This window comes from Variovorax sp. Sphag1AA (genome assembly GCF_014192575.1).
Taxonomy (GTDB): Bacteria; Pseudomonadota; Gammaproteobacteria; order Burkholderiales; family Burkholderiaceae_C; genus Variovorax.
The window spans coordinates 57,672-115,342 of the sequence record NZ_JACHYC010000011.1 but is presented as its reverse complement, the minus strand read 5'-3'; the positions used below and the strand labels follow the sequence as shown (position 1 = coordinate 115,342).

Annotated in this window: 45 protein-coding genes and 1 pseudogene (1 of these 46 only partly in view); 28 read left to right on the top strand and 18 right to left on the bottom strand. The window is 62.8% G+C overall.

Annotation, left to right across the window (positions count from 1 at the left end):
- Positions 1 to 153: 153 nt before the first annotated feature.
- The 5 genes from FHW64_RS32035 to FHW64_RS32015 form a co-directional block, all read right to left on the bottom strand.
- Positions 154 to 546: a hypothetical protein gene (locus FHW64_RS32035; protein WP_184533129.1), complete on the bottom strand. Its 393-nt coding sequence runs from the start codon at positions 544 to 546 to the stop codon at positions 154 to 156.
- 109 nt (positions 547 to 655) lie between these two features.
- Positions 656 to 940, bottom strand: coding sequence for a DUF4148 domain-containing protein (locus FHW64_RS32030; protein ID WP_184533127.1), 285 nt, complete (start codon positions 938 to 940; stop codon positions 656 to 658).
- A 339-nt stretch (positions 941 to 1,279) separates the two neighbouring features.
- Positions 1,280 to 2,674, bottom strand: a complete 1,395-nt coding sequence (locus tag FHW64_RS34795) for a HipA domain-containing protein (RefSeq protein WP_184535995.1) — start codon at positions 2,672 to 2,674, stop codon at positions 1,280 to 1,282.
- A gap of 516 nt (positions 2,675 to 3,190) precedes the next feature.
- The gene (locus FHW64_RS32020) at positions 3,191 to 4,360 is read right to left on the bottom strand and encodes an ATP-binding protein (RefSeq protein WP_184533123.1); all 1,170 of its coding nucleotides are present in this window, start codon (positions 4,358 to 4,360) and stop codon (positions 3,191 to 3,193) included.
- Between the two features lie 481 nt (positions 4,361 to 4,841).
- Positions 4,842 to 5,735, bottom strand: a complete 894-nt coding sequence (locus FHW64_RS32015; RefSeq protein ID WP_184533122.1) for a LysR substrate-binding domain-containing protein — start codon at positions 5,733 to 5,735, stop codon at positions 4,842 to 4,844.
- Between the two features lie 128 nt (positions 5,736 to 5,863).
- Here FHW64_RS32015 and FHW64_RS32010 point away from each other — a divergent pair, with 128 nt between their 5' ends.
- The 6 genes from FHW64_RS32010 (at position 5,864) to FHW64_RS31985 (ending at position 11,586) form a co-directional block, all read left to right on the top strand.
- Positions 5,864 to 6,847: a tripartite tricarboxylate transporter substrate-binding protein gene (locus tag FHW64_RS32010; protein WP_184533119.1), complete on the top strand. Its 984-nt coding sequence runs from the start codon at positions 5,864 to 5,866 to the stop codon at positions 6,845 to 6,847.
- Positions 6,847 to 7,953, top strand: coding sequence for an aldo/keto reductase (locus FHW64_RS32005; protein WP_221220720.1), 1,107 nt, complete (start codon positions 6,847 to 6,849; stop codon positions 7,951 to 7,953). The genes FHW64_RS32010 and FHW64_RS32005 overlap by 1 nt, the downstream gene beginning before the upstream one ends.
- A 20-nt stretch (positions 7,954 to 7,973) precedes the next feature.
- Positions 7,974 to 9,731 (top strand): hypothetical protein, encoded by a 1,758-nt coding sequence (locus tag FHW64_RS32000; RefSeq protein ID WP_184533117.1) that lies wholly within the window; start codon positions 7,974 to 7,976, stop codon positions 9,729 to 9,731.
- 9 nt (positions 9,732 to 9,740) lie between these two features.
- Entirely contained in the window at positions 9,741 to 10,715 is a 975-nt protein-coding gene (locus FHW64_RS31995; protein ID WP_184533115.1) for a tripartite tricarboxylate transporter substrate binding protein, read from the top strand.
- A 279-nt stretch (positions 10,716 to 10,994) separates the two neighbouring features.
- Complete coding sequence (locus tag FHW64_RS31990; protein ID WP_311733425.1) at positions 10,995 to 11,303, top strand: LysR substrate-binding domain-containing protein; 309 nt, start codon at positions 10,995 to 10,997, stop codon at positions 11,301 to 11,303.
- 37 nt (positions 11,304 to 11,340) lie between these two features.
- A complete protein-coding gene (locus FHW64_RS31985) occupies positions 11,341 to 11,586 on the top strand; it encodes a hypothetical protein (protein WP_184533111.1) in 246 nt (81 codons plus the stop codon).
- Positions 11,587 to 11,728: 142 nt separating this feature from the next.
- Here the strand turns inward: FHW64_RS31985 and FHW64_RS31980 are convergent, their stop codons facing one another.
- A complete protein-coding gene (locus tag FHW64_RS31980) occupies positions 11,729 to 12,742 on the bottom strand; it encodes a LacI family DNA-binding transcriptional regulator (protein WP_184533109.1) in 1,014 nt (337 codons plus the stop codon).
- Positions 12,743 to 12,850: 108 nt separating this feature from the next.
- Between FHW64_RS31980 and FHW64_RS34625 the strand changes: the two genes are divergently transcribed.
- From FHW64_RS34625 to FHW64_RS31950, 5 genes and pseudogenes are all read left to right on the top strand, one after another.
- Positions 12,851 to 14,260 carry an SDR family oxidoreductase gene (locus FHW64_RS34625; RefSeq protein WP_260306519.1) on the top strand — a complete coding sequence of 470 codons (1,410 nt, stop codon included), beginning with the start codon at positions 12,851 to 12,853 and terminating at the stop codon, positions 14,258 to 14,260.
- A 79-nt stretch (positions 14,261 to 14,339) separates the two neighbouring features.
- A complete protein-coding gene (locus FHW64_RS31965) occupies positions 14,340 to 15,332 on the top strand; it encodes a tripartite tricarboxylate transporter substrate binding protein (RefSeq protein ID WP_184533107.1) in 993 nt (330 codons plus the stop codon).
- A gap of 22 nt (positions 15,333 to 15,354) precedes the next feature.
- Positions 15,355 to 16,203 (top strand): SDR family NAD(P)-dependent oxidoreductase, encoded by an 849-nt coding sequence (locus FHW64_RS31960; protein WP_184533105.1) that lies wholly within the window; start codon positions 15,355 to 15,357, stop codon positions 16,201 to 16,203.
- Entirely contained in the window at positions 16,203 to 16,766 is a 564-nt protein-coding gene (locus FHW64_RS31955; RefSeq protein ID WP_184533103.1) for a carboxymuconolactone decarboxylase family protein, read from the top strand. The genes FHW64_RS31960 and FHW64_RS31955 overlap by 1 nt, the downstream gene beginning before the upstream one ends.
- Before the next feature lie 473 nt (positions 16,767 to 17,239).
- Positions 17,240 to 18,066: pseudogene (locus tag FHW64_RS31950) on the top strand (tripartite tricarboxylate transporter substrate-binding protein).
- A 126-nt stretch (positions 18,067 to 18,192) separates the two neighbouring features.
- On the opposite strand, the gene FHW64_RS31940 reads toward FHW64_RS31950, so the two are convergent.
- Positions 18,193 to 18,957, bottom strand: coding sequence for a GntR family transcriptional regulator (locus tag FHW64_RS31940; protein WP_184533097.1), 765 nt, complete (start codon positions 18,955 to 18,957; stop codon positions 18,193 to 18,195).
- A 208-nt stretch (positions 18,958 to 19,165) separates the two neighbouring features.
- On the opposite strand from FHW64_RS31940, the gene xdhA reads away from it, so the two are divergent.
- From xdhA to FHW64_RS31905, 7 genes are all read left to right on the top strand, one after another.
- Positions 19,166 to 20,683 (top strand): xanthine dehydrogenase small subunit, encoded by a 1,518-nt coding sequence (xdhA, locus tag FHW64_RS31935; protein WP_260306518.1) that lies wholly within the window; start codon positions 19,166 to 19,168, stop codon positions 20,681 to 20,683.
- Between the two features lie 3 nt (positions 20,684 to 20,686).
- Positions 20,687 to 23,035 (top strand): xanthine dehydrogenase molybdopterin binding subunit, encoded by a 2,349-nt coding sequence (gene xdhB, locus FHW64_RS31930; RefSeq protein WP_184533095.1) that lies wholly within the window; start codon positions 20,687 to 20,689, stop codon positions 23,033 to 23,035.
- Positions 23,032 to 24,111 carry a xanthine dehydrogenase accessory protein XdhC gene (gene xdhC / locus FHW64_RS31925; RefSeq protein ID WP_184533093.1) on the top strand — a complete coding sequence of 360 codons (1,080 nt, stop codon included), beginning with the start codon at positions 23,032 to 23,034 and terminating at the stop codon, positions 24,109 to 24,111. Before xdhB ends, xdhC begins: the two co-directional genes overlap by 4 nt.
- Before the next feature lie 150 nt (positions 24,112 to 24,261).
- Entirely contained in the window at positions 24,262 to 25,251 is a 990-nt protein-coding gene (locus FHW64_RS31920) for a BMP family ABC transporter substrate-binding protein (RefSeq protein WP_311733417.1), read from the top strand.
- A 46-nt stretch (positions 25,252 to 25,297) separates the two neighbouring features.
- Positions 25,298 to 26,887, top strand: a complete 1,590-nt coding sequence (locus FHW64_RS31915; protein ID WP_221210574.1) for an ABC transporter ATP-binding protein — start codon at positions 25,298 to 25,300, stop codon at positions 26,885 to 26,887.
- Positions 26,871 to 27,971 (top strand): ABC transporter permease, encoded by a 1,101-nt coding sequence (locus FHW64_RS31910; RefSeq protein WP_184533089.1) that lies wholly within the window; start codon positions 26,871 to 26,873, stop codon positions 27,969 to 27,971. The genes FHW64_RS31915 and FHW64_RS31910 overlap by 17 nt, the downstream gene beginning before the upstream one ends.
- Positions 27,968 to 28,891 carry an ABC transporter permease gene (locus FHW64_RS31905; RefSeq protein ID WP_184533087.1) on the top strand — a complete coding sequence of 308 codons (924 nt, stop codon included), beginning with the start codon at positions 27,968 to 27,970 and terminating at the stop codon, positions 28,889 to 28,891. Before FHW64_RS31910 ends, FHW64_RS31905 begins: the two co-directional genes overlap by 4 nt.
- A gap of 138 nt (positions 28,892 to 29,029) precedes the next feature.
- Here FHW64_RS31905 and FHW64_RS31900 read toward each other — a convergent pair whose 3' ends face one another.
- From FHW64_RS31900 to FHW64_RS34620, 4 genes are all read right to left on the bottom strand, one after another.
- On the bottom strand, positions 29,030 to 30,811 hold the full coding sequence (locus tag FHW64_RS31900; RefSeq protein ID WP_184533085.1) for an adenylate/guanylate cyclase domain-containing protein: 1,782 nt from the start codon (positions 30,809 to 30,811) through the stop codon (positions 29,030 to 29,032).
- Between the two features lie 628 nt (positions 30,812 to 31,439).
- The gene (locus FHW64_RS31895) at positions 31,440 to 32,597 is read right to left on the bottom strand and encodes a hypothetical protein (RefSeq protein WP_184533083.1); all 1,158 of its coding nucleotides are present in this window, start codon (positions 32,595 to 32,597) and stop codon (positions 31,440 to 31,442) included.
- 690 nt (positions 32,598 to 33,287) lie between these two features.
- Positions 33,288 to 34,382: a LuxR C-terminal-related transcriptional regulator gene (locus FHW64_RS31890; protein WP_184533081.1), complete on the bottom strand. Its 1,095-nt coding sequence runs from the start codon at positions 34,380 to 34,382 to the stop codon at positions 33,288 to 33,290.
- A 343-nt stretch (positions 34,383 to 34,725) separates the two neighbouring features.
- Positions 34,726 to 34,869, bottom strand: a complete 144-nt coding sequence (locus FHW64_RS34620) for a hypothetical protein (protein ID WP_260306517.1) — start codon at positions 34,867 to 34,869, stop codon at positions 34,726 to 34,728.
- Positions 34,870 to 35,187: 318 nt separating this feature from the next.
- On the opposite strand from FHW64_RS34620, the gene FHW64_RS31880 reads away from it, so the two are divergent.
- Positions 35,188 to 35,865: a GntR family transcriptional regulator gene (locus tag FHW64_RS31880; protein WP_184533079.1), complete on the top strand. Its 678-nt coding sequence runs from the start codon at positions 35,188 to 35,190 to the stop codon at positions 35,863 to 35,865.
- A gap of 27 nt (positions 35,866 to 35,892) precedes the next feature.
- Here FHW64_RS31880 and FHW64_RS31875 read toward each other — a convergent pair whose 3' ends face one another.
- Genes FHW64_RS31875 through FHW64_RS31865 form a run of 3 tightly spaced genes read right to left on the bottom strand, consistent with a single transcriptional unit; the run spans position 35,893 to position 38,430 of the window.
- On the bottom strand, positions 35,893 to 36,870 hold the full coding sequence (locus tag FHW64_RS31875) for a tripartite tricarboxylate transporter substrate binding protein (RefSeq protein ID WP_184533077.1): 978 nt from the start codon (positions 36,868 to 36,870) through the stop codon (positions 35,893 to 35,895).
- A gap of 25 nt (positions 36,871 to 36,895) precedes the next feature.
- Positions 36,896 to 37,699, bottom strand: coding sequence for an RraA family protein (locus tag FHW64_RS31870; RefSeq protein ID WP_184533076.1), 804 nt, complete (start codon positions 37,697 to 37,699; stop codon positions 36,896 to 36,898).
- Positions 37,696 to 38,430, bottom strand: coding sequence for an RraA family protein (locus FHW64_RS31865; RefSeq protein WP_184533074.1), 735 nt, complete (start codon positions 38,428 to 38,430; stop codon positions 37,696 to 37,698). Before FHW64_RS31865 ends, FHW64_RS31870 begins: the two co-directional genes overlap by 4 nt.
- A 100-nt stretch (positions 38,431 to 38,530) precedes the next feature.
- Between FHW64_RS31865 and FHW64_RS31860 the strand changes: the two genes are divergently transcribed.
- The 6 genes from FHW64_RS31860 (at position 38,531) to FHW64_RS31835 (ending at position 47,239) form a co-directional block, all read left to right on the top strand.
- A complete protein-coding gene (locus tag FHW64_RS31860; protein WP_184533072.1) occupies positions 38,531 to 39,250 on the top strand; it encodes a gluconate 2-dehydrogenase subunit 3 family protein in 720 nt (239 codons plus the stop codon).
- A gap of 19 nt (positions 39,251 to 39,269) precedes the next feature.
- The gene (locus FHW64_RS31855; RefSeq protein ID WP_184533070.1) at positions 39,270 to 41,027 is read left to right on the top strand and encodes a GMC family oxidoreductase; all 1,758 of its coding nucleotides are present in this window, start codon (positions 39,270 to 39,272) and stop codon (positions 41,025 to 41,027) included.
- 29 nt (positions 41,028 to 41,056) lie between these two features.
- Positions 41,057 to 41,419: a c-type cytochrome gene (locus FHW64_RS31850; RefSeq protein ID WP_184533068.1), complete on the top strand. Its 363-nt coding sequence runs from the start codon at positions 41,057 to 41,059 to the stop codon at positions 41,417 to 41,419.
- Between the two features lie 90 nt (positions 41,420 to 41,509).
- Complete coding sequence (locus FHW64_RS31845) at positions 41,510 to 42,667, top strand: MFS transporter (protein ID WP_184533164.1); 1,158 nt, start codon at positions 41,510 to 41,512, stop codon at positions 42,665 to 42,667.
- Positions 42,668 to 42,793: 126 nt separating this feature from the next.
- Positions 42,794 to 43,579 carry an SDR family NAD(P)-dependent oxidoreductase gene (locus FHW64_RS31840; RefSeq protein WP_184533066.1) on the top strand — a complete coding sequence of 262 codons (786 nt, stop codon included), beginning with the start codon at positions 42,794 to 42,796 and terminating at the stop codon, positions 43,577 to 43,579.
- A 72-nt stretch (positions 43,580 to 43,651) separates the two neighbouring features.
- Positions 43,652 to 47,239: an indolepyruvate ferredoxin oxidoreductase family protein gene (locus FHW64_RS31835; RefSeq protein WP_409350665.1), complete on the top strand. Its 3,588-nt coding sequence runs from the start codon at positions 43,652 to 43,654 to the stop codon at positions 47,237 to 47,239.
- 330 nt (positions 47,240 to 47,569) lie between these two features.
- Here the strand turns inward: FHW64_RS31835 and FHW64_RS31830 are convergent, their stop codons facing one another.
- The 4 genes from FHW64_RS31830 to leuC all read right to left on the bottom strand — a co-directional run bounded on the left by FHW64_RS31830 (position 47,570) and on the right by leuC (position 53,666).
- Positions 47,570 to 50,551 carry a helix-turn-helix transcriptional regulator gene (locus FHW64_RS31830; protein WP_184533062.1) on the bottom strand — a complete coding sequence of 994 codons (2,982 nt, stop codon included), beginning with the start codon at positions 50,549 to 50,551 and terminating at the stop codon, positions 47,570 to 47,572.
- Positions 50,552 to 50,589: 38 nt separating this feature from the next.
- Positions 50,590 to 51,456: a CoA ester lyase gene (locus FHW64_RS31825; RefSeq protein ID WP_260306526.1), complete on the bottom strand. Its 867-nt coding sequence runs from the start codon at positions 51,454 to 51,456 to the stop codon at positions 50,590 to 50,592.
- A gap of 130 nt (positions 51,457 to 51,586) precedes the next feature.
- Complete coding sequence (leuD, locus tag FHW64_RS31820) at positions 51,587 to 52,246, bottom strand: 3-isopropylmalate dehydratase small subunit (RefSeq protein WP_184533058.1); 660 nt, start codon at positions 52,244 to 52,246, stop codon at positions 51,587 to 51,589.
- Positions 52,247 to 52,262: 16 nt separating this feature from the next.
- Positions 52,263 to 53,666, bottom strand: a complete 1,404-nt coding sequence (leuC, locus tag FHW64_RS31815; RefSeq protein WP_184533056.1) for a 3-isopropylmalate dehydratase large subunit — start codon at positions 53,664 to 53,666, stop codon at positions 52,263 to 52,265.
- A gap of 160 nt (positions 53,667 to 53,826) precedes the next feature.
- Here leuC and FHW64_RS31810 point away from each other — a divergent pair, with 160 nt between their 5' ends.
- The 3 genes from FHW64_RS31810 to FHW64_RS31800 all read left to right on the top strand — a co-directional run.
- Positions 53,827 to 55,761: an aconitase family protein gene (locus FHW64_RS31810; protein WP_184533054.1), complete on the top strand. Its 1,935-nt coding sequence runs from the start codon at positions 53,827 to 53,829 to the stop codon at positions 55,759 to 55,761.
- 96 nt (positions 55,762 to 55,857) lie between these two features.
- Positions 55,858 to 57,282 carry an aldehyde dehydrogenase family protein gene (locus tag FHW64_RS31805; protein ID WP_184533053.1) on the top strand — a complete coding sequence of 475 codons (1,425 nt, stop codon included), beginning with the start codon at positions 55,858 to 55,860 and terminating at the stop codon, positions 57,280 to 57,282.
- Between the two features lie 23 nt (positions 57,283 to 57,305).
- Positions 57,306 to 57,671, top strand: the start of a protein-coding gene (locus tag FHW64_RS31800; protein ID WP_184533051.1) for an acetolactate synthase large subunit. 1,209 nt of this gene lie beyond the right edge of the window; only the first 366 of its 1,575 coding nucleotides appear in the window; its start codon is at positions 57,306 to 57,308; the stop codon falls past the right edge of the window.

Genomic DNA, 57,671 nt, shown 5'->3' with positions numbered 1-57,671 from the left:
GCCGCAATAGCCGAAAAGCCTCGCGGCGTTTGTCGGCTGGATCTTTTTGCTCGGGCTTGCGGGGGTACCGAGGCTCGCGCCACTTCAGCATCGCTTCGAGCGCTGTCGGCTTTTCGAGCCAGGACCTCCGAAGGTTGTCGAAGCCGTCAACCGCTAGGTAGAGCCCTGCACCAGGCCCATGGCAAGCACCAAGCCGTGCCTGCCCCGTTGCCAACTGCGCTGATCTGGCTTGATCCATAGAGGATCGACGAGAACCTTTTGAGTCGCGCCGATCCAAGCGTCAAGCCACCGAGGAAGGCCACAAAGAGAATACTTGGCCAGAAGACCCATGAACTGGTGAATGGAGCCAGCGAGCATCAAAAGCTGGATGAGCAACCACTGGCCCGCTGGCAACTGCACGGACATCAACCAGCCCCCTCCAAAGAAGTATCGGGCCCATCCCAACCGCCGAGCTTCGTCGTACTTGAAGCTCACGCTGAGGACTGCGCATCCGAGCACATTCAGGAGGAGCAGCGCGAAGTTCAGCGCAATCGGATGGGGCAGCATCCGGCGCCTGCATTTCAGTGTTGGGCTCCGAGAACGCAACAACGTGTGCGGGGGAGATGCCCGTTCGTCGCCAACTTGAAGGCGACTGCATCACGAGGCACTGTTCCGGCTAGTTGTCGCCGTAGGCGGCAGCACCGCGGGCTGCAATAGACCGGGCTTCCGCGCGAACGGTGGCTCGATCGGCCATGCCGGGTCGCGATTGGGCGCCGGTGCCGCCATTGCTGATCAGCATCGGGGTTCTCGCCTGCATCTCGACGGACGCGCGTGACTGTGTGGACAGGAAGGGCGCCAGTGGCAACGGATTCTGTTCGCCTTGAAACGCTTGCGCGTTGACGGCAAAGACGGATCCTGCGCTCAGCGCGATCAGCCATCGTGAAAGCAGATTGGCGTGCATGGCGGACTCCTTCGAAAGTTAGTGCGATGCACACCTTGTACGGACTCGTGGTCTGGCTGGATCTCCGGCGGTAGTTGGCTCAAGGGTTTATAAATTCACTTGGCCAACGGAGCCCGCGGTCCTTCCCCGACCGTCGCGCCCACCAACCGCATCACAAAACCATTGAACCGATGCAACTGCAACGCTCATGGGGCCACCTCAACTGAAGAGGCCGCCTTCGGGACCCTGAAGACGCGCAGCAGGTGCAACTTTCGCTCCGCCAAATCATGCAGGTGCGAGCGCAGGTCAAGGCCCAACAGTCTCGGTCACCCAAGGTTGCCGCACAAGTAAGCTAGCGCATCATCGCGGCCGGTGCACGCTCGAAGCAGAGTCTCCAGGACTCGGCAAGAGTGGAGCCACCACCTCCGCTACGACCTCCGCGTTTCTGCAGCTGATATCGCGCATCGGGCGCGACAGTCGCTCGTCCGCTGCCGCCGCCAACCAGAACGCGTGCCCGGCTTGAAAGGCTTGGGCCCATACGTCCCGTTGGGCACCCAACGATTGAAACGACGGCGCGACGGGTCGCAACTCCGGCTCGATGCCACCCCCAACGGGCGAATACATCATGGGGAGCATGTCATAGGCCGGCGACACCGCGACCGGGTGGCCGCCTTCATCGGTCATTAGGGAGAGGTTCTCGAAATGTCGATCACCGTTGCCAATCAGCTCTGAAAACGCCGTGAGCACCTGGACGCGTTGCACGTCATCCTGGTCCATCAAGCCTTCGTCTGCACAGCGCTGGGCAAAGGCAGGCCAGTTGTCTCGCATGCCGAAGAGTTCATCGTCAATGGCACCCGCGGAGATCATCCCGCGGCGGCCATACCGGCCCACTCGATCGAACCGATCGACCTCCAGGAAACCGTACCCGTCGGCTTCGAAGTATCGGGCAGGGGCAGCCTCGACGCCCGCGGCAGTAAGCGCCGAAAGCGCGAGCTCTTCGAGCACGAGCATGTCCGCCGAACGGCTCCTGACACGCGCGAACTTCACGATGAGGTGACCGCGAGACTCGGTTTCGCACGTGAACTTGGGCTGCTCGCCGCCGGCGCTGCTTCCGGCGCCGCTCTGGCTCGTGGCGCTTGCGAGTTCCTGGTACACGTGAGGGATGTCAGCATCTCGAATGGGCGCGACACGGCGCGAATCCATGTGGACTGCGAATGAACTCTGTCCCCACATCAGCGCCCCTGCAACGTCCGACCCTATCGTGCAAAGGAACTTCACACGGTGATCGTCCGACCAGTCGCGAAGAGAAGATGGCACGCCAATCGTCGACGCGACAACTTTTGCGATTCGTGCGCCAAGGTATCCCGAGGGCGCAGCGAACGCCATCGCGGGAGGAAGTCCTTCGAAAAGGCGGCTGTTCGGGCCCCCCATATCAACCCAAGTGCCCCCGCCACGCAGGAAGCTGACCTTTCCAATTTCCGTGACCCGTCCGTCCTCGCTGACCTGGAAAATCGACTGGGGGGACGGCACCGGCTCACCTCGCAGTAGTCCGTATCGCGGCGTGCGAACACCCGGCTCTCGAAACGAAATCGTCTCACCGCCCATTTGCTGAATAGTTCGCGAGAAAGTGGCTTGGCTAATCTTGAGTTGCGCGAGTAACTCGTCAACCGGCTTGGCTCCGTGTGCAAGCGCCTGCCGCAGCGCTACAGAGCGCGCGCTCTGTGGCTCGTCATGACGCGATCGCGTGGCGTTCACTGGATTGCTGGATGAATAGTTCGGAGAATAGAAAATTGTACGCTTGACGCCCCTTGGCCGCCAGCCATCTCTACCTCTGCAGACTCCTGTACGCGCTGTCGTGCCGATGGCGCCTTAGCCGTTGCCCAGTGCCTCGCTAGGGAGGCCTGCTCGCGTAGCGACGTCCGCCCGTTCCAGGTCCCCGAGGGCCCCCCAAAACTCCGCCGGTGTCTTGAAGGCGCATTTGCAGACGACCATTCGGACCTTGTTGAGCGCCGGGATCAGTCAACGGGAGATCGAGCGCATTACGGGTATCGATCACAACGATCCGTCGGAACCAGAAAGCAAGGAGTGATTCGCTTCGCCGGCGATGTGCCTCTCGGGGCGGATAGCGGGTGACGCTGCGTCGCATGCGGGGCTCCATTGGTGGCAAAGAGGGGATGTGCACATCTGGCACTTCGTGCCCGAAGTGGACCAGGAGCGACCCCTATCTCTCGTGAAGAAGCTCCCAGCTGGATGGCATTGACGCCTTGGAGGTCAACGCCCTGGCGGATGCTGCAGGCGCTCCCAGCTGAACACCGGCCAGCCACAGTCACTCTGTGCCTGGTCAGTGTCGCCGCCATAGACCACGCTGCCGCCGTCCAGAGCACCGGGGAAGGTGGCGGTGAAATTACGTAGGCCTCGGAAGTAGTCGGTGTTGACGGTCGCGCCCGCCTTGATTTCCACGGCGCGGAGCTTACGGCCCGAGGGAATCAGCAGGTCGACTTCATGGCCCGTCGCATCGCGGAAGAAGTACATCTCGGCTGATTCGCCCTGGTTGAATCGTGTCTTGAGCGCATCCATGATCACCAGGTTTTCGAACAAGCCCCCGAATAGCGGGTCTCGTGACACTTGGTCGGCGCTACGCAAACCGAGCAGCCAGCAGGCCAAGCCCACGTCATGGAAGTAGAGCTTGGGGCTCTTCACGAGTCGCTTCGATGTGTTGGTGAGCCAGGGCGGCAGTACGTGCACGATGTAGCTCGCCTCGAGCAGTGCCAGCCATGCCCTCGCCGTGACGTGCGACACCCCCGCGTCATTTCCGAGACTGGTGAGATTCAGGATCTGGCCTATGCGTCCTGCACATAGCCGCACGAAGCGTTCGAAGCGCTGGGTGTCGTGAACAGCCGTGAGCCGGCGTAGGTCACGCTCGACGTATGTCGTGAAGTAGTCGCCCAGGGCCTCCGAAGGATCAAGGCCTTGGTCGTGAATGCGTGGGAGGAAGCCCGTGAGCAATGTCTGGGCGAGTGGCGGCGCCCGATGCAGTCGGGCCACCTCGGCGAGGGAGAACGGCAGCAGTTGCAGCACGGCCGTCCGTCCCGCCAACGACTGACTCACCTGGGACATGAGTTCGAACTGCTGATTTCCGGTGAGGATGAAGCGTCCCGGAGTGGGATCGGCATCGACCATCGCCTGAAGATAGGGGGCGATCTGCGGCGCGCGCTGGATTTCTTCCACGACGGCACCGCCTTCGATACCTTTCAGAAAGCCACGAGGATCTTCCTCGGCGAAACGCCGGGTATGCGGGTCTTCGAGGGTGACGTAAGGCTTTTTGGGGAAGAGGGTGCGGCAGAGGGTCGTCTTGCCACTTTGGCGCGGTCCGGTCAACGTCAAGACGGGATATCGACCCGCCAATTCGGTCGCGATGGGCGCGATGTCGCGAGGGATCATGAGGGCATTCTAGGTCTCGTATGCAAATTGAAAATTGTCTGTTCCATTTGCAATGCTGCCTAGCCGAGTCGTCGGCAACTGCCGGTGCCGGTCGCACGCGCAGCCGCTGGCGTGTCGATTCCCGACCTGCTCGCCCACACGTCGACGCCGCCTGCGGATGCAGTGGCGAATCTGCTCGCTCGGCTGTGCTGCTTGGGCGGCGGGGACGTGGCATTGGGCTTGTGCAGCCGCCAGGCGCTTCCGCTGGTTCGTCAATGAAGCACCGCCCATGGGCCCGCGCCGACATCGTTGAGGCGAGCCCGGTGCGCCGCTGCTGCGCCTGCAGCGCCTGGTCCACGCGCGCGACGGAGGGCCGGTGGAGCACCGGACGGTGTGGCTGAGCCCGGAGCGCAGCCGCATCGTGACGGAGCTGCAGCTGAACGACGTGGACTCGCTGCGGACGGCGCGTGTGGTGCATGACCGCGAGGCGCCAGGGCGCCCCTCACCTCGCCGGCATCGCTTTCCAGACGCGGTCGAACGCCTCCACGAACGCGCGCTCGGCCACCGCCATCGGCCGGTAGCGATTGCGCAGGATGCGAACCGTGAGTTTCTCGCTGGACTGGAAGGGCCGCACGGCCAGTCCGGCGAGCAGGCCGCCGGCGATCGAGACCTGGTCGACCACCGCGATGCCCACGCCGGCTTGCGCGAACCAGCAGGCGGTCGTGGAACTCGTGGCCAGGAAGTCGCGGTGCATGGCTTCGGCGTCGGCGCCGAAGGCGCGTCTCAGGGTCTGGCCGAAAGGCGTCGTCTCCGGTGAGGAGATCACGCGCTCGCCGCGCAGGTCCGCGGGCCGCACCAGCTTGCGCCGGGCCAGCGGATGCTCTTCGCGCATCACGCAGGCCAGCCCGCACTGGTACGCCTTGACCGTCGCCAGGTTCGGGTGGTCGTGCGGCAGCAGGGCCACGCCCAGGTGCGTGGAGCGATCGAGCAGCGCCTGGTTCAGGATGTCGGGTGAATAGACCTGCACGCGGCACTGCAGCCGCGGGATGTCTTCGTACAGGCGGGCGACCGTGCGCGACACCACGTAGGGCGCGAGGCTGGCGGAGCACACCAGGCGCAGGCTGGCCTGCTCCGGTTCGGCGAGCTCGCGCGAGATGTCGCGCACCTTCTCGACGCCGCGCCACAGCTGGTCGATCTCGGCGTAGAGCTGGTGCGCCTCCGGCGTCGGGATGAGGCGGCCCTTGACGCGCTCGAAGAGCACCAGCCCGCTGGCCCTAGCGGCCTGGGCCAGCACCTTGCTGATCGCGGGCGGCGACACGTGCAGCATCTCGGCCGCGCTGTTCACGCCGCCGGCGAACATCACGGCCCGGAAGACCTCCATCTGCCTCAGATTCACGCGCGCTCCAAGTGTTAACCGCAGTTTAACTACGGGTGCATTCTTTTCAGTTGGCTGGCCGCGTCCCCCAACGCAGAATGCCTGCCAAGCCCGTTGACCACGGTGGCGGGCAGGACCAGGAGACAACCATGCATCGCTCCCCCAGCCGTCGGCAGCTGCTGGCCGGCGCGGGCGCCGCTTCGCTCGGCCTCGCCTTCCCGGCGATCGTGCGCGCGCAGGCCCGGCCCCTCACCATCTTCCTCACCGTGCCTCCGGGCACGTCCTCCGACACGCTGGCCCGCCTGCTGGGCGAGCACCTGCACGCGAAGCTCAAGCGCACCGTGCTGGTCGACTCGCGCTCGGGCGCCGGCGGCCTGGTCGCCATCCAGGCGCTGCGCAACCAAGAGGCCGATGGGTCGTACCTGATGATGGCCCCCAATTCCGCCGTGTCGCTGCTGCCCCTGTTCACCACCAAGCCGACCTTCGACTACGAGAAGGAGTTGGTTGCGGTGGTGGAATGCGCCTCGGCGCCGATGGCATTCACCGTCAACCCCGCATCCGGCGTGAACACGCTGGGCGAGTACTTCGACAGCGTGCGGCGCAACCCGCAGCTGGGATCCATCGGCGTGCCCAGCCCGGTGAGCATGGGCGCGCTGGTGATCTACCAGCTAGGCAAGCAGCTGAACCTGCCCTTGCAGGCCGTGTCCTATCGCGGCGGCGCGCCGCTGCTCAACGACATCCTGGGCAACCAGATTCCCGCGAGCGGATCGATCCTGCCCGACTACCTCGAGCAGCATCGCGCCGGCAAGCTCAGGATCCTGGCGCACGCGAGCGAGAAGCGCTCGGTGCTCGCACCCGACATCCCGACGATCACCGAGGCGGGCTATCCAGGCTACGTGGCGGTCACCTCGTTCGGGCTCTATGGCAAGGTGGGGCTGCCGCCCCAGCTCGCGACGGAGTACGCGGGCATCGTGACCGAAGCCCTCGCCACGCCGCAGATCGTCGAGGCGCTGCACAAGATGGGCCTCGTGCCGGTCGGCGGAACGCCGGCGGAATTCCACCGCAAGGTGCTGGGCGACCGCGAGCGCTGGGCGCCGATCATCAAGGCCAGCGGCATCAAGATGGACGCATGATGAGCGAAGACCTCCAACACCGCGTGACGGCGATCGGCCTCACGCGCGAGAACAAGACCGGCATGCAGTACCGCCACGTCGGCCGCTCGGGCCTGATCGCCTCGGCCATCGGCGTCGGCTGCTTCCCCTTCGGCGGCTTCGTCAGCGTGCCGGACAGCTGCCGCGTCGTGGACCAGGCGCTGGACCTGGGCATCAACTACTTCGACACGGCCAACAGCTACGGCATCGGCAAGTCCGAGGAAGCGCTCGGAATCGCGCTGGAAGGCAAGCGGCAGCAGGCGCTGATCGCCACCAAGTTCGGCAACCGCACGGGCGACGGCCCGAACGACATCGGCGCGTCGCGCATGGCCATCCTGCGGGCCTGCGAAGCGAGCCTCAAGCGGCTGAAGACCGACTACATCGACCTGTACCAGCTGCACTGGCCCGACCACGACACGCCGATCGACGAGACGCTGCGCGCGCTCGACGACCTGGTGCGCGCAGGCAAGGTCCGCTACATCGGCTGCTCCAACATGTTCGCCTGGGAGATCGCCGAAGCGCATTTCACGGCGGAGAAGCTGGGCGTCGGCAAGTTCATCTCGGCGCAGGACCACTACAGCCTGCTGTACCGGGACATCGAGAAGCGCTTCGAACCCTTCTGCGTGAAGTACGGGATCGGCATGACCCACTACTTCCCGCTGGCCGGAGGGATGCTGTCGGGTGCGTACAAGCGCGGATCGATCACGCCGGGCACGCGGCAGGCGAACAACCCCAACACCGCGGCGTGGCAGTCCGACCGCAACTGGAACGTGCAGGAGAAGCTGCTGGCATTCGCGCAGGAGCGTGGCTGGACCCTGCCGCAGATGTCGCTCGCCTGGCTGCTGCAGCGGCCCGCCACCTTCACCGTCATCGCCGGCGCCGACCGCCCCGAGCACCTGCAGGAAAACGTCAAGGCGCTGCAGGTGCGCTTCAGCCCCGAGGACCTGGTGGCGATCGACCGCATCACGCTGGTGGACGAGGACCGCAGCGTCGCGCCGCCGTACCGCACCCTGCGGCCGGAGAAGGTGCACGAGTTCGAGCCCATGCAGCGCGCCCGCGCCGGCGCACCGAGCCGCGCGGCCCATTGAGACTTCCCGAGACATCCCTCATGCAGACCCCTTCCGATCCCTCGCTCGATCCCCTCGTCGGCGCCTGTGAACTCGAAGCCTATCCCGGCGAGGTGATGGAGCGCCGCATCGCGCACGGCGACTTCGCCTCCGAGGGCAAGCGCTTCCGCGTGCTGAATCCGCGCGGGACGCCGCCGGCGATCCGCCTGCGCCCCATGGCGCCGCGCCAGGCCAGCCTCGCCGGCGGCACCGTATACCTGGTCGACGTTCGCTTCATGAACGGCAAGTCCTTCCTGGAGGAGATCCAGGGCGTGTTCGCGGAGCGCTTTCCCGACGTCAAGACCGTTGTGCGGCAGAAGCGCGGCGGCTACACCGAGGACGATCCGGAGCTGTGGAAGGAGATCGAGGCGAACGCCGCGCTGGTGATCATGGCCATCGGCCACTGCAGCACCTGCGCCCCCGCCGTGGCCGTGCATTGCATGAACCTCGAGGAGCGCGGCATCCCGACGGCGCCGCTGGTGACGTCCGCCTTTCCCGACCTCGTGCGTGCCGTCAGCCACAAGGCGGGCATGCCGCGCCTGCGCTTCACCTTCGTCCCCCACCCGGTCGGCGGCAAGAGCCCCGCAGAGTTGCGCGAGTACGTGCGCGGCCCCGATCCCGTCGCAGGCACGCCGGTGATCGACGGCATCGTGCAGGCGCTCACCGCGCCGCTGACGGCCGAAGAGTCGAAGACTGGTGAACTGCAGCGGCCCGTCCCGCGCCTTCTGGGCGCCGACACGGAAGACGAACTGCACGCCATGTTCCGCGACGCGTGGTGGAGCGACGGCCTGCCCGTGGTCCTGCCGACGCCCGAACGCGTGCAGGCCATGCTGGCCGCCACGCGCCATGCGCCGGACGAAGTGGTCGGGCGCATGCGGCCCACGCAAACCCAGGAAGACTGGACCTACACCGTAGAGCAGGTCGCGGTGAACGCCGTCATGGCGGGCGCGCAGCCGGAACACTTCCCGGTGATCCTGGCCTTGGCAGCGAGCCAGGTCACGGCCCTGCACAGTTCCACCAGCGGCTTCGCAACGATGGTGGTCGTGAACGGGCCGATCCGCCACGAAATCCGGATGAATTCCGGGCTGGGCGCCCTCGGCCCCTTCAACCACGCGAACGCGGCGATCGCGCGCGCCTACCACCTGCTCTCGCGCAACCTGGGCGGCGGCGCGGTGCCGGGCATCACCTATCTCGGCTCGCAGGGCAATCCGCTCAATTACGCCGGCATCTGCTTCGCGGAAAACCAGGAGCGCAGCCCGTGGGAGCCTTTCCATGTGCAGAAGGGATTCCAGCCGGAAGAAAGCACGGTCAGCATCTTCCGCGGGCGCACCTTCAACCACATGCTCGAGATCCGCGCGAGGACCTGGAAGGAGCAGCTGCTGAACATGGTGGCCGGCTACACGCCGGTGCCGTCGACGGGCCTGACGATGCTGGTGGAACCGCTCGCCGCGCGTGCACTGGTAGAACGCGAAGGCTTCAAGACCAAGGAGCAGCTCGCGCAGTGGTTCCACGAGAATTCGACGCTGCCTTACGAGACGTATTGGGACTACCAGCTGGTGGTGAACTACATCGAGCCGCTCGCGCGCAAGGGCCAGCAGCCTTTCGCCTTCTACCTGGCGCAGCCGCCCGGTTCGCGCGTGCCGCGCTTCGCCGACCCGAAGGCCATCAGCACGCTGGTGGTCGGCGGCGAGAAGAACGCCTACTGGTACACCACCGACTTCCAGTACATGGCGACCGTGCGCATCGACGACTGGCGCTAGATGTTCACCATGACGGACAAACACGCACTGAACCGCAGGCACTTCCTCGCCGCATCGGCCTTCGCTCTGGCGGGGCCTGCCTTCGCCCTGGGCGACAAGCCGCTGCGCCTCCTCGTCGGCTATCCCGCCGGCGGCGGCACCGACCTGCAGGCCCGCCTGCTCGGGCAGTTCCTGTCGCCCCTGCTTGGGGTACCCGTCGTGGTCGACAACCGCGCAGGCGCCGGCACGATGATCGCGGCCAACGAGCTGGTTCGCTCGGCGCCCGACGGGTACACGCTGATGTACACGCCCGCATCGACGATCGCGCAACTGCCCCACACGATGCTGGCCGTGAAGTACGAGCCCCTGCGCGACTTCACGCCGGTGGCGCAATGCGCGCTTGGCCCCAATGTGCTGGTGCTGCAGAAGTCGGTGCCGGCCACCAGCCTCGCCGAGCTGGTCGACTACGCGAAGAAGAATCCGGGCCAGCTGAACTACGCTTCGCAGGGCATCGGCACGTCGGCGCACGTCTTCGGCGAGATGCTCGCCAGGCAGGCCGGCATCGACATCGTCCACGTGCCCTACAAGGGCGCCAGCGACGTGGCGAAGGATCTCCTGGCCGGACGCGTGCAGATGCAGTTCGCATCGTCGTCGGCGGCCGAGGCGCTGGCCCGCACGGGCCAGGTGCGACTTCTCGGCGTCGTGGCGCCCGGGCGCAGTTCGCTCTTCCCCGACCTGAAGACCATGTCCGAGCTGGGCATCCAGGGCATGGACATGGACACGTCGCTCGGACTGCTCGGTCCGGCGCAGATGCCGGCCGCCGTCGTGGCCCGCCTCGCGGAGGCCGCACGCACGGTCATGGCGGTGCCGCAGGTGCAGAACGAATTCCGCATTGGCGGCGTCGACCCGCGCTGGGCCGGTCCCGCCGCCTTCACGGAGACCGTTCGCGAAGCGGATGCGGCGTGGGGGCGGTTGATTGCGGCGATTGGGTATCGGAAGCAGTAGGGGGCGTCGGCAGGTCGGCGGGGGCCGGGCAGAGCGTCTGAGAGAAGGCGTGAGGGTGGCGCCTATGTCCGGGTCAGACTGTGTGCGGAAGTTCGAGATAAGCAACTCGGTTACGAACGCGCCGTGAGTTGGGCGACGAGACCGATTGATAGAGAGTCAGAGTCTGCATGATTGGTTCTTGCGAACTGGGTGTCGGAGCTCAGAGCTTGGAGCCGCCGTCGACGTGCTTGGAGCCGCCGTCGACGTGCAAGGTGTCGCCGGTGATCCACCGCGCCCAGCCTGACGGGCGAGGGCGCCGTCTACGACCGCCTGCTGCGCAGCCGCGGTCTGCAGCGCAACTTGGTGGCCACCGTGAGCCACTACAGCGCCGCCTACGAGGTGGTGCGTCGCTCCGAACTGATTGCTGTCCTGCCCTGGTCCGAGGGGCGCGAGGCCGTGCGCATGGACGGGCTGGTGCGCTTGGCCCCGCCCATCGCCGCGCCGGCTCGCACCATCGAACTGTTCTGGCATGAGCGACACGAGACCTCCGTGCTGCACCAATGGTTGATCGGCTTACTCGTCGCGATGTTCGCGCGCGAGCCGATATAGGGGCCGTAGCTGAAGGTGCTAGTCCTTCTTGAGTTCGATGAGCCGCGCGATGGAACCGAACCGCGCAAGATCGGAATTGGCGCGAGCCCTGGCATCGCTGGGCGCCGCGGAGGCGCTGGGCATGGGCACGCTGGCGATTGCGATTCGTACCGTGCTGGTGGACAAGACACCCAGCGATTTCGGCGAGTCGATCGCGGCGATGACGTTGCAGGCGATGGGTGTTGAGCACGAGGAAGCGCTGCGCCTGTCGGCGGCGGCTATTCCTGAGCCTGATCGTCGCTAGACAAGGCGCTCTCGCGGAAGTGCTGGGCTCGATCCTGGACATGAGAACAGGATCGATCACGGGATCATGTTCCTGCCAGCCGCATAGAGGGCGCGTTTCTGCGTGCGGCCCAAGTCCAGTTGTCATGCCCCTTTGTCGCCCTCTAGGTTTGAGCCGGCACCGGTCCGCAGGAGTCGCGCACGATAAGCTCGGTTTCCAGTTCGACGCGTTCGATGGGACTGTTTGGCGCGTCCAGCCTGCGTAGCAGCAATTGGGCGGCTGCACGACCAGCACCGACCAAGTCCATCCGCAGGCAGCTCAGAGGTGGGTGAGCCAGCTCCAGCATTTCCGGCGCCCCTGTAGCGATCACCGAAAAATCCTCAGGCACGCGCAAGCCGCGCTGCCGCAGCGCACGCAGGGCGCCGGAAAGCAGTCGCGTGCCCAGGCACACCAGCGCGGTGGGAGGGTCGGGCAGATCCAACAGCTTCAGTAGCGGCTCGGCGCCATCCTGCAGGGGGGACGTCAACCTCGGGATGTAGCGCTTGTGCGAGGCCAAACCCGCTTGCCGGAACGCGTCCGCGTAACCCGCGATGCGCTCGCCGCCCGGCACATGGTCGAGGGCTGGCGTGAAGAGCGCAATCCGCCTGTGTCCAAGAGCCAGCAGATGGCGCACAGTCGTGCGCATGCCGTTGCGCCGCTCCAGGCACACGCGATCGATGCCTTCCACCTCGCGGTCTATCAAGACCAGCGGCAGGCGGTTGCCCTCGTAGTGCGCTGGTGAGGCCGCGATCGGATCGTAGGACGCACTGATGATCGCCCCGTCCAGGGTCCCGCGCTGGAACGTATCGAGGATGGAGCGTTCGCGTGTGACTTCGCCTTGGGCATCTGCCAGCAGCAGCATGCGGCCGTGCTGCGTCAGCTCGCGTTCGACTGCAGCAACCACGCCGGCATACATCGGGTGGCGCATGTCGCTCACCAACATTCCGATCGTGTTGCTTCGACCCAATCGAAGGCCCTGCGCATAGGCGTGAGGCCGATAGCCCAGTCGTTGCGCCGCCTGGTTCACGCGCGAACGCAGCTCCGCACTGACGTGTTTTTCACCATTGAGCGCGCGCGACACCGAACCAGGAGCCACACCTGCTTCGCGGGCCACGTCGATCACCGATACGCGTTTCATGACTGCAAAGTTTTCTGGATTTCAGAAAACGATTGTAGGGATTGTCTTCTCAAGTGAAGTCGGCAAAAGACGCAGTATTCCCACAAACGTTTTCTGAAGGAATATTGCATGGCTCGTCTGCCTTTTTTTGATCTGAACAACATTCCGGGTTCGCTCGGGGAAACGCTTAGGGCTCGCCCACCGTTGAATCTTTACCGCATGCTGCCCAACGCTCCGGAAGTGGCGGAGGGATTCCTTGCGCTGGGTGGCGCCATCTTGCGGCAGTCGTCTTTGACGCCTGCACTGCGTGAGCTGGTGATTCTGCGCGTAGGCGCGCTGTGCGAAGCCCACTACGAAATTCATCAGCACCGTCGCGTCGCGCGCGGTGCAGGCGTGCCAGACGCCAAGATCGAGGCTGCGCTCACCGATCCGGCCAACGCCGTCTTCGACGAGCGTGAGCGGGCCGTGCTGGCCTTCACTGACGCCGTCGTCCGGCAGGTGAAGGCGCCGCAACCCTTGTATGAGGCGCTGGCTGCGCACTGCACTTCGCAGGAGCAGATGGAGGTCATCGTCACCATTGGCTTCTACATGCTGGTCAGCCGGCTGCTGGAAAACACTGAACTGGAAGTCGAAGGCGACGGTGCGGCCCCCATCGAGATCGAGCGCCAGGCGGTCGCCCCTGCGCCAGCGTCGGTCGATCCTTTGCGGCAGTTGTTCGCGCCGGCCATGGGCAAGGCCAAGCCATCCGGGCGCCTCGCTGGTCGGCGCGTACTGATCGTCGGTGGCGGCCAACGTCGCACCGTCGATGAGCAGCCGCCAGTGGGAAATGGTCGCGCGATGACGGTGCTTTTTGCCCGCGAGGGCGCCAGCATCGCGTGTGCCGACATGGATCTGGCAAGCGCGGAAGAAAGTGTCGCCAAGGCGCGCAGCGAAGGCGGCACTGCCGTTGCGCTGCAAGCCGATGTTTCGCGTCCTGAGGAGATCACGCGCTTGGTCCGCGAAGCGGCGCAGGCACTGGGGGGGCTGGATGGCCTGGTTCTCAATGTCGGTATCGGTAACGATAGCCGCTTCGGCACGGAAACCGCCGAGGCCTGGGATGCCGTCATGGACGTCAACCTGCGGGCTCACATGCTGTGCGCGCAGGAGGCGGCCAAGGTGATGGACGAAGGTGGGTCGATTGTTTTCGTTTCCTCTACCGCGTCGATATCCCCGCTGACCGGGATCCCGGCCTACGAGTGTTCCAAGGCTGCGTTGGCGGCACTGTGCCGCTCGACGGCCTATGCCACGCATGCCCGCGGCCTTCGCGCCAACGTGATTGCACCGGGCTTGATCGATACGCCACTGGGGCGTGATGCCTCGCGCAATCGTCCTGCACGCTCAGCTCGACCCCTCCCGTTCGGGAGGCAGGGCACGGGCTGGGAGGTGGCGCATGCAGCGCAGTTCCTTCTGTCGTCGGAGGCGTCGTACGTCAACGGCCAGGTGCTGATTGCCGATGGCGGCTTGTCCATCAGCACGGTACGGCAGCCCGCAGCGGCCTGAACCCACACGTTGCTTACTCGCGTGCCGGCTGACTGGTGCGCGATCAAAAACGTTGACTGTTCAAAAGAGGAAGATGCAAATGCTCGTTTCTATCGTCACTTCGACTCGTAGTGTGGTCGCTCGGTTGGGCTTGGTTGCCGCGATTGCGACGCTCGCGGGCACGACGGTTGCGGCCGAAGATGCCTATCCGTCGAGACCAGTAAAGATCGCTTTGATGATGGCCCCAGGCAATGGCCTTGACATCGCGACACGCAACTTCGCCGACATGCTCGCGAAGGAGCTTGGGCAACCTGTGGTGGTGGATAACCGCCCCGGCGCGAACGGAATCATCGCCTTTCAATCCGCGAAGTCCGCGCCCGCCGACGGCTATACGTTGCTGGTGGGGAGTTCGTCGCCCATGACGATCGTGACGGCGATGGACAGGCCGGTGCCCTACGATCCCTTCAAGGATTTCAAGCCGGTGGCAGGCATGCTCCGAGCCGTGGGTCTCCTCACGGTGCCGGCGGACTCCAAGTTGACCTCGATCCGTGATCTGGCCAAGGCTTCCAAGGCGAAGCCTCTATCCATCGCGACATACTCAGACAGCTACGCCCTCGGTGGGCTGCAACTCGGCGAAATGGCTGGCGCCCAATTGCTGAGCGTGCCCTACAAGGGCTACAACGCAATCCTGCAGGACCTGGTCGGAGGGCGGGTGGACATTGCGTTTGGCGATGCTTTCGCCCCTCAGGAACTCATCAAGGCCGGAAAACTTCGCCCGCTCGCCGTGACAGGCAAGACACGAATCGACGCCTACCCAGATATCCCGACCGTGGCGGAGAGCGGGCTGCCGGACTACTCGTTCTATACCTGGGACATCTTTCTGGTCCGCAGCGAAACCCCCGCACCCATCGCGGCAAAGCTGGGCGCTGCGATCAGCCACGTAATGAACGGTCGCGAGTGGCCGGCCTACCTGCGTGCGAACGGCGGCTCCGAGACGATGCGCGACAGCGCGCCCGAGATCCAGCGCATGCTTGAAAACGAGGTCACTCTCTACCGCACGCTGGCCGCCAAGATGCCAAAGACGGCGCAGTAAATCCCAAGCCTGGAGATTGACCATGAATACGGAAACCTATACGCCGCCGCGCGATGCCAGCCGGCTCGACGGCCGGGTCGCGATCGTGACCGGCGCGGGCTCGCGCACGCCCGAGATCGGCAACGGCCGCGCCGCGGCCATTCTGCTGGCGCGCCGAGGTGCTGCGGTGCTGCTCATCGACATGCAGTTCGAAGCAGCCGAGCAGACTCGCAAGATGATCGAAGCCGAAGGTGGACGCGCTTTGGCGCTGCAAGCCGACGTTTCCCGCTCCATCGATTGCGAGAACGCAGTACGGACCGCCGTAGCGCAATGGGGGCGCGTCGACATCCTGGTCAACAACGTCGGCGTGGGTGGGCCTGTGCAGAACGCCGTGGATGTCGATCCGGAGGAATGGGAGGCTGCACTGCGCATCAACGTCACGTCGATGATGCTGATGGCGAAGTACGCAATCCCCGAAATGCGCCGCGTCGGCGCGGGCGCGATCGTGAACATCGCCTCCGTGGCAGGCCTGCTCGGCGGCACGCCTAGCCTGCTATACCCAACCTCCAAGGGAGCCGTTGTCAACATGACCCGGGCAATGGCAGCACACCACGGCGTGGAAGGCATCCGCGTCAACTGCGTGGCCCCGGGCATGGTCTACACGCCAATGGTGGCTACTCGCATGACACCGGAGGCGCGCGAGGAGCGCCGCCAGCGGTCGCTGCTGCAAACCGAGGGTTCCGGCTGGGATGTCGGACATGCCGTGGCGTACCTGGCAAGCGACGAGGCGCGCTGGGTGACCGGCGTGGTCCTGCCGGTCGATGCAGGGGCGACCGCCGGGCAGGTCAAGTCGCCCACGCTGTCCCCTGATAAAGCCGCGAGGACCGCCTGATGCCGCGCATCGAAATGCTGCCCCAGCAGCCGCCGGATCCCGACGCCCGCGAACTGTTCGACCGGGTTCGCCGCTCGCGCGGCTCCGATGCCCCGATGCCCGACCTGTACCGGGTGCTAGGCGTTGCACCGGCAATGTTCAAGGCATGGCTCGACTTCGCATGGCCATTGCGCCTGAATGCGAAGACCTCGCGCAAGCTACGCGAGCTCATGATCCTGCGTGGCGCGCTGATTTCCCGTACCGCTTACGAATGGGCGCATCACCTACCGATGGCGGAAGAAGCCGGCATCAGCGCGGCGCAAATCGCGGCCCTGCCGGCCTGGCGCGAAGCCGGCTGTTTCGATGCCACCGAGCGCGTGGCACTCCAGCTGGCAGACGAAGTGACGTCAGGACCAGGCGCCTCGCAGGAGACCATCGATGCACTCAAGCGTGTGGGCTTCAACGATGCGCAGGTCATCGAACTGGTTCTGACGACCAGCTTCTACGTCTGCGTCGGCCGCTTCCTCCACTCGATGGATATCAAGCCCGAGGCTGACTACGAGACGCCGCTCCCCTCCGCATGAACGTCAGCAAGCAAACCGGTCTGATCGTCATCATCGACGGCGCCATGACAGTCGGCCGCCACCAAGGTGTACTCGACAAATCCCGGCGGCGGCGTTCCGCTCACAAGCATGGTCGCTGCACTTGTAGTGTGAATCTGCCGCGTGGTATGCCACGGTGACACGCACGGATTCAACAATCATGTGGGAGTGAACACGACCGGCACCAGGAAGACCCTTGTTCTTCGAATTCGACGATGCCTGCCCGGGATTGTTGGCCTACGACTTTCGCGTGCTGCCTGGGTCGTCCCTCTCTCGCAAAGGTCTCAAGAACCCCCCGACACTTTGCATGAACGCTGGACACATTCCCTCCGCGGGTGCCGCCGGGGCGGCGGCGTCACTCTGGGACGAACTCGGTGCGTGTCGACTGACGGAGAAAGCAGATAGAGATGTTCGAGGCGCGGGGAGAGTTGGACCTGTGCGCCTGACGGCGTACCGTGGCCGGGCTGCGGCACATCGGCGCAGCCCTGGGCCAGACCATATTCGTGAAAAGTCGCGTCGGCGCCAGCGGCAACATCGGCACCGAGTTCGTCGCCCGCGCGGCGCCGGATGGCTACACCGTGCTCCACCAGACATCAGGCCTGGCGATCGTTCCGGCCCTGTTCAAGAAGCTTCCGTTCGACCCGCTCGCGAGCTTCGCGCCGGTGGCCATGCCGGCCGACATCAACGTGATCCTGCTGGTGGAGAACTCGCTGCCCGTCACCGACCTGCCGTCCTTCCTGCAGTACCTCAAGGCCCACCCGGGCAAGCTGAGTTGTGGCTCGGGCGGTCGCGGAAACATCACGCACCTGGCGGTCGAAGTGCTGCTGCAAAAGCTGGGCACGACCGCAGTCCATGTCCCGTACAAGGGGACGGCCCCGGCGATGACCGACCTGCTGGGCGGGCAGATCGACTTCATGCTCGATGCCATCAACACCGCATATCCCTATGTAAAAGACGGCCGCGTGCGCGCCATCGCAGTTACCGGTCCAGCCGCTCTCCATTGCTGCCGCAACTGCCCGCCGTGACGGAGGCCGGCGTGCAGGACTACGCCATGTCGACCTGGCAATGCATGTTGCTGCTTGCGGGCACGCCACCCGCGATTGTGCAGGCGCTCAACGCCGCAGTGAACAAGGCTGCGGCGGATTCTGATCTGCAGAAGCAGTTTTCCGCGCAAGGCGTCCAGCTGCAGCAATCCACGCCGCAACAGCTAGAAACGCGCTTGCGTGCGGACATTCCGAAGTGGCTCAAGGTGGCGAGGGCGGCCGGGGTGGAGCCAGAGTAGGAATCTCCGACAGACTGCTGGCCGCTGAAGTACAGCGATGTCGAAGCGTCGCCATCGACTTCGGTGGCACCGCTGGCCACGCCGCGCTGCGAGCGCTCGCTCGTCGCCCGACTCACGTGGCCGCGACTACAACCCCAGCATGCGGGCAAGCTCCGAGCTCTTGTCATTTGGGCGGGGAGCGACATGGCTTTCGAGGTGCTGCAAATGAGCCAGCATCCGTTGGACTGCCTGCTTCCGATCGCCGGCAAGAATGGCAGCGACGATGTCAGCATGTTCGTGTTCCGAGCAAGAAACGCTTTGTCCCGGGTCCCCATGCGCCAGGTAGATCAACGGGGTACGCGCGACTAGTTGCTCCAGGAATTCGGTCAGGACTGCATTGCCTGCGTACTTGGCAAGTCGCACATGAAAGTCCGCTGAGAGCTTGATGCCTGCCCGCATGTCGCCGGCACCATAGGCGTCACTTTCCTTCTTCATGAGGTTGCGCAGCTCTTTCGCATCTTTGGCGCTGATGCCGCCGGTCAGGTTTTCCACCACGGCCAATTCCACAAGCCGGCGGGCGGCAAAGATCTGCCCCACTTCCTCTGAAGACGGACTGGCGACAGACGCCCCGTACTGAGAGCGGATCGTCACCACTTTTGCGGCCGCCAAGCGTACTAGCGCTTTGCGGATCACACCGCGTGTGACGCTGAACGCCTCCGCGAGGGGCACCTCCTTGAGTTTCGTGCCGGGGAGAAGACGATGGTCCAGGATGCCTTCGTAGAGCGTTCGATAGACGCGCTCCTCAGGGCTGTTCGAGTTCGTCGGCGTTTCACCGTCGCCCGACTCACGCGTGGACTTGCCGGACTTCGCGGACACATCCCTCTTCATGCTCGACCCGAAGGCATTGCTCATGTTGACCCTCATGTAGCTCGTTCCGTCCGTTCTGCGCTGTCCCGACTCAGGAAATTCTGCTGTTGCTCGAAGCGGAGAAGACAGGCCCAAGATTCTATGCTTACAAAAAATGTGCACATTGCATCGTAAATAATGTTGACAATAAATGTGCGCAGGAATCACACTGCCTCCATCCAATGCGTAGCGAGCGCGATGCGGACGCTCGCAATTGATCTTCTTTGAGGAGAACCTTCAGATGTCCAGTCAATTGGCAGAGGCCGCTCGACGGCCGCCCACCAGCATCACGTTGGTGGTGAACGGCGAGCCGCATCAGATCGATAGCCCCGACTCCAACAAGACGCTCCTCGCGTACTTGCGCGAGACGCTCTGCCTCACCGGAACCAAGGAAGGTTGTGCGGAAGGAGACTGTGGCGCTTGCACGGTCGTAGTCACCGAAAGGCATGGCAACGGAACGCGCAGCCGCGCGGTGAATGCATGTATTCAGTTGCTGGCCACCTTGCATGGCAAAGAAGTCACCACGGTGGAAGGGCTTGCAGGACGCGATGGCTCGCTTCATCCGGTGCAGCAAGCCATGGTCGACTGTCACGCTTCGCAATGCGGCTTCTGCACGCCGGGCATCGTGATGTCGCTTCATGCCCTGACGACATCGACCCCGAACCCGACACGCACTCAGGTCGAATGCGCTCTCGCCGGGAACCTGTGTCGCTGTACTGGCTATCGGCCTATCGTTGACGCGGCGCTGCAGGCCGATGCTGGCGGCGAGAACGGCAATTGCAGTTCAGCATGGACCCAGAAAGATGCCTGTCCGCGAGGTCTGGAAGAAGCGGCCCGAGGTCGGGTCGCCTTGGATCATCCAGCGCGCCGCTACTGGGCACCGGAGACGCTGGGCGAGTTTGCGGATCTGCGCGCGGTGCATCCCGACGCCGTCGTCCTCGCAGGCGGTACGGACCTGGGCCTCACGATCACGAAGAAGCGCCAAGACCTGCCAGCGCTTCTCTACATTGGAAGAGTCGCTGAGCTGCGGCGGATCGCCTTCTCGAAGACCCATCTCGAGATCGGGGCGGCTGCGACTTTGACCGATGTGTTCGAACCGCTTGTGGATCACTTTCCCGAGCTTGCCGAATGGGCGCGACGCTTCGCATCGCCGCCAATTCGCAATGTCGGCACGCTTGGAGGCAACATCGGCAACGGCTCTCCCATTGGCGACTCGATGCCTGTCCTCATGACCTTGGGCACGAGTCTGGTGCTGCGGTGCGGACCCGAAAGGCGCGAGATTCCGCTGGACGAGTTCTACACGGGCTATCAGCGCAACGTGCTCGTCCCAGGCGAATTCATCGAGAGTATTCGCGTTCCTCTGCGAGTTGCTGGTAGCCGCTTGGGCGCCTACAAGATCTCCAAGCGATTCGACCAGGACATTTCTGCGGTATGTGCCGCATTCTCGATCCGCGTGGATGGAGGAAGGGTGGCGCACGCCAAGATCGCCTTTGGGGGAATGGCCGCGGTGCCAAAGCGCGCGCTGCACTGCGAGGCAGCGCTGATGGGAGAGATCTGGAGCAATGACGCTGTCCACGCGGGAATGAGGGCGTTGACACAGGACTTTCAGCCCATCGACGACATGCGTGCCACCAAGGGCTACCGCCAGTTGGTGGCGCAAAACCTTCTCTACAAGTTCCTGCTCGAGACGACCACGGCCGGTCGCATCAGCGTAGTTACCAGCGAGGTCTGATCGATGCGCCAGCAAAACAACAAATCGGCGGTAGGGCAACCGATCCGCCACGACAGCGCCCACCTCCATGTCACAGGCAGGGCCACCTACGTCGACGACATTCCCGAATTGCGTGGAACGCTTTATGCGGCGGTGGGCCAGAGCGCTCGGGCCCACGCGCGCGTCACGTCCCTCGATCTGTCGGCCGTCCTGTCGGCACCCGGTGTCGTGGCTGTCATGACGGCAAAGGACATCCCGGGTAAGAACGATTGTGGGCCGATGGTCGACGATGAGCCCATCCTGGCGGACGGCCTCGTTCAGTGCGTCGGTCAAGCGCTGTTCTCCGTGGCCGCAAGGTCGATCGAGCAGGCCCGTCGCGCCGTGCGCCTCGCAATTGTCGAGTACGAGGACCTCGAGCCGATCTTTACCGTGCAGGAGGCGATAGCCGCGCAGTCGTTCGTCCTGCCCACCATGCACTTGCGCCGCGGCGACGCAAAGCCCGCCATCTCAAAGGCTCCCCATCGACTCCGTGGTTCGATCCGCATGGGTGGCCAGGAGCAGTTCTATCTGGAAGGCCACATCGCCTACGCGGTCCCCCGTGACGACGGTGGAATGCACATCTACACCTCGACGCAACATCCCACCGAGACCCAGATGCACGTCGCACACGCACTGCATCTTGCCGAGAAGGATGTAGTCGCGGAATGCCGTCGTATGGGTGGCGGATTCGGAGGCAAAGAGAGCGGATCGGTCCTGTTTGCCTGCAACGCAGCATTGCTTGCCCAGAAGACGGGACGCCCCGTGAAGCTGCGTGTCGACCGGGACGACGACATGGTCATGACCGGCAAGCGCCATGACTTCGAGACTTCATTTGAAGTCGGTTTCGATCGCGACGGTCGCATACGCGGCATCGAGATGGACGTGGCGGGACGCTGCGGCTATTCCGCCGATCTGTCGGCGGGGGTCAACGATCGAGCTGCACTGACGAGCGACAACACGTATTTTCTGGAGAACGTGGCAATCCACTCGTACCGGTGCAAGACAAACACCGTCTCCGCGACCGCGTTCCGGGGCTTTGGCGGCCCGCAGGGGGCGCTTGGCATCGAGCAAGTCATCGAGGAAATCGCTTTCCATCTCGGCAAGGATCCGCTCGAGGTGCGCAAGGCAAACCTCTATGGCATCGAAGAACGCAACGTCACGCACTACGGACAGGTGCTGAAGGACAACGTCATCGCCGACCTGATCTCGAAGCTCGAGTTGAGCTCGGGCTACGCGGATCGGCGACGTGATGCTCGGACCTTCAACGCAACGAGCGGCCATCTCAAGAAGGGGATCGCGCTGACACCACTGAAGTACGGCATTTCCTTCACCGCACCGCACCTGAACCAAGCCGGCGCGCTCGTGCACGTCTATACCGACGGCAGCGTGATGCTGAACCATGGTGGCACCGAGATGGGCCAGGGGCTCTTCACCAAGGTGGCGCAGGTGGTTTCCGAGGAGTTCGGCATTGACGTTGACCGCATCCGCATCACCGCTTCGGACACGAGCAAGGTGCCGAATACATCCGCCACGGCGGCATCGTCCGGCAGCGATCTCAACGGCAAGGCTGCGCAGGACGCCGCACGCCGGATCCGTCAACGGCTGGCTGGGCTGGCAGCTGCGCACTTCGGCGTCGTTCAGGAGTCGGTGCACTTCGCCCGCAACGAGGTGCGAGCCGGAGACCAGGCCATCAGCTTCGCCGAACTGGCGCAGTTGGCTCACTTCAACCAGATTTCGCTTTCCGCCAACGGCTACTACCGCACGCCGATGCTCGATTGGGACGCGAAGACCCTGACCGGTACGCGACCCTTCTATTACTTCGTATACGGCGCCGCAGTGTCGGAAGTGCTCGTCGATATTCTGACCGGCGAGAGCCGTGTTCTGCGGACTGACATCCTGCACGACGTCGGTCGCTCCTTGAACCCTGCGATTGACCGTGGGCAGATCGAAGGAGCATTCGCACAAGGCATGGGCTGGCTCACGATGGAGGAGCTCTGCTGGGATGCCAAGGGGCGGTTGACGACCCATGCGCCGTCGACCTACAAGATTCCGGTCGCCAGCGACATGCCCAGGGACTTCCGCGTTGCGCTCTATGAATCCCCCGGCAATGTGGAGGACTCGATCCATCGCTCCAAAGCGATCGGTGAGCCACCGGTGCTACACGGCATCTCGGTCTTTCATGCCTTGAGGGATGCGATCGCGAGCGTTGCAGACTACACGCTGAGTCCGAGGCTTGATGCGCCTGCGACCGCCGAGCGCATCCTCTTCAGCGTGATCGATCTGCAGCGCCGCGCGGCCGCGATGCGCGCACCGCAGGAGGTGCTCGCTGTATGACCGCCTGGTTGTTCGATGCCCAGAACTTGTCGCGACAGGGCAAGGCCTTTGTCATGGTGACGGTTGCCAGGACACTGGGCTCCGCGCCACGCGAAGCAGGTACGCGGATGTTGGTAACTCGGGAGGAAGCCCTTGGCACGATCGGTGGTGGCCATCTCGAATATCAGGCCGCGTCGATGGCCCGCGAGATGCTCACCAACGGACCCGGGTTTCTCTGGCACCGCTTTGCGCTCGGCCCGAGCCTCGGACAGTGCTGCGGGGGCGTCGTCGAGTTGCTTTTCGAACACGAACACGCCGATCGTCTTGGTTGGATCGATGTGCTCGTAGACCAGCTGCGAGGCGGCGCTTCCGCGGTACTGGCCGTAGTTGCCGAGGGAGAACGTCGCTGCCGCATGGTGCTCGCGCCCGGGATGACGTGGAACGACGGTGAGCTCGATGCTGCGGCGCAGGGGCTGGCCCGGCGAGCGCTCTGCGCGCAGGGGGTGCACATAGCCGCCGCATCGCAGTCGTCACGTCCCTCACGAGTTGCGCTCGCGCAATGCGTGCGGCCTCCGGAGCTCGAAGTGGTCCTGTTTGGCGCGGGACACGTCGGACGGGCTCTGATAGGGGTTCTCGGCATGCTGCCTTGCCATGTGACGTGGGTAGATAGCCGCGAGGATGAATTCTGTTCCGACCCTCCTGCGAACGTGACGGTGGAATGCACCGCGGACCCGACCGACGAGGTGGCCTCTGCCGCGATAGGCGCATGCTTTCTTGTCCTAACTCATAGCCACGCGCTGGACTTCGAACTGAGCCGAAGAATTCTTGCCCGTGGAGACTTCCGCTTCTTCGGCTTGATCGGCTCACTTACCAAGCGGCGAGGCTTCGAGCGCCGCCTGCGCGATCGCGGTGTGCCGGAGTCGATGCTGGAACGCATGCGGTGCCCGATCGGAGTCGAAGGGATCGCTGGCAAGGAGCCCGGTGTGATCGCCGTGGCTGTCGCGGCGCAACTGCTTCGATTGCGCGAGGGGTGCGGAGCACCCGCATCCCATGACTACCGACGCGCTCATCGACAAGTGGCTGAAGAGGTTCATTGAGGAACGTGCCAAACGGAATTCGCCGATTGGACTTGAACGACAACCTGAGGAAGAACGACCATGAAATTCCAACGCAGACTCACTCTCCTTGCACTCGCGTCGCTTGCCTTCTGGCCGCATGCGCACGCCGAGCAGACGGCTCCGCTCGAAGTGGCATTCCTTTACGACAACCCCATCGGCGACGTGGGCTGGGTCCGCCAGCATGAAATGGGACGGCTGGCCATCGAGAAAGCCCTGGGCGACAAGGTCAAGACCAAGTATGTCCAGGTGCCTACCGGGGCGGATTCCGAGCGTGTGATGCGATCACTGGCGCAGTCCGGCACCAAGCTTATCTACGGCGTGTCTTTCGGCTACATGAATCCAATGGCCAAGGTCGCCGCGCAGTTCCCGGGCACGACGTTCATGAATGCGCAGGGATTCATGACCAGCAAGAACATGGGCGTCTACTCCGCGCGGGTCTACGAGGGCTTCTACATGAATGGCGTCATCGCCGGCAAGATGAGCAAAACCGGGACCGTCGGCTACATCGCATCGATGCCTGTGCCGGAGGTCGTGCAGGGCGTGAACGCATTCATGTTGGGCATGCGTAGCGTGAACCCCAAGGCTACCGTCAAGATCGTTTGGCTCAACACCTGGTATGACCCAGGTCGCGAGCGCGAGGCCGCCAACGCACTGTTGTCCGATGGCGCGGATGTGCTGACCTCGGTATTGTCCTCGCCGGTTGCCGTCCAAGTGGCCGAGGAACGCGGCGCCTACGCAGTCGCCTGGCAAAGCGACATGTCGAAGTACGGCCCGCGGGCGCAACTGAGCTGTGCGCTGCTGGATTGGTCGAATCCCTATACCCAGATCACCAAAGCCGTAGCGGCCGGAACTTGGAAATCCTCCAATGACTGGCTTGGTGTGCGCGAAGGGGTCATCCGCATGGTCGGTCTGAGCGCTTCGCTGCCGTCCGATGTCAGGCAACTAGTGACTCACATCGAGTCCGACATGAAGAGCGGAAGCTTCAAGCCGTTTACCGGCCCGATCGTGGATCAGGACGGCAAACAACGCGTTGCTGCAGGCGTCTCCATGAGCGACGACGAACTGCGCAAGATCGACTGGCTCGTCGCCGGCATCCAGGGTCGCATTCCGGCGAACTGAGAAGGGAGCCGTGCACCAGCGCCAACAACCAGCCAGCAGCATGCCCATGTCCGATAACCACGAAAAGTCGACGTCTCCACCACGCCTGGAGCTGCGCGGCCTGACCAAGATTTATCCTTCCCTCATCGCCAACGACAAAGTCGATCTGGTGGTGCAGCCTGGCGAGATTCACGCAGTGCTAGGCGAGAACGGCGCTGGAAAGAGCACGCTGATGAAGAGCATCTATGGCGTGGTCAAGCCGGATGCCGGGCAGATCCTGTGGGACGGCCAGCGCGTGAACGTCACCAGTCCGGCACATGCGCGCTCGCTAGGCATTGGCATGGTCTTCCAGCACTTCTCGCTGTTCGAGACCTTGACCGTGACTGAGAACGCGGCGCTGGGTCTGCCGGGCAAGCCGGACCTGGGCGACCTGGCTCGCCGCATCGAGGCTGTTTCGCTGCGCTACGGCCTCGCTGTGGACCCGCAGCGCCTCGTGCACTCTCTATCTGTGGGCGAACGCCAGCGCGTCGAAATCATTCGCTGCATGCTGCAAAACCCGCGCCTGCTGATCATGGACGAGCCCACCTCGGTGCTCACACCTCAGGCAGTCGAGAAGCTCTTCGATACCCTGCGCCTACTGGCCGATGGAGGATGCAGCATTCTCTACATCAGCCACAAGCTGCACGAGATCAAGGCGCTGTGCCATACAGCGACCGTGCTGCGCGGCGGCCGCGTCGTTGGTCATTGCGATCCTCGCCGGGAAACTGAGGCGACCATGGCTAGGCTCATGGTCGGCCAAGAGGTCGTTGGGTGCCGGCCGGCGGCGAAGGCTGCGAGCGGACCGGATGTTCTGGTGGTGAAGCATCTGACGCACCGAACGGACGATCCGTTCGGTACCGATCTCGAAGATGTGTCCTTCACAGTGCGCGGGGGGGAGATCGTGGGCATCGCCGGCGTCTCGGGCAATGGACAGCAGGAATTGTTGGGCCTGCTCTCTGGGGAGTCGTCAGGCCATTCTCCGGCTGCGATCCAGATCCTCGGGACGCCAGCCGGCCATCTCGGTCCCGCGGCGAGGCGGCGCTTGGGCATGGGGTACGTTCCTGAGGAGAGACTTGGCCGGGGCGCGGTACCTGGCATGTCCCTGCTCGAGAACGCATTGCTGACGGCTGATCGAAAGGGGCTGGCAAGACACGGGCTCATTGACGCGCCCGCGCTGAGTGCTTTCGCGCAGCGCTGCATAGCCGACTTCAACGTCAAGTGTCGCGGCCCACATGCGTCCGCGGACAGCCTTTCTGGCGGCAACCTGCAGAAATTCATCGTGGGGCGCGAGATTCTGCAGATGCCGAAGCTGCTGGTGGTCGCACAGCCGACCTGGGGCGTCGACATTCAAGCGAGTGCCTTCGTTCGCCGCCAGCTGGTCGAGCTGCGCGATGCCGGCGTCGCGGTGCTGGTGATCTCGGATGACCTCGACGAACTGTTCGAGATCTGCGACGGCTTGCTCGTTATCGCCGAAGGCCGGCTGTCGCCGGTCAAGCGACGTGAAGACACGAATGTCGAGGAAGTGGGCCTGTGGATGAGCGGTCTATGGTCCAGCTCGCAGGCTGTGACTGATCAACCAGGGATCGAGGAGGTACGTCAGCATGCGGCTCAAACTTGAAACCCGGCCGGAACCCTCGGCCACCATGCGCTATGCCTCGCCGCTGGTTGCCCTCGTGCTTACCGGATTGGTTGGGACCGCGTTGTTCATCATTCTCGGCCGCAGTCCGCTGCAGGCTTTCGAGGCCCTGTTCATCACGCCGGTCAGCTCCCTTGCCGGCCTGGGCGAACTCGCTCTCAAGGCGTCACCGCTGATGCTGATTGCGATGGGACTAACCGTGGGCTTTCGGGCGAGCGTCTGGAACATTGGTGCCGAAGGCCAACTGGTGGCTGGTGCCATCGTCGGCGGAGGGCTGGCGGTGCATTTCCATGGCGTCCAAAGCGGCTGGCTGTTGCCGGCGATGATGTTCGGCGGGGCCTTGGGTGGCGCGGCATGGGCAGCGGTTCCGGCACTGCTCCGCACTCGGTTCAACGCCAACGAGATCCTCACAAGCCTGATGCTGACCTATGTGGCGCAGCTTGCCTTGAGCTACCTGGTCTACGGACCATGGCGCGATCCAAATGGCTTCAATCTCCCGCAGACCCGTATGTTCGACAGTAGTGCGCTGTTCTCGATCCTGATCGATGAAACGCGCATGAACACCAGCCTGTTTGTTGCGCTGGCGGCGGTTGCACTTGGATGGATCTTCATGAGCAAGAGTCTTCTTGGCTACCAGATGCGCGTGGCCGGGATGTCCAGTGCTGCAGCCTCGTATGCCGGGATTAATGCCCGGAAGACTGTTTGGGTCGGCATGCTCGCAGGAGGTGTTGCCGCCGGTCTGGCGGGCGTGGGCGAAGTGGCGGGGCCTATCGGGCAATTGCTTCCGGTGGTGTCGCCCGGCTACGGGTTCGCCGCCATCATCGTGGCCTTCGTCGGGCGCCTGCATCCGGTCGGCATTGTTCTCGCGAGCCTGCTAATGGCCTTGCTCTATCTTGGCGGAGAAGCCGCGCAGCTCAACCTCAACATGCCAGCAGCCATCACCGGTCTATTCCAGGGCATCCTCTTGTTCATCCTTCTCGGGACTGATGTGCTCGTTAGCTACCGGATTCGAATCGAGTTCCGCCGTCCACGGACCGGTGCAGCCAAGCAGGGAGTCTTCGCATGATCGATGCACTTGTTCCCGTTGTGATCGCCACGATCGGCGCAGGGACCGCTATCGCCTTCGCTGCTCTGGGTGAACTGGTCACTGAACGATCTGGAGTACTCAATCTGGGTGTCGAGGGCGAGATGCTCGTCGGTGCCATCGCCGCATTCGCTGCCGCGTCGGGAACTGGCAGCCTCTGGACTGGGGTCGCGGCAGGCATGCTCGCTGGCGCCGCCATGGCGCTGTTGTTCGCCTTCCTCACGTTGACCCTGATGGCCAATCAGGTTGCCTGCGGGCTGGCTCTGTCGATCTTCGGCGTGGGCCTCAGCGCCTACGTTGGCCAAGCCTATCTGAACATCGTGCTTCCAACGCAACCCGTGTTGCCATTGCCGGGGTTGTCTGCTCTGCCCGTGCTCGGACCGATGCTGTTCTCACATCAGCCGCTGGTCTATGCATCCTGGATGCTATTGGGCGCAGTTTGGTGGTTCCTGTATCGCAGCCGGGCCGGCCTCAAGCTTCGGTCGGTCGGCGAGTCGCCCCAATCGGCGCATGCGTTGGGACTGCCAGTGACTCGGATCCGCTATCTGGCCACGATGTTCGGCGGCGCGACCGCGGGGGTTGGCGGCGCATTCCTCGCCGTCATGTATACGCCGATGTGGGTCGAAGGCATGACTGCGGGCCGCGGCTGGATCGCACTTGCCCTTGTCGTCTTCGGGACCTGGAGGCCGGCGCGTGTCATGCTCGGTGCCTATCTCTTTGGTGGCATCACCGTCGCCCAATTGTTCGCCCAGAGTCGTGGGATTGCTGTGCCCTCTCAATTGCTCGCAATGTTGCCTTACCTCGCGACGGTGGTGGTGCTCGTGATCATCTCGAGCAACCCGCTACGAATCAGGCTCAGCACGCCTGCTTCCCTCGGCCAGTCATTTCGAGCCGCGTCGTAGTGCCTGCCGGCGTCCCTTCGCGATCGACATGAGCATTCGCGCAATGAGACGCAGATTTCCAATGTTGACCCAAACCAACCTATCGGAGGATCGAGCGGCTCGCTCGCTATCGCTGCCGCACGGAGCCGCTGGATTCTTTCAGCCTCTCCAGCCCGCCTTGCGCAAGCCCGTGAGCCAGTGCTGAAAGACGGCCTCATCGCGAAATCCCAATGAGGCGCGAGCTGCCTGTTCGGTCGTAAAGCCTGGTAGCAGCGCCATGCATTGTTCCAGCGCTTCCCTTGCTTGCTCAAAATCGCCAACTTGACCGAGCGCAATGGCCAGACAGCGCCATCCCGACGGAAAGTGTGGGTCGCGCAGCACTGTCAGCTTCGCAACTTCTGCCGCTCTCTCATAGTTGCGCGCAAGATAGTGCCCTAGTGAAAGCAGTGAGAGATGGTTTTGCAGCATCGAATCTTGTGGGCTTATTCGCAATGCCTTCTCTATGGCCTCTATGCCCAGTGCGTACTCCCCGCAAAACAGCCGAGTGGTTGCTAGCGCCGCATACGCCGCTGCGTAGCTTGGATTGTGCTCAATCGCGCTCTGGCACATGGCAAGCGCTTCGTCATGTTTGCCAGTGCGGGCGAGTACATAGCCGAGGATCCCGTACGCCATCGCGTCGAGGGGATCAATCGCGATTGCGGCGAGCGCGCACGCCTTGGCCTCTGCAAGTGCTTCCCGTGGATTGGTGGTCCAAAGGAACCAGGCTTCGCATAGGCGCACGGCGGCAACTCCCGAGTGCGGGCCAGCGAGGCCCGAGTCGAGTTGAATCGACCTGCGAAACAGGGGTACAGCGGCCACGAGATCCTCTCGGCGGAAGCGCTGTAAGTGCCACATCCCTCGTTGGAATGAGTCCCAGGCGTCAAGGCTGCCGGGCTTCTTAAGGTGCGCGCGCTCGGTTTCCGCCAGACCGACCGCCCCTTCGAGCGCGCCAACTATGCCATCGGCCAGGTCGTCCTGGATCGCAAATAGATCTTGAAGTTCTCGGTCATAGCGCTCCGCCCAGATCTGATGACCGGTAGTCGTGTCGACAAGGCGCCCGTTCACGCGCACCCGGTGGTCCACTTTGCGCACGCTGCCTTCCAGCACATAGTGGGCGCCAAGCTCGCGCCCCACCACCTTGGAGTCGACGGGGCGCCCCTTGAACGCGAAACTCGAATTCCTCGCGATGACAGGCAAGCAGCGCCACAGTGCCAAGCGGGTCAGAATGTCCTCTGCCAGACCATCTGCGAAGTATTCCTGCTCCGTATCGCCCGAAAGGTTGGCAAATGGCATCACGGCAAGTGCAGGCCGTCCGCCAAAACCTGCGACTGGTTTCGAGACATCGACTCCAGTGATGGCAAGCAGGAGGTTGTCAGCGGCTCGCCCAGCATAGACGCGGACGGGGTCGGCAATATTCTTAACCTGTTGCTCACCACGGTCCTGGAAGTCCGCTGGAATCTTTCCCTTTACGGCACTTCGCATCGAAGCGGATACGGCAATGCCTCCGGGCTCGGCAAGCCCCTCGAGCCGCGCAGCGATATTCACGCCGTCGCCATAAACCGTTCCGTCAGCCTTCTCGATCACATCGCCCAGATGCAGGCCAATGCGAAAAAGCATCCGCCGACCTTCAGATGCTGTTTCGGCCAAGGCATTGATCTGCTCTTGGACAGCTAGAGCCGCTGAGACTGCGCCCGTTGCCGTTTCGAAAACGGCCAGCACGGAGTCCCCCGCCATGTCGATGATGCGGCCTTGCTTGGCTTCGATTTGTGTCTTGAAGATCTCTCGCGCCGCTTCGAGTGCGGTCACCGTAGCGAGCGCGTCCAACGACATCATGAGCGAGTACCCTGCAGCGTCTGCTGCCAGGATCGCAACGAGGCGATCCCTTTGGTCGGTGCTGTTCATGACATATGCCCTCATCGGATACAGCGACACGATCCGTAGTATCCGCGTCCACAGACCGAAGGGCAATTGTTAGCAACTTGAATGAACGATGCCTGGTCCTCGCTTGGTCAGTCAGTTCTTGGTCAGCAACGTGCTTTCAGGCGTGCGGGCCTCGCCAGGGGATTGAAAAACAGCCGTCAATCGATCACGCGTGTAGCGCGGGAAGCACCGGAGTGTAGGCATATGAACGTCACTACATCACTGAGCACTTCCCGCAAATCCAGGCCATCGGCTTAGCGTTCGGGCGCCCCATCGACGCGCTCGGACGTCCCGCCGAACGAGCGGCCTCGCGCGTTTCGGCAATGGAGCGCATCGGTGTGGTGAACATCACGATCACACTCGTGACACTGGGCGAGGTATCGAAGCATTCGGGCACGCACCACCCCGACTGCGAAACGCACCGGGCAAGAAGCCTTCGAGATTAGACCTCTCCGGTGGCGGAGCGCTTCGGGGTCGGAGCTTTCGGGCTCGGATAGCGGCGCCCGGGGCCTGCAGGGGCAGGGCGCTTCGTTGTAGGGGCTTCGGGGCTCGCCGGCGGAGGCCTATCCGGACAGCGTGCCCAGACTCGCGCGTGCGCGGCGACGCTCGCTCATTTGTGCTTCGGCGACGCCGAGCTGATCTTGCTGCCACCGCCACTTGAGCGTCGAGGGGCATCATCCGAGACAAAAGCTGTATGAGTGCCTCCATGGTCCAGACGCCACGAGAACTCGTTGGAGGCATCAATGGCAAGTTCAAAGACTTCAGTAAAGCCATCCGTCACGCAAGACACCTTGTAATCGAACTCTGGGGCTGAGGCCCTGAGTCGGACGCCCGAACAGACCGTCGACAGAACCTGGCCGCCGGTCAATCGCGAATTTCGAATCGTATAAGTGAAGTCGCCCTCCCTGCTGTCATACGGTTGCGCATCCAGTCCGACAGTCGCGAAGTTTGGCTCAACCGAGTCTACGAGGGGCCGGACATGCGGATAGCCTCTCAACAAGATGGTGCGCCGGCTTCCTCCTCCACTCGCGATCTCTGTGCGCAACACCAAGGCTTGCCCGCAACCTCTCATCGTCACGCGCTGCTCGCCAAATTGGCTGCTCAAGGTCGTTGAGTAGCCCGGCAGCGGGCCCAATCGTGGAATCTTCCCGTTCGCCTGAGCAACGACATCGGGCGCCAGCCCCGATTCAACCAAATCGCTGCACGCCTCCGTGGGCAAGAAGCCGTCCCCGGCGCCCCTCGCAGTCGACTCCTTTTGACGCGCAGCGCCGGGCTTGGAAGGCTCTGCGGGCGCAACTCCAGTTGTGATGGAGTTGATGTCGTCGATTGCGTGGTCCATCTTCCCAGCGGTCGAAAGATTCATCTTTCTCAATTGCTTCCACGACCTGTCGATGTTCTTTGAGACCACAGGGTCGATGTCGTCGTTCTTGTAGATGTCTTTGCGTGTCGCATCCGCACGATCATGAATCTCGGCGTACTTCCTTTGGCTTTCCGTCATTCCGCTGCGGCCACTACTCGGGGCACTCGAGGCGACCGAAGACTCCGCCGCCGAGGAATCTGATTGCGCATCATCCGATTCGCCCTCGCTGCCACCAGCCAAGGCTTCGTAGAGAGCGGCTCCGAGTTGTGCAGAGTTCATGCCCGGTCGGATGCGCGGCGCGGCGGCGGCCCTGGCGGGCGCGGGCGGAGCGGCTTGGCTTTTCAGAGCGAGCTCGATGGAAACCTGCTTCTCGCGTGCGTAACGTTGCTGAGCCTGTAGCGAGGACATCCGCGCCTGTTCCTCGGCCCTCGCGCTCGCCTCCTGCCTTTCCCTGGTCCTCTGTGCCGCCTCCATCTGGGAGCACGTCTCGTCGAGACTCTTGACCCGTTGATCCGCCTTTTCCTCGAGCTTTTGGAGCGGTGCGTTTTGACCGTAGCATCTCGTCAATCCGCTAAATCCACTCTGCATGTCGCATTGAACCTGCCTGTCAATTACAGCGCTTCTCTCCTGTCGCGCTTGCGCTAGCAAGCTCTTGCATTCCTCAACGCTCGCAACCAATTCGGCCTGAGATGGGGTGCAGAGGAGTAGACATCCAATCGCGGCCACTATCGGCCCAAAAGGCGTCTGCGACATGATCAATGCACGCCTCTGGCTGGGCCGCCGGACGGAAGGCTTGAAGGCTTCGGAGTCGATGTAGTCGTTGGAGACGACGCCCGTTTCACTGCAGATGGGTCGTAGCTTCCCTGGGACGCTGAGGAGCCGGAGCTGTAGGTGCGGCCACCTCCCCCGGCGCAGCCGGCGATCGCGCCGGATACCGAACATGCGACAAGAATTGCTGCAACGAATCTCATGGCGCCCTCCAAATGGAGCTGGATGCTCCTTGTGAAAATCCTAGGAGCACCATTCGTCGCCAGAAATACGCGTTCTGGTATTGACAGGCTACCCGGCCGGCGTTATTTCCAGCCCCGCCGAGAGGCTTCAATGACCGGAGGTGGCCAGTCGGATGAGAGCTGATTGCTTTGAGCAGCCCGTCTTGCTCAGGAGCATGTCGATGCGCTTGCGGATGTTGTTCAGCGACGTGTTCGTCTCGTCGGCAATTTCCTGGGCGGACTTGCCTGCCACGAGCTCTTGCAACACGCCCAACTCCGCCTCGGTAAGCTGATAGACGGCGGCGAGCGCCTTCATTGTTGGCGGAGGACCGCAGCGATCATGGGGCTTGACTCTGCATAGTAGCGCGGGGGCGCGGCCTGTCTGACGCGGCCACTGAGCCAGCACGAACTGCAGCGTCAGCACCAGGCTCGGCGCAGCAATCGACGGCACCACCAGCGGGCCCACCGCTGCGCCAATGTGTGCGCGCGCAATCGAGTCTTCCAGGATCCGCCGGATACGGTCGTCGGGATGCCACAGGCGGCCGGCGCGCAACCTGAGTTCGTGGGGGCCGCCCAATGCGGCCGCCGCAGTCTCGGAAAGATGCGCCACCCGTCCAGACCGCTCGATCAGGGCGACGCCTTCGTCAAATTGCTCGAACGCCAGCTGAACTGACTGAAGCCAGGCTGATTCCCGCTCACGACGCAGGCGCAGCGCATCTCGCGCCGACGCGAGGAAGTGACGAACTGGAGTGCTCGCGAAAAGTTCATCGATTCCGTGTCCAGGCGCAGCATGCTCCCGCTGAAAGCTGATGGTCGCGGTGTGATGGGGTTCGGACTCTAGGAAGTGGCAAAGGATTTGAGGCATGCGGTGCTTGCACATGAAATCCGCGTAATACTCGTTAGCGATGAGCTGCGCCTTTGACATCACGCGCTCCGTATCGAGCCATCTTCCGGCTGCGGAGTCGCTCCAGGGCAATAGGATGTCATAAGAGTGGAAGTGCTCCTGGTAGTCACGCACGGCGGCCGGGTCGGTGCCGAAGTCCTGGAGTGTGGTGACGAACTGCCTGTCCTCCATCTGGATGAACACCCCGCCGGTGGCCCCGAGGAAGTCGCATGCGCCAGCGATGATGTCGCGCCACGGCGGTGGCTCGGCATCCGCGAGATGATGCGCGGCTTCAATCGACCGATCGATGGGCGTCTTCATGGCTCATCCCTCGCGGCGGCCGGAACACCGGCGAGATTGGCCGAGGGCGATTGACCCTAGGCCCTGTTTTAGTAGTGCTTTGGTTTTAGCTTAGGGGCTTCTGGCCCGCCGGTCAACAACGGGTGGCCCGGCCCTCTGCCAACCCATCGTGATTCGAAGCTCAACGAGTGAGGATCTGACCGATGGAATCGATGCCCCAGCGCTCACGTACCAGATTCGGCGGTTCCCTATGCGGCCACGGACCGGACGTACGACGGCATGTTCGATACATACCAGACTACCTACGGTGCGCCGCGCAATGACACGCTAGCGATGCGATACCGGTTCTGAGACCCAACGGTCTTCAGGCCACGGCCCGCCTTCGAGTCGACGCCTCCACCTCATGCAGATAGGTAGTGAAGCCGTCCCTGGCCGGTGCTACCGAGTTGAGCAGCATCACTGCGCTGACCTGACCGCGATGACCGATTCCGTGCGTGACGACGTGCATGAGCATTTCCTCGCGACATGCACCCCGGTGCGCCGTCAGTGAGCGCGAAATCGATTCGCTCGGCCAATTGGCTGGGACCGAGCGTCGCTACAAAGGCAATGAATTCCTGATCGCTCCTTCCAAGATCGACCGAGAGTTCTTGCAGCGTCGGCATCTCGCTCGAGTTGGCCGACGTGTACGCATGAGCTTCTCGGCGGATGTTCAAGCCCTCCCTCTCAACTCAATCGAGCCTTTAGAAGCGGCGTCAGTCTGGGCCCGGTCTTTGGAATTTCCGAGTGCGTATATGTTTATGTATTCGTAAGATCTTAGAATGCCAGAATGAACAACGTCAAGCAAACGCCGCTTCGGGCAGCCGACACCGTCTATGGCACGTTGAAATTGCGCATCTTGCGCAATCAGCTTTCCGGTGGAAGCCAGCTTCTGGAAGACACGGTCGCGGCCGAACTCGGTGTTAGTCGAACGCCCGTCCGGGAGGCACTTGCAAGGCTCGAGGCAGAGGGCCTGGTCGAGCCGATTCCCCGTCACGGTTATCGGGTACTTCCCATCACGATGGATGACATCCGAGAGATCTACGAGGTACTGTCACCGCTCGAGACGGTGGCCGCGGAACTTCTGGCGCAGAAGAAGCCGAATTCAACAGAGGTCAAAGCACTTCAGGAAGCGGTTGACAAGATGGCGACGGCATTGAAAGCAGACAATCTCGATGCTTGGGCTGAAGCGGACGAAAGCTTCCACGCACGATTGGTCGACCTCTGTGGAAACCGCAGATTGGCGAAGGTCGCACATTTGCTGTTCGCACAATCGCATCGCGTGCGGCTCTTTACACTGCATCTGCGTGACAAGCCCTCGTCTTCAGTGAAGCACCACGCCGCGCTCGTTGATGCCATTCGCAAAGGACGCCCAGATCTGGCCCGTCAAATCCATGCAGGGCAGCGAGACAACTGGACGGCAACGATAGCCCAGTTGCTTGAGCGCCTGAGCATCCATCAGCTATAGGGCCGTTCCGGCTGTAGTTGTCGATCGCTAGTCGCCGCGAACGCCGGACAATTCGACCAGTTTGCCCCAGCGCTCGATCTCTGCACCGACAAACTGGCGGAATGCCTCAGGGTTCTTGTAGTTTGCATTCACGCCGGCGTCGGCGAACGTCTTCTGGACCTGTGGAAGCGCCAGCACGGCCTCAATTTCGCTGGATAGCCGAGCGATGATTGCGCCGGGCACTTTGGCAGGCGCAAAGATGCCGTACCAATGCGTGTAGTCTGCGTCCGGGTAGCCCTGTTCCGACATTGTTGGCACATCAGGCAATTGCGGTATGCGATGCGTGTCAAGGACCGCAATCGCTCGCAATTTTCCGGCCTTGATCTGTGGCAACGCTGCACCGGTAGTTGAAACGAGCATCGACACCTGATTGCCCATCAGATCGGTAATGGCTGGCGGAATGCCCTTGTAGGGTACGTGCACCATGTCCAAATTGTTCCGTGCGCGAAACAGCGCGGAAATCAGATGCGCAGTGCTGCCATTGCCATACGAAGCGTAGCCGAGCGGAGTCTTGCTCTGGCGAGCATATTCGACGAACTCCGCAAGGTTCTTGGCCGGCGTGGTGCTGTTAACCAGCACCACATGCGGCCCCGTCGCCAATAGCGCAACCGGCTCGAAGTCTGTCTTTGGGTTGTAGCGAAGTTGCTTGAAGAATGTCGCATTGATCGCATGCGTGTTCGTCACTCCCAAGACGAACGTGTAGCCGTCGGCAGGAGCACGCGCAACAAGCTCGGTGCCAATGATGCCGGACGCCCCGGGCCGGTTATCGACTACGAAGGGGCGGCCCAGCCGCTCCTGCAACTGGTTTGCGACCGTCCGCGCGATCACGTCTGTCCCTCCACCGGCTGGCCACGGAACAACCAGTGTCACCGGCCTCGCAGGCCAGGACTCGGCGCCCGCTTGAGTCAGCGGAAGGGCTGCATAGGCGGCATAGGCCCCCAATTTCAGCAATGACCTTCGATTCATGTTGTCTCCTCGATTGATACGTGGATCAGTGCGCGCCGTTTGCCTGTCGGACCTCGGCTTCGGATGGGAGCCGCCCATCCAACAGGTAGCGTTCGAACAGTGGCCGGATCGCTGGAGGCATCGGATAGGCCTGGTGTAGCGACATTCCAGCAAGAAGCAGCGAGCGGCAGAACTGCTCCTCCTTGGTGAAAGCCTCAAAGCCCTCGATCACGTCTTGAACCCAGCGCTCGGGGATGACGACTACGCCGTCTCGATCAGCCAGAATCCAGTCGCCCGGCACTACCAGTGCGCCGCCACATTGCACTGGTACGTCAGATTCCCAGGCCACCAAGGTCGGGGCCGACGGAACCGGGAAAGTGTCGGCAGCAAAAACCGGCAACCCCACATCTTCGAGTCCGACCAAATCGCGCATCACTCCGTCAGTCGCGATGCCCACCGCGCCGTTGAGTTTTGCGCGCAGCGCGAGCATGTCGCCGAGCACAGAGCCTCTCGGCCAGCCCTGTGCGTCAAAGATCAGGAAGTCACCTGGTCGCGTAGCGTCGAGTAAGCGGAAGTTCGCCGGCCCGCCGGGCGCTTTGCGATGGTCGACGCGGGTTGGCAGGAAGCGCAGCGTGCGAGCACGGCCAGCCACCGAACCTTCGAGCGGAAACAGCGTCTTCACGCCCGAGAGCACCAACTGACAGGGGTCCTGCTCCTTGAGCAGGTCAAGAGCCGCCGTTGTCGGGATGCGCGTGAGAGCATCTCGTACTGCTGCATCGTCCAGTTGGCCCGCCGCATCTGCGACGACCGGCGAGCTTGACAAGGTCTGAAGGGTCGACGACATGCTCATGAGGTCCTCTTGAGCATGTCGTCGTACTTGACCTTCTGATGTACTTCGATCGGGTCCCCTCCAGCCCGGATGGCCGCGATCACGCCGTCTTCGGTGTCTTTCACGAAGCGGGCGATCTTCAATACCCCCTCAATCTGCTCGTGCGGCACCACCACCACACCGTTCTCGTCGCCCACGATCAGATCACCAGGGCGCACGATGTTGGCGCCGAGTTTGGCCTCGGTGTTGTGACTCACATAGCCAACGCGGCCGCGGACCGATTGATGGATGAAGCCCTTGCCGAACACGGGAAGGTCAAGGGTCTTGTATTCGTCGATGTCGCGCGCGACGCCATCGCACACCACACCCGCCAGGCCATAGTGCTGGGTCGTGGCCCCGGCAACACCGCCAAACGTATTGAGATCCATGCGGCCGCCGACGTCGATCACCAGTACGTCGCCCGGGAGTGCATCCATGATGGCCTGCAGCGTGCCTACCACGGTCGTGATCTCCTTGTGCGAGCGTTCGAGCGGCGCGAGCGTCAAGGTCATGGCCGGGCCGACGATCTTTTTGCAGCTTGACCAGAGTGCGCCGATCTGAGTGGGCTCGCAAGGTATGCCGAGCCTGTCCAGCGCATCACTGATGTTGGATGTGGAAACGGCCATGTATCCGTTAATGAGTGCCTTGCTGATGGGTTTACGCATGGGTTCTCCTGTTGCGTGGTTTCGAAACATGCCGTCCGAATGCGGCATGCAGGGTTGTAGTGTACATTTCTACGTATACGCAATACAATACCTAAAACGGTACGAAGGTGACGAAATCTGACCGATTTCTCGTAAGGAGACAACCCTCATGGCAGAACCCTTGCTTCATAGCTCTCGAAGAATCTTCTTGAAGTCGCTCGGCGCGTCGACCGCCGCAACGGCGGCTTCCGGCTTTGGCGCCGCCCACGCTCATTCCGCCAAAGCGCCGATAGGTTCGTTGGACGTCACGTCGCAGGCCTACACGTTTCTCTTACCAGACGAAGCTGCATTCATTGAAGCGGCGGTAGATGTTTTTCTTCCGAAGGACGAAGTGGGCCCAGGTGGCGTGGAGTCTGGTGTCGTCTACTACATCGATCAGTATTTGGCCGGCGCATTCGGCGTAGGCAGTGGGACGAACCTTCAAGGGCCGTTCTTGCCCGGCACCGCGACGCAGGGCTACCAATTGCCATTCACACCCCAGCAGATCTATCGCATCGGCGTTCGTGAGGTCGACGCTCATTGCAAGGCCACGCTCGGCGGGAAGTCATTTCATGCCCTTTCGCATGACGATCGCAACAGCGTGCTCAAGCGCATGCAGGAAGGCGCGATTTCTCTTCCCACAGTGCCGGCGCGGACCTTTTTGCTCGCCCTCTACAACAACACCATGGAGGGCTACTTCGCCGACCCGGCCTACGGTGGAAATCGTGACAAGGCGACTTGGCGGATGTTGGGATTTCCTGGCGTGGGCTATGTCTACACCGAAGACATCCGGGCATACAGCGGGCGTCGACAACAGTTGGAGCCTCAGAGCTTGGCGGACTTTCGCTAGCGAACAGAGAGATCGCCCGATGATCACAACGAAATCGGTAGACGCAGTTGTCGTCGGACTCGGATGGACGGGAAGCATCGTCGCCCGCGAGCTTGTCGATGCCGGATTGCGTGTTGTCGCCCTCGAACGTGGCGGCCCTCGCGACGCCCAAGAGTTCAGCTATCCACAAAAGGACGACGAGCTCAAGTTTGTCCAGCGCAATGTGCTCATGACGAATCTGGCGCTCGAAACGCTGACTTTTCGCAATCGCTCGAGCGAAACAGCCCTGCCCATGCGAAACCACGGGTCGTTCCTGGTCGGAGACGGAGTCGGTGGTTCAGGCACGCACTGGGGGGGAGTCACGTGGCGCTGGTTGCCGTGGGACCATGAGCCGCGCCGCAGACTGGAGGAACGGTATGGCCGCAAGTTCGTACCGAAGGACATGACCATCCAGGACTGGGGCGTCACCTACGATGAGCTTGAGCCTTGGTACGCAAAGGTGGAGGCGGATTGGGCCGTATCCGGGAAGGCGGGCAATATCCTCGGCCAGCGGATCGAGGGAGGCAATCCCTTCGAGGGGCCCCGAAGCGGAGAGTATGGGAATCCACCGCTCTCTCCGTCGAACATGATGGTCGAGATGGAGCGCGCCGCACGCTCATTGGGGCTGCATCCATTCACTGCGCCCGCTGCAATCTCCTCTCGTGCTTACACGAACGCCGACGGTATTCAGTACGGGCAATGCCACTACAACGGCTTCTGCGAGCGCTTCGGGTGTCCCTCCAATGCAAAAGCAAGCCCTGTCAACACGGTGCTACCGTTGCTGACCAGCAAGTCGAACTTCGAACTGAGAACGCACTCGCGCGTGATGAAGGTGAACTTGGATTCGTCAAAACGCAGGGCGACCGGGGTCACCTACGTCGATGCGCTCGGGCGCGAAATCTTCCAACCAGCGGAACTGGTGATTCTCTCGGCCTACGGCCTCGGCAACGTGCACCTAATGCTGCTGTCGGGAATTGGTGAGCCCTATGACCCGATCACGGGGCGAGGTGTCATCGGCAAGAACTACGCGTACCAGTGCCAAGGGGGGGTCACAGTCTTCCTCGACGACGACAAATGGATGAATCCATGGATGGGGTCAGGCGGGCTACAAATGGCGCTCGACGACTTCAACGTCGAGACGAACGATTTCGAAAAGCTGGGCTTCATCGGGGGCGCGACCATTGCAACGGCTTCGAACGGTGCGCGTCCTATTGCATTCCGGCCGGTTCCACCGGGCACTCCTTCCTGGGGTACCGACTGGAAGCGCGCTGTCGTCAAACACTACCAACATACGTTCCCCATCAACGGACAGGGTGGGGGCATGGCGTATGCAAGCAACTACCTCGATCTGGATCCAACATATCGCGATGCGTTCGGGCGCCCGATGCTGCGCATGACGTTCGACTTCAACGAAAACGAACAGCGCATGGCGAACTACGCGACAGATCAGTGCGAGCGCATCGGCAAGGCCACCGGCGCCAAGGTTGTCGCGAAACGCAGCGCGCCGAAGCAATACGACATCGTGCCTTACCAGAGCACGCACAACACTGGCGGCGCGATCATGGGCGTCGATCCAAGCCAGAGCGCGATCAACAGCTATCTGCAAAGTTGGGATGTTCCAAACGTGTTTGCGGTTGGCGCGAATGCCTTTCCTCAAAACGCTGGGAAGAACCCGACGGGTCCGCTCGCCGCACTGGCATATCGGACCGCCCATGCGATCCGCCACCGCTACCTCAAAGCCCCGGGCCTGATCAGCTAGTACTCCAGTCACCAATCAAGAGTCGATCGATGCAAACGAAATATCAAGTAGACGCATCCGTCGGTCCCGTGCTGAAGTCATGCGCGATCGGGGTGCTCCTTCTCTTCCACAGCTTCACTGCTTATGCGGACCAACTGCTTGCGCAGGAAAAAAACTGTATGGCGTGTCACGCCGTTGGCAGAAAGCTCGTCGGCCCATCGTTTGAAGCCGTCGCACAACGCTATGCCGGTCTGCGTGGGGCGCAGAGCAGCATCGCCGCTTCCATGCTCAGCGGAAGCACGGGCAAGTGGGGTGCGGCGTCCATGCCTCCTCAATCGAATCTGAACGCGTCAGACGCCGAGAGGCTTGCGGGCTGGATTCTCTCTTTTCAATCGGCAGCCGCTACCCACTGAAATGTGCCTCACCGCTTATTCGGCCAACCTTCAGCGAGTATCAACGTGACCAACGGGCATGAACACTGGCAGCGCAACCTCGCGGTTTGCATGCTTGGAAGTTTTACGACCATCGTCGGCATGACGGTTGTGCTTCCTTTCCTTCCGCTCTATGTGGCCCAACTCGGTGTGCAAGGACACGCCGCCATCGTGCAATGGTCCGGGGTTGCATTCGGCGCCACCTTTCTCAGTGCTGCACTTGTCGCGCCGCTTTGGGGGCGCTTGGCCGATCGCTACGGCCGCAAGCTCATGCTGATCCGCGCAAGTCTTGGCATGACCATCGCGACCGTGCTCATCGGGATGGCACAGGATGTGTGGCAGCTGGTCGCGTTGCGCTTGCTGACAGGACTGCTCGGTGGCTATGCCTCGGGCTCGATGGCACTCGTCGCGGCACAGACGCCCACGGAGCGCTCCGGATGGGCGCTCGGCATGCTGTCCTCGGCAATCATGGCCGGCAATCTGGCAGGGCCGCTGCTCGGTGGAGGGTTGCCCGCAGTGATCGGCATCCGCAGCACCTTCTTTGCGTCTGCCGCCCTCATCGGCCTGGCATTCGTTGGCACGTCCCTACTGATTCGCGAAGTGCAACGCCGCCCGAAGCCGCCAGGAGTCAGAACGGCATCGGCGGTAGTCCTCGTAGCTACCGACCATCGGGCTGTGGTCGCGATGCTCGCGACTGGCGTATTGCTCATGGTCGCCAATATGTCGATCGAGCCGATCATCACGGTCTACGTTGCTGAGCTAAGCAGCGATCCAGGCAGCGTAACGATGATTGCAGGCATCGTGATGTCCGCAACAGCGCTCGGAGCCATCGTGTCTGCATCCCGTTTGGGCCGACTGGCAGACCGGGTCGGGCACCCAAAGATCATCGTGGGTTGCATGGCAATTGCCTCCGCGCTGCTTCTGCCACAGGCGTTTGTGTCTGAGCCCTGGCAGCTTGTTGTCCTGCGCTTCTTGATGGGTTTGTCGCTGGGAGGCCTGCTCCCATGCCTGGCGAGTGTGATCCGACACAACGTTCCTGAAGGCGCCGTTGGTCGCTTCCTCGGCTACTCCACATCAGCCCAATACGCCGGTCAGGTAGTCGGTCCCCTCGTCGGGGGTTTTGTCGGCGGCCACATCGGCATGGCTGCCGTCTTCCTCGGCACGGCCGTTCTCATGGGTCTCGGTGCACTTCTCAACTACCAATCATTCCTCAACCATCGAACGGCTTGAACTCATGCGACCTTGCAACTCATCAGAGCTGGGTACCTCAATCGGTCTCTCATCTTGCGCCCACGGCTTCAGGCCAATGTGCGACCGACCGGCCGAGGCGCTGGCGAATACAAGCAAGGCGCCGTCATGAGCAACCTGTTTTCGCTCAACGCGTGCACTGCCTTGGTGACTGGAGGTTTCAGTGGCCTCGGACGACATTTCTGCGCGACCCTGCTGCAAGCCGGAGCGAATGTCGCCATTGCCGGACGGCGGATCGAACAAGGTCACGATGCAGCACAGGCGCTGCAGGAGTGGGCGGACGAGCAGGGACACTGCGGCCGGGTTCTTGCGTTCTCTCTAGACGTGAAACGGCGAGAGAGTGTCGAGGCATGCCTGCGTGAGGTCCGAGAACGACTTGGGCAGGCGACCATCCTGGTGAACAACGCGGGCGTGGCGACGACCACGCCGGTCCTCGAGACCACTGATGCCGATTGGAATTCGGTGCTGGACGTCAACCTCACTGGCGCCTGGCGGGTCGCGCAGGTGTTTGCACAAGATCTGGTCGCCAGCGACATGGCGGGCCGCATCATCAACGTCGGCTCCATCCTGGGCTTGCGTGTCGCGCAGCAGGTTCCCGCATATGCAGCGAGCAAAGCCGGACTTCTGCACCTGACGCGCGCACTGGCGATCGAACTTGCCCGCCATTCGATTCGTGTCAACGCGCTTGCACCAGGGTACTTTCAAACCGACCTGAATCAAGAGTTCTTTCGCAGCGAAGCGGGCCAGTCCCTCATCCGGCGTATCCCCGAGCGCCGCCTTGGCAATCTCGGCGAACTGGACGGACCGCTGCTATTGCTGGCGTCCGAAGCAGGTTCCTTCATGAACGGTGCCGTCCTGACAGTGGACGGCGGTCACAGCACTAACAGTCTTTGAACTGAGTCGCCATGGATTTCAAGGTCGACTCCGAGACGAATGAACTGCGTATCCGGATCCACGAGATGGTTCTTGCTCGCCGTCTGGTGTCCGAAGGCGATCAGTTCTGGCAGTTGGACTGAGCCGGGCGATCAAACGACAACCACCACTCAACATATGAGAACGAAACCCATGGAACTGAAAGCCGTTGCATTGGACGACAAGTACACCCTTAAGGAGGGGCGTATCTTCATCACCGGCACGCAGGCGCTGGTTCGCCTGCCGCTGACCCAACAGGAAAGAGATCGCCAGCAAGGCCACAACACCGCCGGCTACATCAGTGGCTACCGCGGGTCGCCGCTGGGTACTCTGGACGATCAGCTTGGCAAGGCCAAGAAGCACCTGCAAGCCCACAACGTTGTCTTTGTGCCCGGCGTCAATGAAGACCTGGCGGCTACTGCAGTCTGGGGCTCACAACAAGCGGAGATCGGCGGCGACGGCAAGTACGACGGCGTATTTGCCCTCTGGTACGGTAAAGGGCCTGGGGTCGACCGAACCGGTGACGCGTTCCGCCATGGCAATCTTGCAGGAAGCTCCAAGCTTGGAGGCGTCGTAGTGCTGATGGGTGACGACCACACTTGCGAATCCTCCACGACCTGCCATCAGAGCGAATTTGCGATGGTTGACGCCATGATCCCGGTGCTTAGTCCTGCCGGTGTTCAGGAGATTTTGGACTACGGCATCCTCGGCTGGGGCCTGTCACGCTTCAGCGGCTGCTGGGTCGGCATGAAGTGCGTGAAAGACACGGTTGAGGCCACTGCCTCGATCGACGTGGACATCAACCGCATCGAGATTCGCATTCCCGACGGAGTGCCTTTACCAGCCGACGGAGTCAATATCCGCCAGCCCGACACACCGCATGCGCAGGAAGCGCGACTGCATCGTCACAAGCTCGTCGCGGTGCGTGCTTTTGCACGCGCCAATCGTATCGACCGCACGATCATCGACGGCGCGGCCGCGAAGCTGGGCGTCATCACTCATGGCAAGAGCTACCTCGACGTCCTGCAGGCGCTCGACGAGCTGAATCTGTCGGAGGAGGGGGCCGCGGAACTGGGCTTGCGTTTGTACAAGGTCGGCATGACATGGCCACTTGAACCCGAAGGCGCCTTGGAATTCGCAGCGGGCCTATCGAAGATCCTGGTCGTCGAGGAAAAGCGCAGTCTGATCGAGTTCCAACTCAAGGACCAGCTATATGGTCACCACAATGGCCCTGCCATCGTTGGCAAGTACGACGAGCATGGCAATGTCCTTTTTCAATCTGAAATGTCGCTGGATTCCAACCAAGTGGCGATCGCAATCGGCGAGCGCTTGTTGGAATTGGGTGAGAACGAGGCGCTTCGCAAGCGCATCGAAGAGATCCGCGCCTTTCGCGCTCCGAAGGGGATCGTGGACATCCTTTCGCGGAGCTTCTACTTCTGCAGCGGCTGCCCCCATAGCTCGTCGACCGTGCTTCCTGATGGAAGCAAGGGCTACGCCGGAATCGGGTGCAGCTGGATGGCGCAGGCCATGGATCGCTCGACCACCGGCTACACACAGATGGGTGCTGAAGGGTTGTCCTGGGTAGGCGAAGCGCCATTTTCGCGCCGCAAGCATATGTTCCAGAACATCGGTGACGGCACGTACTTTCATTCGGGCTTGTTGGCAATCCGCGCGGCAGTCTCGGCCAGGACGAATGTGACCTACAAAATCCTGTTCAACGATGCTGTCGCAATGACAGGCGGACAGAGACATGACGGCAATCTGGACGTTCCAACGATTGCGCATCAAGTCCATGCCGAAGGCGTCCGGCGCATCGTTGTTGTCACCGATGAGCCCACGAAGTATGCGGCGGGCGTTTCATGGCCTTCTGGCCTGACGATCCACCACCGCGACGAGATCAACGGGATTCAGCGTGAGCTGCGAGAGATCGAGGGCACCACGGCGTTGATTTATGACCAGACTTGCGCGGCAGAAAAGCGCCGCCGCCGAAAGCGCGGGACCTTCCCCGATCCATCGAAGCGAATCCTCATCAACGATCTGGTATGCGAGGGCTGCGGCGACTGCGGCGTCAAGTCGAACTGTGTTTCAGTGCAGCCGCTGGAAACAGAGTTTGGTCGCAAGCGCACGATCGACCAATCGTCGTGCAACAAGGACTATTCGTGCGTCAAAGGGTTCTGTCCCAGCTTTGTGACCGTTCTCGGTGGCAAGCTGCGCAAACCGGAGCCCGTCCCCGATGCCGTAGTCTTTCCGGCTCTGGTAGACCCGGTGCTGCCCTCGATCGAGGGCCGGGTGTACAGCATCCTGGTGACTGGAATGGGCGGCACCGGCGTGGTCACTATCGGCGCCATCCTGGGAATGGCCGCGCACTTGGAAGGCCGCGGCTGCGGATTGCTGGACATGGCCGGGCTGGCCCAGAAGGGAGGCTCGGTGTGGAGTCACCTACGCTTTGGCGCGACGCCAGAATCCATCAAGACCATTCGCATCGCTGCCGGCGGCGCCGATCTGGTGCTGGGATGCGACATGATCGTAGCCGGCAACTCGAAGACCTTGGTCACCACACGCCGCGGCACGACCAAGATGTTGGTCAATACGCAGGAAATGATGCCGGGCGACTTCACCCGAAATGCAGACATGCTGTACCCGAGCCGCAGCTTGCGTGCCAACATGATTGATGCAGTTGGCGTTGAGGGGGTCGAATTCGTCGACGCGGGGCGCGTCGCGGAGGCCCTAATGGGCGACGGCATCGCTTCCAACATGTTCATGCTTGGCTTCGCGTATCAGCGCGGCCTGATCCCGATCTCTGCGGATGCCATTGAGGCGGCGATCGTGCTCAATGGGGCGGCCCAGCAGATGAACAAGGATGCTTTCCTATGGGGACGTCGCACTGCGGTCAATCCCAAGACGGTCGAGCGTCTGCTGACATCCATGCAAGCTTCCCGGCGCGCAAGTTTGTCACCCGCGCCGACCAGTAGCCTTGAACACGCCCTTGAGACCCGCAGGAAGTTTCTGATCGACTACCAGGATGCGGCCTATGCGCAGCGCTATGTCGATCTCGTGGAGCGAGTCCGAGTTGCCGAGCAGCTGGCCTTCGCCGGACGCACAGAGCTGACCGAGGCAGCAGCCAAATACTATTTCAAGCTTCTTGCGATCAAGGATGAATACGAAGTTGCGCGCTTGTACGTGAGGAGCGGTTTCCTCGAGAGTGTTTCGCAGCAGTTCGAAGGCGACTACAAGCTGGTTTTCAACCTGGCGCCGCCGCTACTGTCAAGGCGTGATCCTTCGACGGGCGCGTTGAAGAAGAGTGAGTTTGGTCCGTGGATCGTTCCCGTATTTCGCGCTTTGACCAAGCTTCGCTTCCTTAGGGGCACCCCGCTCGACATGTTTGGCTACACCCAAGAGCGTCGGATGGAGCGCTCGTTAGTTGCCCAGTATGAGAAGAACATCGATGCGGCGCTGTCAGTGTTGGAGGTAACAAGGGATCCCTTGCACCACGACTGCGCGGTTGCGCTGGCGTCCTTGCCGGAGCACATTCGCGGCTACGGGCACGTCCGCGAGCAGCACGTCGAGAAGGCGCGCGAGCGCGAGCGGGAACTGCTTGAGACTCTGCAGCGGCGGGTGATCCCTCTCAAGTCAGCGGCATGAACGCTGGTGGAGGAGACGAGATCGTGGGAAGCACCGGTGAAATTCTGGGGGTCGGTGCGGCGCGAACGGCGACCGGAGCTTTTGGCGGATCACCAAGGGGAATCCCCGACTGAGTATTCGATGCTGTGAGTTCAAACCAGTTCTATATCTTCAGCCATCCCGGCGCGATGGGCAATGTGAAGAACCGCATGGAGAACATCATTTCGGCCACGAACCCGGCCGATCCCTTCTTGGATCGCCCCGAAATCGGGCGAAGGTTGCGCAATGAATTGCAAGCTGGCATCTAACCTGATGGCGTCTCGGCCGTCCGTCTGCCGATCTGTTCAGACCCTATCGCGCAATCTGAGCCTCAAATATCGCGAGTGGCATCACGGAATTCGATCTTGCCCGCTGCACCGCGTAAGCCGCGACCTGCGTACGTGACTTGAGTCCGAGCTTTCGCAGGATGTTCTTGACGTGTGTTTCGATCGTCAACTCGCTCAGGAAGAGCAACGATGCAATCTCCTTGTTCGACTTGCCTTGTGCAACGAGCGCGATCACTTCGGTCTCCCGATTGCTGACTGGCTGACCGAGCGTCTTGCGCGGCTGCCCGAAAAGGGGGCGTCGACCGGCTTGCCTGAGTCGCTGCCCGACAGCCGCAGCCTCTCTGGTGGCGCGGATGCTCGTATAGATGGCGCCGGCCGCATTCAGCGCGGCGACCGACAGGTCGTCGGCGCCCGATGCGGCGAGGGCCTCCGCCAGATCCACGCGCGCCCGCGCAGCATTCCACGGACGTTGCGTGGCCTCCCAATGCTCCGCGGCTCGGCCAAGGTCATGACATGCTCCCTGGAAGTCCCGCTGCATCTGCCGCAGGAGCCCCTGCACATGCAGAGTGGTGCCGTCGCAGCCTGATGCGGAAGGCTTTCGCAGGAGCTGAAGCTCATGGAGGAACTTCTTCGCTTCTTCCGCGCGGCCGAGACGTGCCGCCGCTTCCGCAGCCAAGGACAGCGCATGCGGATGAAGGGCATAGAAAGTGATTGGCACCGGCTTGGTGATGGTGTCTCTCAACGCGGAGAGAAGCGTCAGAACCGCTTCGAAGCGACCTTCATGGAACGCCACGAATGCCTCGCAGCACGCTTGCACCACCACAACGCGAAGCTCGTTCTTCTCCAGTTCCGAGACCAGCCGTTTCGATTCGTCGAGGTGATGTCGGGCCTTGGCAAGGTCTCCTGCGACCCAATATGCGACGGCGAGGAACGCGTGCGTTCTCGGCAGCACGGCGCCTTGGCCCGTTGTCTGGTCCAGCGCCAGCGCACTCTTGCCCAGTTCGATTGCCTCATCCACGCGGCCTTCGAAGGTGTAGCGCTCGATCCGGATGGATTGAGCCCACGACACGAGTGCCACCGAATGCATCCGCTCGGCGATGCGCATGCAGGCGTCGCAATGCTGCTCGAACACTGCGAAGTCACCTTCGTAGCGCAGCAGGCCTGCCATCGTGTAGTGGGCGAGGAAGGCCGCACCCGGGTAGGGGAGGTCTTCGCACAGTGCGAGCGACTTCTTGATCGCCTGGACCGCGGATCGCAGGTCGCCGCGATAGCCATGCGCCAGGCAGATCACGATGTGGATACGGGCGACAGCCTCCGGATGGCGTTCCTCATCGGTGAGGGCGAGTGCGCGGGCCGCTTCGTCCAGCGCCTCTTGCAGGCGGCCTTGACGTGCGAGCGACAACGCGTATTCCTGTCGAAGGAATGCCGCCTCTTCGGTCGCTTCTGCCTCGGCCAGACGCGCGATTCCGTCTTGCAGGACACGCATGGCTTCCTTCTCGTGTCCAGCCTGCCAGTGGGTTCGGGCGATGCATCGCCTGAGCGTCGCGGCCACGCGCGCATCCGCCAGAGGAAGAGCCTGTGTCCAAGAATCAATGGCTTCGGTGAATCGCCCAAGGCGTTTGAATGACTCGCCATGGTCGAGATGAATGCGGGGCAGTAACGCCCGGGAGTCGACATGCGTGCGTGCGAGCTGGAGCGCCGAGTCGAGCAACGCAATGGCTTCATGGTTGCCGAAGACCGAAACGGCATCGTGCGCAGCGCGCAGAAGGTAGGGCAGGGCGTCGTGCTGCCGGTCGGCGGCTGCGCCGGCGAGCAGGTGCCTTGCGATGGTCGCGGCGTCATGGTCGTCGGTGCGCATCACTTCCGCGGCGATCGTCCGGTGCAGGAACTGGCGGCGTGCCGCGCCCATGCCGCGATAGACGATCGCCTGGACCAGCGGTTTGTGGAATGCGTATGCCACGTCATGACCATCGACGATCTCGGCCAAGAAGCGCAACGCGCACAGCCGGTCGGTGGCGTCGAGCAGGCGCTCTTCGTCGAACCCGGTCAGCACCAGCAAGAGCCTGTAGCCGATCGGCGCCTCGAACGCGGCGGCGAAGGCAAGCACACGCCTGCAAGCCTCGTCCAGTTCCCGCAGGCGCTCGTTGAGAAGTGCCTGTACGGTGCCAGGCATTTCGTCGATCGAGTTCCAGGTGGGCGGCACGTCCCGGCCGCGCGCCGCGGCGTGCTTGCCGAACTCCCTGACGAAGAAGGCATTGCCCTGCGTCAGATGATGGAGTTGGTGGACCGCGCCAGTAGGCCAATTGCGCCCCGTCTCTTCGATCAGGATCGCGCCTGTCGCATCGACCGTCAGGGGGGGAACCGCCAGCGACTCGGCCAGACCGAGCCGAACGAGCGATTCGACGCAGACGTTGAGGGACGAATCGCTTCGGAGATCGTCGCCTCGATAGATGCCGAAGATGAGGACCTTGCAACCGTCCAGCGCACGCACCACCGCGTGCAGCAGTTCCACCGAGCTGGCGTCGGCCCACTGCAGGTTGTCCAGGACGACAACCAAGCGCCGGTCTCGCGCCATCCTTGAGAGCATCGTTCCCATCTGGCCGAACAGGCGAACCTGTTCCGAGCCGATGTCGCCGTTGGGTGCCGGAAGGGGTTCTAGCGACAGGTGCTGGCAGGCCGGAAAGAGTCGCGGAAGGTCCGAGCCGCCCGGAAGAACATGGAGGAGTTCGCGCCTCGGCAGCAAGCGCAGGTGCTGCTCCAGTGCGTCGACCCATACCGCATAGGGCGTTGTTGCCGTGGCCTGGAAGGCCCTGCCGTAGAGGTACGTTGCTTCCCCGGAATCGCGCCTGCGCAGTTCCTCGACCAGCCGCGTCTTGCCGACACCGGCCTCGCCTGTGATGGCTACGAAGCGAGGTCCGTTGCCCTCGACTGCATCGACCTGCTGTGCCAGGCGCGCGACGAGGTCGTCGCGCTCGAGAAATGCGCCTGTGGAGTTCGCTGCGCTCATGTCGACTCCTTTGCTCTCTCCGGATGGTCCGCGGACGGTCAGGCAGGCTGCGCGTCCACGAGGCCCAGTTTCTCCGCGATGGCCAGTGTGCGCAATGCAAGGTCGATGTTCACCTTCTCGATGAGCTTGCCGCCGATGATGACCGCCGCCTTGTTGGAAGCGCGGGCCTCCGTGATCGCATCACGCATCTCCAGCGCGGCGTCGATATCGTCCCTTGTTGGAGAAAAGATCCTGTTGATTGGTCCGACATGCTTCGGGTGCACCACCAGCGCGCCGTCATAGCCCAAACGCCGGAGAAACGCTCCCCATTCCTCGATGATGGATTCACGGTTCATGTCCGAGAAAGCCACGGCGGGTGCGAGCGCCGCCAGTCCGTGATAGCGGGCGACGCACAGCATCTTGCTGAGCGGGTACAGCACCCGGTCGGGAATGTCGACGAAATGCGCGCCGACGGACACGGTGTAGTCCCCGATCCCGAAGCACAGGCCGGTCAGGCGCGGGACTTCAGCTGCGATTCGTTCGCAATGGATGATCGCGCCGGTCGTTTCGATCATTGGCCACATGCGCATGTCGGCAGCATCTGCAGATTCGTCCAGGAAGTGGACGATCTCGAGCAGGTCCTCGGGCGTGTCGCATTTGGGCGGAACGATGGTCGTCACGCCGGCGTCGACGCAGGCGCGGATATCGCCTTTCCACCAGGGCATGTCGGTCGAGTTGATCCGGACCACTACCTGTCTGCGCCCGAAATCGATCGTGCGCATGGCCTCAACAAGGGTCTGCTGGGCCCCGAGCTTCGAGACATCGTCGTACACCACGGCGTCGTCGAGGTCGATCATGATCACGTCGGCATCGGATGAGGCGGCCTTCTCGATCATCCGCAGATTCGATCCCGGCACGAGAAGCATGCAGCGGCGTGGGCGAACGGTATTCATATCCATGACTGAGTCCTTTGTGAAAGTGCCAGTGCAGTGTGTTCTCCGTGCCCTATTTGCCGAATCCCCGAGTCCGGGTATTTGCATGCTGCGCAGGTTGTACTCACGCGCTCCCGGCGCTGGCAAGCCATGGAAAACGCGCGTGGTGCCGTGCTTCGAAGGCCTGGATATCGGGCGTCTTTCCAAGGGTGATGGCAACGTCGTCGAAGCCTTGCAGGAGACAGTCCTTCCTGAAGGGGTCTATCTCGAAGGCACCTATCTCGACAGACTGCCCTGCAACATGCACACGCTGCTTCGGCAAGTCGACGACCAGCCGCAGCGCCTCAGCGCCTTGCTCAGCATGCGTGAACAGCGTGTCGATCGCGGCGACCGGCAGCACGACCAGGAGAAGGCCGTTCTTTAACGCGTTCTGAAAGAAGATGTCCCCGAAGCTCGGCGCGATCACCACGCGGAATCCGAACTGGAGCAGGGCCCAGGCGGCGTGTTCCCGTGAAGACCCGCAGCCGAAGTTCGCCCGGGTGAGCAGGATCGAAGTCTCCTGGTATCTCGGCAGATTGAGTACGAAGTCAGGCCGCCTTGGCCGCGAGGTGCAGTCCATGCCGGGCTCCCCACGATCGGCATAGCGCCATTCGTCGAAGAGGTTCTGCCCGAACCCCGTCCTCTTGATCGAAGTCAGGAACTGCTTGGGAATGATGGCGTCCGTGTCCACGTTCGCGCGATCGAGCGGCGCGACGAGCCCGGTGTGTTCGATGAATGCCTGCATGACCTTCCTTGTCTGGTTATCCGTATTGCCTGACATCGACGAAATGCCCGGCAATAGCCGCCGCGGCCGCCATGGCCGGGCTCACGAGATGGGTGCGGCCACCCGTTCCCTGCCGGCCTTCGAAATTGCGGTTGGAGGTGGACGCGCAGCGCTCGCCCGGCGAGAGGCGGTCGGCGTTCATTGCCATGCACATGGAGCATCCCGGTTGCCGCCATTCGAAGCCGGCCTCGACGAAGACCTGGTCCAGGCCTTCCGCTTCAGCTTGCGCCTTCACCAATCCGGACCCGGGCACAACCATCGCGAGCTTCACGTTGGGCGCTTTCTTTCTTCCCTTGACGATGCTCGCCGCCGCTCTCAGGTCCTCGATGCGCGAGTTGGTGCAGGAGCCGATGAAGATCTTGTCGAGTCTGATCGCAGTCATTGGCGTGAGGGGCTGCAGTCCCATGTAGTGCAGCGCGCGGACCATGTCCTGGCGCCTTACCGGATCGGCTTCGTTCGCCGGATCCGGGACGGCGCCGCCGATGGTGGTCACCATCTCTGGCGAGGTTCCCCACGAGACCTGCGGTTCGACCTTGTTGGCATCCAGCGTCACGATGAGATCGAAATGGGCGTCCGCGTCGGAGCGCAGGGTCCGCCAGTACTCCTCGGCCTGTGTCCACAGCGAGCCCGTGGGCGAGAGTGGCCGGCCTCGCACGTAGTCCAGCGTGGTCTGGTCCACGCCGATCATTCCGGCGCGGGCTCCGGCTTCGATCGACATGTTGCAGACGGTCATCCGGCCCTCCATCGACATCGCTTCGATGACAGGGCCGGCGTATTCGATCGCATGACCGGTCGCACCGCCCGCACCGATGCGGCCGATCAGGTGCAGGATGACGTCCTTCGGCGTCACCCCTTCGCCGAGCGCACCGTCGATCCGCACCAGCATGTTCTTCATCTTCTTCGTGACCAGCGTCTGCGTCGCGAGAACATGCTCGACCTCGGACGTTCCGATGCCGTGAGCGAGGCACGCGAACGCGCCGTGTGTCGACGTATGTGAATCGCCGCAGACCACCGTCATGCCCGGCAGGGTGGCGCCTTGCTCCGGGCCGATGACGTGCTCGATGCCTTGCCGGGGGTCGAGCGCTCCAAAGTAGGTGATGCCGAACTGGCGCGCGTTGTTTTCGAGTGCGCCGACCTGCTCTCGTGCGAGAGGGTCGGCAATGCCGGCGGATCTGTCGGTCGTGGGCACGTTGTGGTCGACCACCGCGAGGCAACTTCCGGCGCGCCAGGGCGTGCGGTCAGCCTCCCGAAGGGCTTCGAAAGCCTGCGGACTCGAGACCTCGTTGATGAGATGACGGTCGATGTAGAGAAGGCTGGTGCCGTCCTCGCCGGTGGAGACGACGTGGGCATCCCAGAGCTTGTCGTAGAGAGTTTTAGCCATGCGGGCATGCTAGGTCGCTGACGGCGGCGTCCTTGCGTATTTCGCGAGGCCACGTATCTCCGTGCGTGATACGTGGCGCCGGTCGCGAAACCGGCCGTTCCCAAACGAGATGGCGATGTGCCGAGGGCCGCGTAGTGTCCGGGCCTCTGGAGAACCCATCATGGAAGAAATACGAATCTCGGGCCGCCCCTTGTTCCTCTCAGGCGACCCGGAGTTGATGAAGCGCCAACTCGAAGGCGAGAGCCTTTCGTTGCGCGAAGCGGGGCCCTTGCGTGACGACGTATCGACCGACGAGATCACGCCGGTCACGGTCATGCTGACCCATGACGAAAGGCTTGGAAGGTATCCCTATGTAGGGCTGGAGGCAGGCGGCGTGCGTCCGGTGACGATGGACGCGGTCCGCAATGGCGGGTTCGGCATCACAGTGGCTGGAAAGCGCTACGGCAAAGGATCGTCGCGCGAATCAAGCCCGCTCGCAGAACTCTATGCCGGCATACGGCTGGTCATCGCCGAAAGCTTCGAGCGCATCTACCAGCAGAACTGCGACAACCTCGGCTTGCTGACGAGCACCGATTTTGGTCTTCTCGAAAGAATTGCCGCAGGGGAGTCGATTCCCATCGACGAGTTCCTGCGTGGCCGCGATCCACTGACGCAGAAGATCATCCGCGCCGGAGGGCTCCTGGCATATAGCAAGCGATTGAGCTGGTCGTCCGGCGACCCGCTACGAGTCGAGGGCGACAGGCCGCGCACGCTCGTCGAGAAAATCATCGCGCAGCAGGCGCATCCGGCTACTCCGTCGGTCGAGACCGGCGAAGGGCTCTTCGTGCGTTGCGACTGGCGCTTCAGCCATGACTACTTCACCGGCATGGCCGCGCACTTCATGCATCGCGCGTTCGGCAAGCCGGCTGAACTGCACGAGCCGGCTTCTGTCGTGGCGTTTCAGGACCACCTGGTCCTGGCTGCGCAAAGCGTGCCGCACGTGCGCGGGGGCTTGTTGCCGGGCATCCGCGATTTGACGCGTGGGCACGAGGAGTTCGTTTCGCTCTATCCGGTGCGGCGGCACGGGCAACTCGACGGCGAGCCGGGAGCGGAAGGCATCTGTCATGCGTTGATGGCCGAGCAATACGCGTTGCCGGGCCAGGTGGTCGTAGGAACGGATTCCCACACCCCTCATTCGGGCGCATTGGGCTGCCTGGCGTTCGGCGTCGGCGCGACCGACATCGCGAACAGCTGGATCACGGGCTATGCGCGATGCAAGGTACCGGAGACGGTGCGCGTCGAGGTCAGCGGCCGGTTGCGACCGGGCGTGATGGCCAAGGATGTCGTGCTTCATCTGCTGCGGATGGACTCGATCCGCAGTGGCGGCGCCATCGGTGCGGTCTTCGAGTTCTGCGGCTCAGCAGTGCGGCACATGAACATCGACGAGCGCGCGACCCTCACCAACATGGTTGCCGAACTGGGGGGCTTCACGGGCATCGTGGAGCCCGATGACAAGACCGTCGACTTCCTCCGCGAGCGCCGCAGTATTGAATTCGCCGTCGAGCCGTGGATGCGGAGCGATCAGGATGCCCGCTATCGCACCCGCATCCTGATCGACGGCAGCGAACTGGCGCCGATGCTCGCGAGCCCCGGAGATCCGGGCAACGGCTTGCCGGTCGCCGAGCTGCCGACCAGCGGCGTTCCGATTTCGATTGCCTACGGTGGTTCCTGCACCGGGGGAAAGCAGGAAGACTTCGACCGCTACCACGAGGTCTTCCAATGGGCACTAGGGCGGAACAGACGTTTGCCCGAAGGCGTGCGCCTCTACCTTCAGTTCGGCACTTCGGCAGTGCGGGACTACTGCGAGGCGCGCGGATACATGCGGACCTTTGAGGAGATCGGTGCCGAGATCGTGCTGCCCGGCTGCGGCGCCTGTGCGAACTGCGGTCCGGGGCAGTCGCTGTCGGCCGACGACGTCACCATCAGTGCGATCAATCGCAATTTTCCCGGGCGCTCCGGCCCGGGAAAGGTGTGGCTGGCGAGTCCCTACACGGTTGCGGCAAGCGCTGTGGCGGGACGCATCACTTCCTTCGAGCAGCTCTCTGGTGGCACTTGAGCGCTGCTTCATGGCGGAACGCAGCCCGATTACCTGCTTTCGGGGAGGGTCAGCATCGCAGGGTGCGGGCACATTCTCCGGACAAGGAATTGATTCATGCGTATCGAAAAGAAGTGCTTCTACGTTGATGGAGAGTGGGTCCCGGCAGCGGAGCCCGATCGTGTTCGGGTCTGGACACCCCGCACCGGCGAAGTCCTTGGCACGGTGCCGTCGGCCACCGCCGCAGAGGCTGACGTGGCCGTCCGCGCGGCGCGCGTCGCGCTTCGGTCCTGGGCTGCATCGCAGCCGGATGCGCGCGCTGCATGGCTCGAACGCATTGCCGACGAACTCGAAAAGCAGGCCGAGCCCACCGCTACCCTCATCTGCGATGAGGTTGGCACCCCGATCAGGCTGGCGAGAAAGATCCAGACGGATCTGCCGATTGCGAACCTCCGTCATCACGCGGCGCAACTCAGGCGCATGTGTTTCGAGGAACGCGTGGATGAGTCGCTCGTGCTGCGCGAGCCGGTGGGCGTGGTGGTAGCGATCACGCCGTGGAACTACCCGCTGCATCAGATCGTGCTCAAGCTCGCGGCCGCACTGGCCGCAGGATGCACCGTGGTGCTCAAGCCGTCCGAGATCGCGCCGCTCAATGCGTATGCACTGGCCGAAGCGATCGACCGCGCGGGACTGCCGGACGGGGTGTTCAACATGATCGTCTCCTCCGATCCGCAAGTCGGCGTGCGGCTGACAACGCATCCGGAGGTCGACAAGGTGTCCTTCACCGGATCGACCGCGATTGGCAAGCTGGTTGCGGCGCAGGCGGCCGGCACGTTGAAACGGGTAACGCTCGAGCTCGGCGGCAAGAGCGCCGCGATCGTCATGGATTCCGCCGATCTGGGCAGGGCAGTCCGGCACACGGTCAACTCCTGCTTCCTGAATTCCGGGCAGACCTGCACGTCCCTGACGCGCTTGCTCGTTCCGCACGCTCTGCGACATGAATGCGAGCAGATCGCCGTTGCGCACGCGGCCGCATTGGCTGTCGGCGATCCCAGGCTTCAGGCCACGAAGATCGGTCCGCTCAAGACGAGCGCGCAATTGCAGCGCGTGCGTGGCTGTGTCGAAGCAGGTCTGCGCGAAGGCGCGCGTCTCCTGTGCGGCGGACTCGATTCGCCAACCAATGTGCCGTCCGGCGGCTTCTACATGCAGCCGACGATCTTCGGCGACGTGAGGCCGGGCACGACCATCGAGCAGCAAGAGATCTTCGGGCCCGTGCTGGCTGTCATTCCCTATTCGGACATCGACGATGCCGTCGCGATCGCAGACGGAACGCCATACGGTCTTGCCGCCTCGGTGTGGGGCGAAGCGGATGCGGCGCAGCGCATCGCCCGAAGACTGCGATCAGGCCAGGTCGACATCAACGGCGCGGCCTTCAATCCCGGCGCGCCCTTCGGTGGCATGAAGGAGTCCGGGTACGGGCGCGAGGCAGGCCGGTTCGGAATCGAGGATTTCCTCGAATACAAGTCGCTGCAGGGCGCATAGCTTTTTCTTGTCGAGGTCACATCATGAGTACAGCGTCCTTTGGCGCCCAATCCGTTGTCGATGCGCTGGTCGAATCCGGCGTTACGACGTTCTTTGCGAATCCGGGCACATCGGAGATCCATCTGGTTTCCGCCATCGACCGCAACCCGAATGCACGGGCGGTGCTTTGCCTGTTCGAAGGCGTGGCGACCGGCGCCGCCGATGGCTATGCGCGAGCGACAGGAAGGCCGGCGGCGGTCCTGCTTCATCTCGGTCCGGGGCTGGCCAATGGGCTCGCCAACCTGCACAACGCACGAAAGGCCCGGAGCCCCATGGTGGTGGTGGTCGGCGAGCATGCGAGCAACCATCTGGCCTACGACACGCCGCTGAAGAGCGATCTTGATGCGCTG

What these genes read in the sequence shown, in the direction of transcription:
- FHW64_RS32035 (WP_184533129.1), bottom strand. Translation starts at nt 546, where the DNA reads ATGCTGCCCCATCCGATTGCGCTGAACTTCGCGCTGCTCCTCCTGAAT.
- FHW64_RS32030 (WP_184533127.1), bottom strand. Translation starts at nt 940, where the DNA reads ATGCACGCCAATCTGCTTTCACGATGGCTGATCGCGCTGAGCGCAGGA.
- FHW64_RS32020 (WP_184533123.1), bottom strand. Translation starts at nt 4,360, where the DNA reads ATGATCCCTCGCGACATCGCGCCCATCGCGACCGAATTGGCGGGTCGA.
- FHW64_RS32010 (WP_184533119.1), top strand. Translation starts at nt 5,864, where the DNA reads ATGCATCGCTCCCCCAGCCGTCGGCAGCTGCTGGCCGGCGCGGGCGCC.
- FHW64_RS32005 (WP_221220720.1), top strand. Translation starts at nt 6,847, where the DNA reads ATGAGCGAAGACCTCCAACACCGCGTGACGGCGATCGGCCTCACGCGC.
- FHW64_RS32000 (WP_184533117.1), top strand. Translation starts at nt 7,974, where the DNA reads ATGCAGACCCCTTCCGATCCCTCGCTCGATCCCCTCGTCGGCGCCTGT.
- FHW64_RS31995 (WP_184533115.1), top strand. Translation starts at nt 9,741, where the DNA reads ATGACGGACAAACACGCACTGAACCGCAGGCACTTCCTCGCCGCATCG.
- FHW64_RS31985 (WP_184533111.1), top strand. Translation starts at nt 11,341, where the DNA reads ATGAGCCGCGCGATGGAACCGAACCGCGCAAGATCGGAATTGGCGCGA.
- FHW64_RS31980 (WP_184533109.1), bottom strand. Translation starts at nt 12,742, where the DNA reads ATGAAACGCGTATCGGTGATCGACGTGGCCCGCGAAGCAGGTGTGGCT.
- FHW64_RS34625 (WP_260306519.1), top strand. Translation starts at nt 12,851, where the DNA reads ATGGCTCGTCTGCCTTTTTTTGATCTGAACAACATTCCGGGTTCGCTC.
- FHW64_RS31965 (WP_184533107.1), top strand. Translation starts at nt 14,340, where the DNA reads ATGCTCGTTTCTATCGTCACTTCGACTCGTAGTGTGGTCGCTCGGTTG.
- FHW64_RS31960 (WP_184533105.1), top strand. Translation starts at nt 15,355, where the DNA reads ATGAATACGGAAACCTATACGCCGCCGCGCGATGCCAGCCGGCTCGAC.
- FHW64_RS31955 (WP_184533103.1), top strand. Translation starts at nt 16,203, where the DNA reads ATGCCGCGCATCGAAATGCTGCCCCAGCAGCCGCCGGATCCCGACGCC.
- FHW64_RS31940 (WP_184533097.1), bottom strand. Translation starts at nt 18,957, where the DNA reads ATGAGCAATGCCTTCGGGTCGAGCATGAAGAGGGATGTGTCCGCGAAG.
- xdhB (WP_184533095.1), top strand. Translation starts at nt 20,687, where the DNA reads ATGCGCCAGCAAAACAACAAATCGGCGGTAGGGCAACCGATCCGCCAC.
- xdhC (WP_184533093.1), top strand. Translation starts at nt 23,032, where the DNA reads ATGACCGCCTGGTTGTTCGATGCCCAGAACTTGTCGCGACAGGGCAAG.
- FHW64_RS31915 (WP_221210574.1), top strand. Translation starts at nt 25,298, where the DNA reads ATGTCCGATAACCACGAAAAGTCGACGTCTCCACCACGCCTGGAGCTG.
- FHW64_RS31910 (WP_184533089.1), top strand. Translation starts at nt 26,871, where the DNA reads ATGCGGCTCAAACTTGAAACCCGGCCGGAACCCTCGGCCACCATGCGC.
- FHW64_RS31905 (WP_184533087.1), top strand. Translation starts at nt 27,968, where the DNA reads ATGATCGATGCACTTGTTCCCGTTGTGATCGCCACGATCGGCGCAGGG.
- FHW64_RS31900 (WP_184533085.1), bottom strand. Translation starts at nt 30,811, where the DNA reads ATGAACAGCACCGACCAAAGGGATCGCCTCGTTGCGATCCTGGCAGCA.
- FHW64_RS31895 (WP_184533083.1), bottom strand. Translation starts at nt 32,597, where the DNA reads ATGTCCTCGCTACAGGCTCAGCAACGTTACGCACGCGAGAAGCAGGTT.
- FHW64_RS31890 (WP_184533081.1), bottom strand. Translation starts at nt 34,382, where the DNA reads ATGAAGACGCCCATCGATCGGTCGATTGAAGCCGCGCATCATCTCGCG.
- FHW64_RS34620 (WP_260306517.1), bottom strand. Translation starts at nt 34,869, where the DNA reads ATGCACGTCGTCACGCACGGAATCGGTCATCGCGGTCAGGTCAGCGCA.
- FHW64_RS31880 (WP_184533079.1), top strand. Translation starts at nt 35,188, where the DNA reads ATGAACAACGTCAAGCAAACGCCGCTTCGGGCAGCCGACACCGTCTAT.
- FHW64_RS31875 (WP_184533077.1), bottom strand. Translation starts at nt 36,870, where the DNA reads ATGAATCGAAGGTCATTGCTGAAATTGGGGGCCTATGCCGCCTATGCA.
- FHW64_RS31870 (WP_184533076.1), bottom strand. Translation starts at nt 37,699, where the DNA reads ATGAGCATGTCGTCGACCCTTCAGACCTTGTCAAGCTCGCCGGTCGTC.
- FHW64_RS31865 (WP_184533074.1), bottom strand. Translation starts at nt 38,430, where the DNA reads ATGCCGCATTCGGACGGCATGTTTCGAAACCACGCAACAGGAGAACCC.
- FHW64_RS31860 (WP_184533072.1), top strand. Translation starts at nt 38,531, where the DNA reads ATGGCAGAACCCTTGCTTCATAGCTCTCGAAGAATCTTCTTGAAGTCG.
- FHW64_RS31855 (WP_184533070.1), top strand. Translation starts at nt 39,270, where the DNA reads ATGATCACAACGAAATCGGTAGACGCAGTTGTCGTCGGACTCGGATGG.
- FHW64_RS31850 (WP_184533068.1), top strand. Translation starts at nt 41,057, where the DNA reads ATGCAAACGAAATATCAAGTAGACGCATCCGTCGGTCCCGTGCTGAAG.
- FHW64_RS31845 (WP_184533164.1), top strand. Translation starts at nt 41,510, where the DNA reads ATGCTTGGAAGTTTTACGACCATCGTCGGCATGACGGTTGTGCTTCCT.
- FHW64_RS31840 (WP_184533066.1), top strand. Translation starts at nt 42,794, where the DNA reads ATGAGCAACCTGTTTTCGCTCAACGCGTGCACTGCCTTGGTGACTGGA.
- FHW64_RS31830 (WP_184533062.1), bottom strand. Translation starts at nt 50,551, where the DNA reads ATGAGCGCAGCGAACTCCACAGGCGCATTTCTCGAGCGCGACGACCTC.
- FHW64_RS31825 (WP_260306526.1), bottom strand. Translation starts at nt 51,456, where the DNA reads ATGCTTCTCGTGCCGGGATCGAATCTGCGGATGATCGAGAAGGCCGCC.
- leuD (WP_184533058.1), bottom strand. Translation starts at nt 52,246, where the DNA reads ATGCAGGCATTCATCGAACACACCGGGCTCGTCGCGCCGCTCGATCGC.
- leuC (WP_184533056.1), bottom strand. Translation starts at nt 53,666, where the DNA reads ATGGCTAAAACTCTCTACGACAAGCTCTGGGATGCCCACGTCGTCTCC.
- FHW64_RS31810 (WP_184533054.1), top strand. Translation starts at nt 53,827, where the DNA reads ATGGAAGAAATACGAATCTCGGGCCGCCCCTTGTTCCTCTCAGGCGAC.
- FHW64_RS31805 (WP_184533053.1), top strand. Translation starts at nt 55,858, where the DNA reads ATGCGTATCGAAAAGAAGTGCTTCTACGTTGATGGAGAGTGGGTCCCG.